Origin of the sequence: Gilliamella sp. wkB18, from assembly GCF_001690875.1 — a bacterium.
In the GTDB taxonomy this organism is placed as follows: Bacteria; Pseudomonadota; Gammaproteobacteria; order Enterobacterales; family Orbaceae; genus Gilliamella; species Gilliamella apicola_A.
Genome location: NZ_LZHM01000066.1, coordinates 1 through 57,671 on the forward strand (window position 1 = coordinate 1; position 57,671 = coordinate 57,671).

The 57,671-nt window shown below is 33.0% G+C and carries 50 protein-coding genes and 1 tRNA gene (1 of these 51 running past the window's edge); 29 read left to right on the plus strand and 22 right to left on the minus strand.

Going from position 1 to position 57,671, the window contains the following annotated elements:
* The 5 genes from A9G48_RS11640 to A9G48_RS06520 form a co-directional block, all read left to right on the plus strand.
* Positions 1-952: putative type VI secretion system effector (locus tag A9G48_RS11640; RefSeq protein WP_065575975.1), on the plus strand; the 952-nt coding region annotated here is incomplete at its 5' end.
* Positions 953-971: 19 nt separating this feature from the next.
* On the plus strand, positions 972-1,919 hold the full coding sequence (locus tag A9G48_RS06505; RefSeq protein ID WP_065575976.1) for a putative type VI secretion system effector: 948 nt from the start codon (positions 972-974) through the stop codon (positions 1,917-1,919).
* Positions 1,920-1,938: 19 nt separating this feature from the next.
* A complete protein-coding gene (locus A9G48_RS06510; RefSeq protein WP_065575977.1) occupies positions 1,939-2,895 on the plus strand; it encodes a putative type VI secretion system effector in 957 nt (318 codons plus the stop codon).
* Entirely contained in the window at positions 2,819-3,862 is a 1,044-nt protein-coding gene (locus A9G48_RS06515; RefSeq protein ID WP_065575978.1) for a putative type VI secretion system effector, read from the plus strand. Before A9G48_RS06510 ends, A9G48_RS06515 begins: the two co-directional genes overlap by 77 nt.
* A gap of 19 nt (positions 3,863-3,881) precedes the next feature.
* Positions 3,882-4,259 (plus strand): hypothetical protein, encoded by a 378-nt coding sequence (locus A9G48_RS06520; protein WP_065575979.1) that lies wholly within the window; start codon positions 3,882-3,884, stop codon positions 4,257-4,259.
* Positions 4,260-4,522: 263 nt separating this feature from the next.
* On the opposite strand, the gene A9G48_RS06525 is transcribed toward A9G48_RS06520, so the two are convergent.
* Both A9G48_RS06525 and A9G48_RS06530 read right to left on the minus strand, forming a co-directional pair.
* Positions 4,523-5,248 carry a hypothetical protein gene (locus A9G48_RS06525; RefSeq protein WP_065575980.1) on the minus strand — a complete coding sequence of 242 codons (726 nt, stop codon included), beginning with the start codon at positions 5,246-5,248 and terminating at the stop codon, positions 4,523-4,525.
* Between the two features lie 14 nt (positions 5,249-5,262).
* Positions 5,263-6,030: a hypothetical protein gene (locus tag A9G48_RS06530; protein WP_065575981.1), complete on the minus strand. Its 768-nt coding sequence runs from the start codon at positions 6,028-6,030 to the stop codon at positions 5,263-5,265.
* A gap of 225 nt (positions 6,031-6,255) precedes the next feature.
* Between A9G48_RS06530 and A9G48_RS06535 the strand changes: the two genes are divergently transcribed.
* Entirely contained in the window at positions 6,256-7,086 is an 831-nt protein-coding gene (locus A9G48_RS06535; protein ID WP_065575982.1) for a MetQ/NlpA family ABC transporter substrate-binding protein, read from the plus strand.
* Positions 7,087-7,258: 172 nt separating this feature from the next.
* Positions 7,259-8,194, plus strand: coding sequence for a hypothetical protein (locus tag A9G48_RS06540; protein WP_034945809.1), 936 nt, complete (start codon positions 7,259-7,261; stop codon positions 8,192-8,194).
* Positions 8,195-8,528: 334 nt separating this feature from the next.
* Here the strand turns inward: A9G48_RS06540 and A9G48_RS06545 are convergent, their stop codons facing one another.
* From A9G48_RS06545 to nikA, 6 genes are read right to left on the minus strand one after another with little or no spacing between them, the layout of a single operon-like run.
* Positions 8,529-9,854 carry an MATE family efflux transporter gene (locus A9G48_RS06545; protein ID WP_065575983.1) on the minus strand — a complete coding sequence of 442 codons (1,326 nt, stop codon included), beginning with the start codon at positions 9,852-9,854 and terminating at the stop codon, positions 8,529-8,531.
* 2 nt (positions 9,855-9,856) lie between these two features.
* Positions 9,857-10,636, minus strand: coding sequence for an ABC transporter ATP-binding protein (locus tag A9G48_RS06550; protein WP_065575984.1), 780 nt, complete (start codon positions 10,634-10,636; stop codon positions 9,857-9,859).
* Complete coding sequence (locus tag A9G48_RS06555) at positions 10,637-11,491, minus strand: ABC transporter ATP-binding protein (protein WP_034945802.1); 855 nt, start codon at positions 11,489-11,491, stop codon at positions 10,637-10,639. It abuts the gene before it with no gap.
* On the minus strand, positions 11,488-12,312 hold the full coding sequence (gene opp1C, locus A9G48_RS06560; protein WP_034946223.1) for a nickel/cobalt ABC transporter permease: 825 nt from the start codon (positions 12,310-12,312) through the stop codon (positions 11,488-11,490). The genes A9G48_RS06555 and opp1C overlap by 4 nt, the downstream gene beginning before the upstream one ends.
* A 2-nt stretch (positions 12,313-12,314) precedes the next feature.
* Positions 12,315-13,259, minus strand: a complete 945-nt coding sequence (gene opp1B, locus A9G48_RS06565) for a nickel/cobalt ABC transporter permease (RefSeq protein ID WP_034945799.1) — start codon at positions 13,257-13,259, stop codon at positions 12,315-12,317.
* Between the two features lie 23 nt (positions 13,260-13,282).
* Positions 13,283-14,848, minus strand: a complete 1,566-nt coding sequence (gene nikA / locus A9G48_RS06570) for a nickel ABC transporter substrate-binding protein (protein WP_034945796.1) — start codon at positions 14,846-14,848, stop codon at positions 13,283-13,285.
* A gap of 304 nt (positions 14,849-15,152) precedes the next feature.
* Here nikA and rhlE point away from each other — a divergent pair, with 304 nt between their 5' ends.
* Both rhlE and A9G48_RS06580 read left to right on the plus strand, forming a co-directional pair.
* Positions 15,153-16,448, plus strand: coding sequence for an ATP-dependent RNA helicase RhlE (gene rhlE / locus A9G48_RS06575; protein ID WP_080715886.1), 1,296 nt, complete (start codon positions 15,153-15,155; stop codon positions 16,446-16,448).
* Between the two features lie 17 nt (positions 16,449-16,465).
* On the plus strand, positions 16,466-16,801 hold the full coding sequence (locus tag A9G48_RS06580; RefSeq protein ID WP_034945793.1) for a YggL family protein: 336 nt from the start codon (positions 16,466-16,468) through the stop codon (positions 16,799-16,801).
* 63 nt (positions 16,802-16,864) lie between these two features.
* On the opposite strand, the gene A9G48_RS06585 is transcribed toward A9G48_RS06580, so the two are convergent.
* Positions 16,865-18,457: an ABC-F family ATPase gene (locus A9G48_RS06585; protein ID WP_034945790.1), complete on the minus strand. Its 1,593-nt coding sequence runs from the start codon at positions 18,455-18,457 to the stop codon at positions 16,865-16,867.
* Positions 18,458-19,237: 780 nt separating this feature from the next.
* Between A9G48_RS06585 and A9G48_RS06590 the strand changes: the two genes are divergently transcribed.
* Positions 19,238-20,095 carry a carboxylate/amino acid/amine transporter gene (locus tag A9G48_RS06590; RefSeq protein ID WP_034945787.1) on the plus strand — a complete coding sequence of 286 codons (858 nt, stop codon included), beginning with the start codon at positions 19,238-19,240 and terminating at the stop codon, positions 20,093-20,095.
* Positions 20,096-20,108: 13 nt separating this feature from the next.
* Here the strand turns inward: A9G48_RS06590 and A9G48_RS06595 are convergent, their stop codons facing one another.
* Both A9G48_RS06595 and yaaA read right to left on the minus strand, forming a co-directional pair.
* A complete protein-coding gene (locus A9G48_RS06595; protein WP_065569167.1) occupies positions 20,109-21,062 on the minus strand; it encodes an AEC family transporter in 954 nt (317 codons plus the stop codon).
* Between the two features lie 10 nt (positions 21,063-21,072).
* Positions 21,073-21,846, minus strand: coding sequence for a peroxide stress protein YaaA (gene yaaA, locus A9G48_RS06600; RefSeq protein ID WP_034945779.1), 774 nt, complete (start codon positions 21,844-21,846; stop codon positions 21,073-21,075).
* Positions 21,847-21,922: 76 nt separating this feature from the next.
* Here yaaA and A9G48_RS06605 point away from each other — a divergent pair, with 76 nt between their 5' ends.
* The 3 genes from A9G48_RS06605 to rnz all read left to right on the plus strand — a co-directional run bounded on the left by A9G48_RS06605 (position 21,923) and on the right by rnz (position 23,719).
* Positions 21,923-22,150 (plus strand): YccJ family protein, encoded by a 228-nt coding sequence (locus tag A9G48_RS06605; RefSeq protein WP_034945764.1) that lies wholly within the window; start codon positions 21,923-21,925, stop codon positions 22,148-22,150.
* Positions 22,151-22,259: 109 nt separating this feature from the next.
* Positions 22,260-22,703: a lysozyme inhibitor LprI family protein gene (locus A9G48_RS06610; RefSeq protein WP_034945745.1), complete on the plus strand. Its 444-nt coding sequence runs from the start codon at positions 22,260-22,262 to the stop codon at positions 22,701-22,703.
* Positions 22,704-22,801: 98 nt separating this feature from the next.
* Positions 22,802-23,719 carry a ribonuclease Z gene (rnz, locus tag A9G48_RS06615; protein ID WP_034945717.1) on the plus strand — a complete coding sequence of 306 codons (918 nt, stop codon included), beginning with the start codon at positions 22,802-22,804 and terminating at the stop codon, positions 23,717-23,719.
* 44 nt (positions 23,720-23,763) lie between these two features.
* On the opposite strand, the gene argE is transcribed toward rnz, so the two are convergent.
* Positions 23,764-24,921 (minus strand): acetylornithine deacetylase, encoded by a 1,158-nt coding sequence (gene argE / locus A9G48_RS06620; RefSeq protein WP_034946217.1) that lies wholly within the window; start codon positions 24,919-24,921, stop codon positions 23,764-23,766.
* A gap of 261 nt (positions 24,922-25,182) precedes the next feature.
* Here argE and A9G48_RS06625 point away from each other — a divergent pair, with 261 nt between their 5' ends.
* The 4 genes from A9G48_RS06625 (at position 25,183) to A9G48_RS06640 (ending at position 33,000) form a co-directional block, all read left to right on the plus strand.
* Positions 25,183-26,256, plus strand: a complete 1,074-nt coding sequence (locus A9G48_RS06625) for an HlyD family secretion protein (protein WP_034945694.1) — start codon at positions 25,183-25,185, stop codon at positions 26,254-26,256.
* A 13-nt stretch (positions 26,257-26,269) separates the two neighbouring features.
* Positions 26,270-29,074 (plus strand): ribosome-associated ATPase/putative transporter RbbA, encoded by a 2,805-nt coding sequence (gene rbbA / locus A9G48_RS06630; protein ID WP_065575985.1) that lies wholly within the window; start codon positions 26,270-26,272, stop codon positions 29,072-29,074.
* Positions 29,075-29,079: 5 nt separating this feature from the next.
* Positions 29,080-30,210, plus strand: a complete 1,131-nt coding sequence (locus A9G48_RS06635; protein WP_065575986.1) for an ABC transporter permease — start codon at positions 29,080-29,082, stop codon at positions 30,208-30,210.
* A 1,806-nt stretch (positions 30,211-32,016) separates the two neighbouring features.
* Complete coding sequence (locus tag A9G48_RS06640) at positions 32,017-33,000, plus strand: AEC family transporter (protein WP_034945687.1); 984 nt, start codon at positions 32,017-32,019, stop codon at positions 32,998-33,000.
* Between the two features lie 253 nt (positions 33,001-33,253).
* On the opposite strand, the gene cmoB is transcribed toward A9G48_RS06640, so the two are convergent.
* Positions 33,254-34,225 (minus strand): tRNA 5-methoxyuridine(34)/uridine 5-oxyacetic acid(34) synthase CmoB, encoded by a 972-nt coding sequence (gene cmoB, locus A9G48_RS06645; RefSeq protein ID WP_034945684.1) that lies wholly within the window; start codon positions 34,223-34,225, stop codon positions 33,254-33,256.
* A gap of 36 nt (positions 34,226-34,261) precedes the next feature.
* Entirely contained in the window at positions 34,262-34,993 is a 732-nt protein-coding gene (gene cmoA / locus A9G48_RS06650; protein WP_034945681.1) for a carboxy-S-adenosyl-L-methionine synthase CmoA, read from the minus strand.
* Between the two features lie 72 nt (positions 34,994-35,065).
* Here cmoA and A9G48_RS06655 point away from each other — a divergent pair, with 72 nt between their 5' ends.
* Positions 35,066-36,208, plus strand: coding sequence for a metallophosphoesterase (locus A9G48_RS06655; protein ID WP_034945678.1), 1,143 nt, complete (start codon positions 35,066-35,068; stop codon positions 36,206-36,208).
* 9 nt (positions 36,209-36,217) lie between these two features.
* Positions 36,218-37,300 (plus strand): ribonuclease D, encoded by a 1,083-nt coding sequence (rnd, locus tag A9G48_RS06660; protein ID WP_034945675.1) that lies wholly within the window; start codon positions 36,218-36,220, stop codon positions 37,298-37,300.
* A 27-nt stretch (positions 37,301-37,327) separates the two neighbouring features.
* Here the strand turns inward: rnd and A9G48_RS06665 are convergent, their stop codons facing one another.
* Positions 37,328-38,020, minus strand: coding sequence for a 5'-methylthioadenosine/adenosylhomocysteine nucleosidase (locus A9G48_RS06665; protein ID WP_034945673.1), 693 nt, complete (start codon positions 38,018-38,020; stop codon positions 37,328-37,330).
* A 100-nt stretch (positions 38,021-38,120) separates the two neighbouring features.
* Here A9G48_RS06665 and A9G48_RS06670 point away from each other — a divergent pair, with 100 nt between their 5' ends.
* Positions 38,121-38,891 carry an SDR family oxidoreductase gene (locus A9G48_RS06670; RefSeq protein WP_034945672.1) on the plus strand — a complete coding sequence of 257 codons (771 nt, stop codon included), beginning with the start codon at positions 38,121-38,123 and terminating at the stop codon, positions 38,889-38,891.
* Between the two features lie 27 nt (positions 38,892-38,918).
* On the plus strand, positions 38,919-39,788 hold the full coding sequence (locus tag A9G48_RS06675) for a co-chaperone YbbN (RefSeq protein WP_034945671.1): 870 nt from the start codon (positions 38,919-38,921) through the stop codon (positions 39,786-39,788).
* 58 nt (positions 39,789-39,846) lie between these two features.
* On the opposite strand, the gene map is transcribed toward A9G48_RS06675, so the two are convergent.
* Positions 39,847-40,635 (minus strand): type I methionyl aminopeptidase, encoded by a 789-nt coding sequence (gene map / locus A9G48_RS06680; RefSeq protein ID WP_034945669.1) that lies wholly within the window; start codon positions 40,633-40,635, stop codon positions 39,847-39,849.
* 209 nt (positions 40,636-40,844) lie between these two features.
* Here map and rlmC point away from each other — a divergent pair, with 209 nt between their 5' ends.
* The 3 genes from rlmC to A9G48_RS06695 all read left to right on the plus strand — a co-directional run bounded on the left by rlmC (position 40,845) and on the right by A9G48_RS06695 (position 44,588).
* On the plus strand, positions 40,845-42,002 hold the full coding sequence (gene rlmC / locus A9G48_RS06685; protein ID WP_034945666.1) for a 23S rRNA (uracil(747)-C(5))-methyltransferase RlmC: 1,158 nt from the start codon (positions 40,845-40,847) through the stop codon (positions 42,000-42,002).
* A gap of 248 nt (positions 42,003-42,250) precedes the next feature.
* A complete protein-coding gene (gene gshA / locus A9G48_RS06690) occupies positions 42,251-43,813 on the plus strand; it encodes a glutamate--cysteine ligase (RefSeq protein WP_034945662.1) in 1,563 nt (520 codons plus the stop codon).
* Between the two features lies 1 nt (position 43,814).
* Entirely contained in the window at positions 43,815-44,588 is a 774-nt protein-coding gene (locus A9G48_RS06695) for an endonuclease/exonuclease/phosphatase family protein (protein ID WP_034945659.1), read from the plus strand.
* Here the strand turns inward: A9G48_RS06695 and A9G48_RS06700 are convergent.
* From A9G48_RS06700 to rnhA, 3 genes are read right to left on the minus strand one after another with little or no spacing between them, the layout of a single operon-like run.
* Complete coding sequence (locus A9G48_RS06700; protein WP_051825216.1) at positions 44,575-45,825, minus strand: transglycosylase SLT domain-containing protein; 1,251 nt, start codon at positions 45,823-45,825, stop codon at positions 44,575-44,577. The two genes, A9G48_RS06695 and A9G48_RS06700, sit on opposite strands and share 14 nt — an antisense overlap.
* A gap of 42 nt (positions 45,826-45,867) precedes the next feature.
* The gene (gene gloB / locus A9G48_RS06705) at positions 45,868-46,596 is read right to left on the minus strand and encodes a hydroxyacylglutathione hydrolase (protein WP_034945656.1); all 729 of its coding nucleotides are present in this window, start codon (positions 46,594-46,596) and stop codon (positions 45,868-45,870) included.
* 23 nt (positions 46,597-46,619) lie between these two features.
* Entirely contained in the window at positions 46,620-47,099 is a 480-nt protein-coding gene (gene rnhA / locus A9G48_RS06710) for a ribonuclease HI (RefSeq protein ID WP_034945652.1), read from the minus strand.
* Positions 47,100-47,279: 180 nt separating this feature from the next.
* Between rnhA and dnaQ the strand changes: the two genes are divergently transcribed.
* On the plus strand, positions 47,280-48,014 hold the full coding sequence (gene dnaQ / locus A9G48_RS06715) for a DNA polymerase III subunit epsilon (RefSeq protein ID WP_034945649.1): 735 nt from the start codon (positions 47,280-47,282) through the stop codon (positions 48,012-48,014).
* 116 nt (positions 48,015-48,130) lie between these two features.
* Positions 48,131-48,207 (plus strand) — tRNA-Asp (locus A9G48_RS06720).
* Positions 48,208-48,730: 523 nt separating this feature from the next.
* Here A9G48_RS06720 and A9G48_RS06725 read toward each other — a convergent pair.
* The gene (locus A9G48_RS06725; RefSeq protein ID WP_034946208.1) at positions 48,731-49,792 is read right to left on the minus strand and encodes a dihydroorotate oxidase; all 1,062 of its coding nucleotides are present in this window, start codon (positions 49,790-49,792) and stop codon (positions 48,731-48,733) included.
* A 495-nt stretch (positions 49,793-50,287) separates the two neighbouring features.
* Here A9G48_RS06725 and A9G48_RS06730 point away from each other — a divergent pair, with 495 nt between their 5' ends.
* The 3 genes from A9G48_RS06730 (at position 50,288) to A9G48_RS06740 (ending at position 55,602) form a co-directional block, all read left to right on the plus strand.
* Positions 50,288-53,059, plus strand: coding sequence for a flavocytochrome c (locus A9G48_RS06730; protein ID WP_065575987.1), 2,772 nt, complete (start codon positions 50,288-50,290; stop codon positions 53,057-53,059).
* Between the two features lie 28 nt (positions 53,060-53,087).
* Positions 53,088-54,047 (plus strand): FAD:protein FMN transferase, encoded by a 960-nt coding sequence (locus A9G48_RS06735; RefSeq protein ID WP_034945643.1) that lies wholly within the window; start codon positions 53,088-53,090, stop codon positions 54,045-54,047.
* Between the two features lie 85 nt (positions 54,048-54,132).
* Positions 54,133-55,602: a DASS family sodium-coupled anion symporter gene (locus A9G48_RS06740; RefSeq protein WP_034945640.1), complete on the plus strand. Its 1,470-nt coding sequence runs from the start codon at positions 54,133-54,135 to the stop codon at positions 55,600-55,602.
* A 72-nt stretch (positions 55,603-55,674) separates the two neighbouring features.
* On the opposite strand, the gene A9G48_RS06745 is transcribed toward A9G48_RS06740, so the two are convergent.
* Both A9G48_RS06745 and ppk1 read right to left on the minus strand, forming a co-directional pair.
* Complete coding sequence (locus A9G48_RS06745) at positions 55,675-57,198, minus strand: Ppx/GppA phosphatase family protein (protein WP_034945637.1); 1,524 nt, start codon at positions 57,196-57,198, stop codon at positions 55,675-55,677.
* A 9-nt stretch (positions 57,199-57,207) separates the two neighbouring features.
* Positions 57,208-57,671, minus strand: the 3' end of a protein-coding gene (ppk1, locus tag A9G48_RS06750; protein WP_065575988.1) for a polyphosphate kinase 1. It continues 1,600 nt past the right edge of the window; only the last 464 of its 2,064 coding nucleotides appear in the window; its start codon lies beyond the right edge, outside the window — the gene reads right to left on this strand; its stop codon occupies positions 57,208-57,210.

A 57,671-nucleotide genomic window follows, 5' to 3' on the forward strand; every position in this document is an offset into this window, starting at 1 on the left:
GATTATGCCTTACGCAAAATATGATGGTAACGACCCCATCTATAAAGATAAAGAACATTTATTAAAAAAAACCGGCATCAGTATTACCGATCCAATCCTGCCGCCCAAAAATTTGGTTAAATTAACTGGCACCCTATCCGAATTTAAAGGTCTATTTTGCTATGCGCCACTTGCTGATGGCGCTTATTTAAGTGATGAGCAAAAACAAAAACAGCAAAATCAACTTAGAAAAGGAGCAGCTCTTGCCACTTTAAATGGTAATAGCATCGCTGCATTAGCCGGCTTAGGGCATGCTAATGGTAATGACCGTAGTGATGAGGTATATGCCCAGTATATTACTGCCAAACTAAATGACACCATCACGTTAAAAGGTTGGCTCGGTTTTTATAAATTTCATGATGGTGATCAGGTCGAGGTGGTCGCCGAAAAGCATGAAGACCATTACGAAGTGTACGCCATGCTCAAACCCAGTGAACAAATTATCTCACTGATCCCTTTATGTTTTGCGGGGCGTAATCAAGCTTTAAAAGACTATTTTTTCCCTATGTTTATCTTTTATGTTATTTGTGTGCTATTAATGAACTACTTTTTTCTTGATTTTTCGTTGGAAAATCTGACCATTGGTTTTAGTACATTAGGGGTAATATTCGGGGCAGCTTGCTTAATGGTAAATAAAAATTCAATTGCAACACATATCAAACTTGCTGAGCGCATTTTTACCGTGTTGGGCTGGCAAGATGTTAAAAATATCAATTTAGTTAAAATAAGTAAGCAATATATTGCTAAATTAATTGCCCAAGAAAAATATGTAGAAAAGTATAATAATAAAACTGATCAATATATTAGACCGCCCAAATCTGGCGAAGGCTGGTTCTTTTTTTACTACGATCCTGAGGTATTATGCAAAAAAGGCAAGCCACCCTTACGGGTTAAAAATAAAAAAAGAAAATAAGTTCATAAGGAATTCGATTATGCCTTACGCAAAATATGATGGTAACGACCCCATCTATAACGACAAAGAGCAGTTATTAAAAAAAACCGGCATCAGTATTACCGATCCAATCCTGCCGCCCAAAAATTTGGTTAAATTAACCGGCACCCTATCCGAATTTAAAGGTCTATTTTGCTATGCGCCACTTGCTGATGGCGCTTATTTAAGTGATGAACAAAAACAAAAACAGCAAAATCAGCTTAGAAAGGGCGCACTACTTGCCACCTTAAACGGTAATAGCATTGCCGCATTAGCTGGCTTGGGGCATGCTAATGGTAATGACCGTAGTAATGAGGTAGATGCTCAGTATATCACTGCCAAATTAAATGACACCATCACGTTAAAAGGCTGGATCGGTTTTTATAAATTTAATGATGGCGATCAGGTCGAGGTAGTCGCTGAAAAGCATGAAGACCATTACGAAGTGTACGCCATGCTCAAACCCAGTGAACAAATTATTTCACTTGTCCCGCTATGTTTTGCGGGGCGTAACCAAGCCTTCAAACACTATCGTTTACCTATGTTTTTCTTTTATGTTATTTGCGTGCTATTAATGAACTACTTTTTTTTGGATTTTAGTTTAGAAAATTTAACCATTGGTTTTGGTACATTAGGGGTAATGTTAGGGGCAGCTTTTTTTATGGTTTACAAAAATTCCCTTGCCACGCATGTTACGCTCGCTGAGCGCATTTTTACTGTGTTAGGCTGGCAAGATGTCAAAAATATCAATTTAGGCAAAATAAGTAAGCAATATATTGCTAAATTAATTACCCAAGGGAAATATGCAAAAGAATACAATAATAAAACAGATCCACATATTAGACCCCCAAAATCAGGAGATGGCTGGTATCTTTTTTACTACGATCCTGAGGTATTATGCAAAAAAGGCAAGCCACCCTTACGGGTTAAAAATAAAAAAAGAAAATAAGTTCATAAGGAATTCGATTATGCCTTACGCAAAATATGATGGTAACGACCCCATCTATAAAGATAAAGAACATTTATTAAAAAAAACCGGCATCAGTATTACCGATCCAATCCTGCCGCCCAAAAATTTGGTTAAATTAACCGGCACCTTATCCGAATTTAAAGGTCTATTTTGCTATGCGCCACTTGCTGATGGCGCTTATTTAAGTGATGAGCAAAAACAAAAACAGCAAAATCAGCTTAGAAAGGGCGCAGTGCTTGCCACTTTAAATGGTAATAGCATTGCCGCATTAGCTGGCTTAGGCCATGCTAATGGTAACGACCGTAGTAATCTATTTGCGGCACAATATATTACCGCTAAATTAAATGACACCATCACGTTAAAAGGTTGGATCGGTTTTTATAAATTTCATGATGGTGATCAGGTTGAAGTAATCGCCGAAAAACACGACGACCATTACGAAGTGTACGCCATGCTTAAGCCCAGTGAACAAATTATCTCACTGAGCCCTTTATCTTTTGCAGGGCGTAATCAGGCCTTAAGGTACAATTATTTCCCCATGTTTATCTTTTATGTTATCTGCGTGCTATTAATGAACTACTTTTTTCTTGATTTTTCGTTGGAAAATCTAATCATTGGTTTTGGTACATTAGGGATAATCTTCGGGTTAGCTGTTTTTAATGTATATAAAAATTCAATCGCTACTCATATCACGCTGGCGGAACAAATTTTTACCACGTTAGGATGGAAAGATGTCACCAATATTAATTTAGCAAAAATAAGTAAACAACATGTAGTTAAATTAATTGAACAAGGTAAATATTCACTAGATTGGAACCATGATATCGACCGTTTTATTAGACCGTTTAAAGCAGGGGATGGATGGGGTTTTTATTATTATGACCCAGATATTTTATGTAAAAAATCCAGCTCCCCCTTATCGGTTAAAAAAAGAAATAGAAAAAATAAAAAATAGTATGTTAGAGAATATTATTATGCCTTACGCAAAATATGATGGTAACGACCCCATCTATAACGACAAAGAGCAGTTATTAAAAAAAACCGGCATCAGTATTACCGATCCAATCCTGCCGCCCAAAAATTTGGTTAAATTAACTGGCACCCTATCCGAATTTAAAGGTCTATTTTGCTATGCGCCACTTGCTGATGGCGCTTATTTAAGTGATGAGCAAAAACAAAAACAGCAAAATCAACTTAGAAAAGGAGCAGCTCTTGCCACTTTAAATGGTAATAGCATCGCTGCATTAGCCGGCTTGGGGCATGCCAATGGTAATGACCGTAGTAATGAGGTAGATGCTCAGTATATCACTGCCAAATTAAATGACACCATCACGTTAAAAGGCTGGATCGGTTATTATAAATTTAATGATGGTGATCAGGTCGAGGTAGTCGCTGAAAAGCATGAAGACCATTACGAAGTGTACGCCATGCTCAAACCCAGTGAACAAATTATCTCACTTGTCCCGCTATGTTTTGCGGGGCATAAACAAGCATTTAAACAATATCGTTTACCTATGTTTATCTTTTATGTTATTTGCGTGCTATTAATGAACTACTTTTTCCTCGATTTTAGTTTAGAAAATCTGACCATTGGTTTTGGCACATTAGGAGTAATGTTCGGAATAACTAACTTAATGGTAAATAAAACTTCAACAGCTACACATGTAAAACTTGCTGAGCGCATTTTTACCGTGTTGGGCTGGCAAGATGTTAAAAATATCAATTTAGTTAAAATAAGTAAGCAATATATTGCTAAATTAATTGCCCAAGAAAAATATGTAGAAAAGTATAATAATAAGACTGATCAATATATTAGACCGCCTAAATCAGGTGCTGGTTGGTTCTTTTTTTATTACGATCCTGATGTGTTATGCAAAAAAGGCAAGCCACCCTTACGGGTTAAAAATAAAAAAAGAAAATAAGTTCATAAGGAATTCGATTATGCCTTACGCAAAATATGATGGTAACGACCCCATCTATAAAGATAAAGAAAATTTATTAAAAAAAACCGGCATCAGTATTACCGATCCAATCCTGCCGCCCAAAAATTTGGTTAAATTAACTGGCACCCTATCCGAATTTAAAGGTCTATTTTGCTATGCGCCACTTGCTGATGGCGCTTATTTAAGTGATGAGCAAAAACAAAAACAGCAAAATCAACTTAGAAAAGGAGCAGCTCTTGCCACTTTAAATGGTAATAGCATCGCTGCATTAGCCGGCTTAGGGCATGCTAATGGTAATGACCGTAGTAATTATTTAGATGCTCAATATATTACTGCCAAATTGAATGATACTAAAATATGCGATGATAAATATTGACAGCTTTAAAGAAATAATTGATAAGCCAATATTAGCATCATCACTGGTCGCATGTTAATCCAGTATGAAAGAAAATGGTATGCTGATGAAGCATTAAGCAAATGCAACGAAGTTGATGAGCTGTTTGACGAAAAGAGGCAATAGAAAAAAGACATGATTGAAGTAGGTTTAGATCAGCTCGGTGTTAGCTGCCTTATCAGTGGGACTTTGCTATGAAAAAAGTGAACGAAGCATAATCAACATTATTATTGTAATGCTTATCATTAGTAGTCAATTTCTCGTAAATTAAAGTAAGTATAATTTTCACCTAGCTTTAAACAGTAAGCTTTAGTCCAATCGCCATTTTCATTATAGTCATAGAAAGTGCATTTTTTAGTTTCTAATGGTTTTGCTTTCGTATCATCAAAAACTTTAATCATAATTTTACTTAATTGATTGTTATTATTATATAAAAAATATTTTTCTTCCGTTAAGCTATAAGAATTTATTGAAGTTATATTGAGTGTGAATTGATTGACTATTTTGGTAATATTCCCTTTATCATAAAAAATATGACTAATCGTGGTTGGATTGGAAATACGTTCTATTTTTATTATCCGATATTGTTCATCATACGTTACTATCCATGATATTTTCTTTTCAGCATCTTCGACCTTATGAATATTTTTATTTTCATCTTGTTCTATATTCAGATCCAAATTGAATTTATTATTAATAAAAAACTGGCTTTTATTGGTTTCATAGTTGTTATCGATTTTTACATGATTAACGTCGACAGAGGTAATAAATCCATTAGTATCTGATTGATAACTCTGTTGCTCGCTACCAATAATTTTTTGCTGTTTGATCGGTTTTGAATAAGGTATATTCAAAGCATTTCCAAATAACAAGTAATTGTTAGTGATTTGGGTTTTATTTATTTTTTCTTTTTTTTCCTGACAGCCAGACAAAATTATCGATAAACAGCATATGGCAAGAATCCTTTTCATCTTTATATTCCTTCTTATTGATAATATTCAATACTACGTAAAATAAAGCGTTTTGTTTCTTTTTTAGGAGTTAAACAATATAACTTAGTCCAGTCACCATATTGATTGTGGTCGTCAAAAATACATGTTAATTGTTCATCAGGTATTGTTTGATTTTGGTCATCAGTGTTAAATTTTCCATCTTTTGCTATAAAAGAAGATTCGATTGTTTTAATTAATTGATTTTCTGAGTTATAAAAATACTGTTTTTTATTGAGATAATACGGAATAGATTGTTGTCCATCAATTTTATTAAAGATCTGATATTCATTGGTTTGCATTAAATTATTTTCGTAGGAAAGTTGATTAACAAAAGTATAATGACTTCCACCAATAACTGAATTTTCAATTTTTATAATTCTACCTTGATCATCATAAGTGGGTTTGACCACATTATTACCAAATGAATCTTCGATTGTTAGGATATTTTGTTTATCATCAAAATTGATTTTATATTTTGAATTTTTTTGAGAATCAATCATATAATTGTCTTTTTTAAAGTCAATATAGACTTTTTTATCGTTTAAACGGTAAAACGTAATTAAACCATTGGGGATGGTTTCAATTATACCTGAGTAAGTACCTTCAATTTTTTGTTTTTTAATTATTTTTGAAAAAGGAGCCAACTCAAATTGACCATTAGTAATATAGTTGTTGACTATTATTTTAGAATCTAACTGGTTGTTATTACAACCGAATAAGGTTAAAACTACAGTAAATAAGGTAATTTTTTTAACTTCCATCTTATTTATTGGTTTACTTTTTCATTTGATATTAGTTTTGTATTTAACCACAAATAGAGCTGATATTAAACAGAAATTTCATATATCTTAATCGAATATCAATATAAGCTTTATGTATTTTTACCCTCTGTAATACTGACTTATAATCATAACAAGTAAAATTAAAATAAAAGAATAGTTTTACTAATACTATATTAGTAATAAATTGATATGGAAGGAGTAATAATGAAAAAGTCTTTATATTTATCTATTTTAATCTTTGCAGGATTATGTTTATTTGGATGTGATAAAAAAAACAATAAAGGTATTACAAATAACCTTGAAAAGAAGGAAATAATTGTTGGATTACCGCCAAGTATGCACAATATCTTAATGGAGCGTGTGGTAAAACCTGAATTAGAAAAAAAAGGATATACCGTAGTATTGGTTAATTTTAGCTCGTTAAGAGATTCTAATACCGCTCTTGTTGAAGGGAGTATTGATTTAAATGCGGCTCAGCATCAAGCCTATCTTAATGTGTATAATAAAGAAACCAATAATGACTTAGTTCCACTAGTTCATATTCCTTCTATTTCAGCCGCTTTATTTTCACAAACACACCACACAATTAATGATGTTTCATCAGAGCAAATAATTGCTATTCCTAATGACCCTTCAAATACGGCAAGAGCTTTAATATTACTGCAAAAATTAAATTGGATAAAACTAAAATCAGACGTTCAAGAAGGTAATGTGACTTTAAACGATATTGTTGAAAATAAATACCATTTAAAGTTTAAAACATTATTATCTGAAATTATTCCTCGGATCCTTGGTGAGGTTGATTATGCGATAATGCCTGGTGGTGTAGCATGGTTAAGTAAAGTCCCAGTAGATAATCTTATAGTGCAAGAAGAATTATCACCTGATTTAGAATTAATGGTAGTCATAAAAAAAGAAAATCTCAATTCGCAATGGGCTAAAGATGTAAAACAATTATACCAATCAGATGTGTTAAAAAAATTCATAAAGGAGGATCCACAAGCAAAAGGTAGATTTATTTGGCCACAGCAATAAATTTTTAACACCTTAAATACCTGAGTAAATAGCTAGGATGTTTAAGGTTGAAAATCATTTTTTATAGCAAGTTGAAAACAGATATAGTACATAAAAAACAGTTACTTATTTTTAATCTTTAATTGTTTGTGCTATAATTTTTACGCTTTCAATTTTTATAACAAATGATGTGATGAAACTAATAAAACATTCTCTGCTGCTAGTTTGCAGTTTTTCTTTAGTTGGGTGTTTTAACTCTGAACCACTATTGACTAGTACCGTTGAACGTTGGATCGATAATCCTACCATTAACGAAATAAAAGTAGTTATTGATGGAACAGAGTTAATTATTCCTGCTAAATCAGGCGTTAATTATACATTTAGCTATGGTAAACATACCTTATCTTATAATAACGAATCATTAAATTTTATTGCTAAACCTTCAATATTTAATAATACTGGCTTAATTAATCCAACACAAAGTAATTATTTCTTGTATACCACTTTATATACGACTTCAGACGGTGCTGATGAAATCTATAATAAGTTGATTTCTAAATATATGAACTTTGTTTCAATTATTGTTGACGGTGAAAAAAGAAGAATAGAAATGCCCGTTAAAGTGATTAATGATGTGTTTATTGAACGGCGCACTAACTTTTGGGACTACTCAGTTGATGAACCACTGCCAAATAGTGTGACCATGCACCGAAAAGGTCAGTACCGATCACAAAAAGTAAAGTTATACCGTGAAAATAGCTTTATAGAAACGTTAAAGTCAGCAGGTGTTACTGAAGAGATAAGCTTTCCTTATCAACCTAGAAACTTTAGTGAGTTGAAAAAATATAGCATTTCTAATCTTGATATAAATAGCATTAAATGCCCAGCAGGTCGGGATCACATGAAAAAGCATTTACAAGATTGGCATCAATTATTTTCATTTACTGGAAAGGACTTTGCTATTGCCTATAAAAAATTGATATCAGATGAAACTGTTCAACAAAATTATGCATCACTAAATGAATGTGCTGGGGAAAAAGGTATTGAACAAGCTTATCAAAATGTAATGAAAAGTATTGAAAAAATGACTAACGACACCAAGCAAATTAATTTTTATATAACTGATTAATTAATATAAAAATCGACGCCGTATCATAAGTTACTTAACTTTTATCGTTGTGTTTAGCTGTCATTTAATGGCAGCTATGACTTTGGTGGCAGTTGCTGTTAAACAGCATCAAAAGACATAAGCACCCCCGTCCTTAAATTATAAGATTATTAAAAATGACCGGTTAATGATACTAGTCATTTTGTTAAATCATAAGCCATTTGTTTGCTGTAAGTATGATTTGTTAAGGTCATCAATTAGTCTTAAGCATATTTAATGCTGCACAATGAGTAATGCTAGTAACGGGAAAATAAAAAATACATGCCAAACTCATTCAATATTTACCGAGCAATACTTAAAGTGTGACATAGTTTTTCGATTTTTTAATCCAAATGACTAAAAATAGGGTTCGCCCAAAACTAAATAAAATATAAGAAAGCCATAATCCATTATTTCCCCATATTGGTACACAGATATATTGTGATATCAGCCATAAAATTAAGGCAAGAATCATAGAATCACGAATAGAAGAAGTGTAGCTGATCCCAGAAAAAACGCCATAATAGATAAGACCACCAGCAACCACAACAGGGAAGATAGTAAGCCAATATTGATATTGCAAACAGATAGTGATAATTTCGGTTTGATTGGTTAATAATTTAATAATTGTTGTATCAAATCCAAACCATAAAGCAATTAATATTAAAGGACAAATAATACAAGCTTGTAGTGACCAATGTAAGGTTTGATTATATAACTTAATATCTTTAGTACCTTTCGCCTTACCACTAAATACACTTGAAGCATTGGCAAAGCCGTCAAATAAATAAGCCATCAAATAATGAATTTGAAACAAGACGGCATTAGCAGCTAATACTTCCGTGTTAAAACTCGAACCAATCGAGATAAAATGGTTAGTAACGATTAATAAGCAAATGGTACGAATCATTAAGTTGGTATTAACTAAAATCACTCCTTTCAATGATTGCCAAGATAGTATCGATTTTAAATCAGTTTGTTGATTGGATTTTGGTAAATTACGATAAATAAACCAAATGCCTAACAAAGTACAAATTACTTGAGCAATTAGTGTTGCAAAGGCAACGCCTTGAACATTCCAATGAAATCCCCAAACAAAAATTACTGCCATAATAATATTAAGCAGATTAATTAATACTTGTAGAAATAGCACAGCCTTTACTTTAGACATTCCCATTAACCAACCAACTAAAACATAGTTGATAAGCACAAAAGGCGCCCCCCAAATTAGGATACAGAAATATATATTGGCATAATGCTTTACTTCTTCATTGGGGTTGATAACGTTCATAGAGGCAGTAAAGATCACTTGCTGAAAAATGATAAAAATAACACCTAAAAATATTGCTATAAACAAAGGGCGGATTAAGGATGATCGCAATAGTAGTGGGTCGTCTAATGCTTGTGCGGCAAAACCAGTGGTACTGACTCGTAAAAAGCCGAAAAGCCAATAAATAGTGTTAAAAATAACAGCGCCAACAGCAATGCCGGCAATAAAGGCGGGATTGGGTAAATGCCCGACCAACGCAGTATCAACCACACCAAGTAATGGTGTTGTAATAGTTGAAATGATAAACGGAATAACTAGCGCTAAGTAATCTTTAAAACGATATTGTTTATTAATGGTAGATTGAGTTGTCATATTTAAAAACTTAAAATAGATTCAAGAAGTTGTTTAGAATAAGCATTATTGACCTGATTTAAATTAGCTATCTTATTAACATGTTCCACAATTTGACCTTGATAAAAGAAGATCACTCGATTACAAAGATAAGTGATAGTTGTTAAATCATGGGTAATAAAAATGGCTGTTAAATTTAACTGTTTTTGCAAATCAACTAACAACGATAGAATTTGGGCTTGGACAGAGATGTCAAGAGAACTTACAGCTTCGTCAAATAAGATAAATTTAGGTGAGCAGGCAATTGCCCGTGCAATGCAGATGCGTTGTAATTGACCTCCACTCACTTCGTGAGGAAAACGATGATAAAATGACTCATTTAATCCGACTTGTTCTAATAGCTCAATTATTCGCTTCTTTCGTTGAATAACCGTCAATTTTTGATAAATATCTATAGGTTCAGCGACAATTTCAGCGATAGTAAAATAAGGATTAACCGAAGCATTATAATCTTGAAAAACGGCGCTAATTTCCCGTCGCATTGGGGATTTTCGCCATGCTCGTTGTCCTATATCTTGCCCATTAAAATAAATTTTGCCACTATCGGGCTTTTCAAGACCTAAAATTAGCTTACCAAGAGTGCTTTTACCACTTCCGCTTTCTCCTACAATACCTAAACATTCGCCTTGGTATAAAGACAAAGAAACATCTTTAATAATCGGCGTTTTTTTGCGGTTAAATAAACCTTGATTAGGTTGTAAAAAGGATTTTTTGAGATTATTAATTTGTAATAACGGTGTCATTTAGATTGTCTCCAATCTATTTGGGTGGATAACGGCGTTAAATTTGGCTAATAACTGTTTACGAGTATCAATTAAGTAACGTGTGTAATCGTTTTTAGAATGATAAAAAATATGATCGCAACGACCTTGTTCTACAATACATCCTTGATTCATTACAATAATATGATCGGCAATATGGTGAATAACACCTAAATCATGCGAGATAAATATCATTGCTGTTTTCGATTGTTGTTTGATATTTTTTAATAATTGCAGAATATGAAGTTGACTAATAGAATCTAACGCTGTGGTTGGTTCATCGGCAATAATTAATTCAGGTTCAAGCATCAATGCAATTCCGATCATGATTCTCTGTAACATGCCGCCACTTAACTGATGTGGGTATTTGTTAAAGATTTGTTTTGGATGATTAAGACCAATGTCGGCAATCATAGTTAATGTTTTTTCAATAGCTTGTTTTTTAGTAATTGTCAGATGTGCCAATAACGTTTCAACCACTTGATTGCCAATACAATAAAGTGGATCAAAAGCATTCATTGGATGCTGTAGTATAGCCGAAATAGCATTACCACGAATATGGCGTAATGTGTCATGATTTTGTTTTAATAAATCACCATTTAATTGTAACGCTATTTTAGATTGTTTAGGGGTAAATAAAATTTCCCCTTTAACCGAAAAGTAGGGCTCTAATAAACCGATAATGGCTTTACTGGTTAAACTTTTACCGCAACCACTTTCACCTACAATACCTAAACATTGATGATGCTCAAGACAAAAGGAGATATCGTTAAGCAGTGTTTTGCCATTATCCAGTGTTACGGTAAGATTCTTAACCTCAAGTAATTTATTACTCATGCTGTTTTTTCCTTAGGATCAAGAATGTCACGTAAACAGTCGCCAAGCATATTAAACGCGGAAACTATAATTAATATTGCAATTCCAGGATAAACCATTTGCATAGGATGCTGCATCATAACGTTTTTTGCTTCACTAAGCATCAGTCCCCATTCTGCTGTTGGTGCTTGTATGCCAAGCCCTATGAAAGATAGAGCAGAAATATTCAATATTACCCAACCAGTATCTAATGTGGCTAATACAACCAGTTCTGACATTACATTTGGCAATAAATGGCGACAAATAATAAAAGAATGCGGAGCGCCAATTGCTTGGGAAAATAAAATATAGTTTTTACGGCTATACTTGATTACCGAGCTGCGTATCATACGGCTATACCAAGCCCATTTAACCACAATATTGGCAATAATAACGTTTTCAATACCTACGCCAAGTACACCAACAATAGCCAGAATCATCACTTGGCTAGGGAAAGAAAGCATGATATCGCATAAACGCATAATACATTCGTCAAATTTACCCCGTTTATAGCCTGATATTAAACCAATTGTTGCACCAATAACAATAGTAATAATCATGGTTAATAATGATAAAAATAATGTGGAGCGAATGCCATAAAGTAGTCTTGAAAAAATATCACGACCAAGATGATCACAACCTAACCAATGTTGAGCCGACATCGGGGCGTATTTACGAACAATACGCACTTTATTAGGATCAAATGGTGCAATATAGGGGGCTAATATACCTAATATAATGATAGTTGCAATGATAATTAAACAACATAGTGCAGTTTTATTTTTACAAACCTGCTTAAGCATATTCATGACAAACCACCATTATCACGTAAACGAGGATCTAGTAAATGATGAATAACATCGACAATAAAATTACACACCACAAATAATATTGCCATAATTAAAATATAAGCTTGAATAACCGGATAATCTCGATTCATGATAGCTGCAATGCATAAACGACCAAGCCCTGGCCATGAAAAGATATATTCAACGACAAATGAACCAGCAATTAATTGCGGAATTGTCATACCTAATGCGGTAATAGTGGTATGTAAGGAATTTACTAATACATGTTTAATAATAATTGTGTGTTCTTTTAACCCTCGACTACGTGCATAAAAAACGGAGTAGTTACGCATGTTTTCTAGCATGTTATTACGAATAAAACGAATATAGGTTGAAATATAAACGAATGATAACGTTAAAGTCGGTAGAATTAGATTCTGCCATGTGCCATATCCATTTGTTGGCAGCAAATCTAAATAATTAGCAAAAAACCAGATAAATAAAAGTCCAAGCCAGTAGCTTGGCATAGCCGTGCCTAAAAAAATTATAATACGTAAAATTTGATCAAAAACTGAATTAGCAAAAATGGCGCATAAAACACCTAAGATCAGACTAATAATCAATGTAAAAATGAATGAAGAGAATGCTAAAAGAATTGTTGGTTGTAAACTTCGAATGATCTCATCTAATACTAACCTATCTCGATGTACAAAAGAACGACCAAAATCAAGTTGAAAAACGTTATATAACCAACTGAAATAACGGTTCCAAAATGGTTCATTTAAACCTAACTCTAGGCGCATACTTTCAATAGCATCAGGCGTGGGCATGATTTCATTTAAACGTAGGGCTACTTCAGCAGGATCAGAAGGGGCTAAATTAATGAGTAAAAAAGCAATAAATGAGATACCGATAATAATCGGTATCATCATGATTAAACGTTTAAAAATATAATTTAACATTATTACTAGCTAATACAAATAAATTAAAAATGCATTTTCTCAAATGGAATGTCAAACTGTGAAGGAGCAAACTCAATACCTTTTAGTGATTTAATAGCTATAGCTCGGTTGCGTTCATAAGTTAACGGAATATAAACGGCTTGATTATGCAAGGTTTCAAGCACATAACGGTAAAGATCTTGGCGTTCTTTTTCGTTAGTTGAAATTAATGCTTTACTAATGCTTGCATCAATTTGAGCTTTTTCTTTCAAACCTTGTTGTGCCATATAATCACCATATACCGGTAATTTCATGCCAGACATAAAAGATTGTGGGTCATAAGGCATTCCCCAAGAAATATCAAACACCATATCAAAATCCCCCGCTTTTTGGCGATCACGATAGCCTTGTTCTTCTTCACCATGAATATTAAGTTTTAAACCAACTTGCTCAAACTCATCTTGCATGTATTGTGCAATGGTTTTTTGAGACGCAGTATTGCTATCATAATAAAGAGTAATTTCAAATGGTTTGCCTTCTTTTTGGCGGTAAATTTGACCTTTTTGTTTTAGCCAGCCCGCTTTATCAAGCAGCTCTTCGGCTAATTTAGTATTATATTTGTAAGGTTTTAATCCAATATTTGCATAAGGAATATTAGTAGCCATTAATGTATCAGCTGGTGCTTCACTACTATTAAATATACCTTCAGAAATATCTTTTTTATTGATGATATGTTCGATTGCTCGGCGCACATTGGTATCGCTTAGTTCTGGTCGAGTAGTATTCATTAATACCATACGGCTTGATACCGGTTTTGACATCAACGCTTGAAATTTATTCATTGTTGAAAAGCGTTCAAATGAATCGGCATCTACCATATTTTTACCGTAAATTAAATCAATTTCACCTTTTTCAAGTGCCATCAAACGGCTTTGATTGTCAGCAATTACTTTCATGGTAACGGTTTTCAGTTTCGGTTGTTCACCCCAATAGTTAGGATTAGCGTTAAAAACAGCATACTGATCCTTTTTATGTTCACTTAACACATAAGGACCGGTACCAATATAAGATTTTACGCCATTTTTTGTTTCACCATTAATCATTGAATTTGGTGAAATAAAGCGCATTGGTCTGGTTACTGCAATTTCAATCAAAAACGGGTAGTAAGGCTTTGATAGGTTAACTTGAAGCGTATAATCATCAATGGCTTTCACTTCTGTAATTAGGCGTACCATTTCAAGCCAAGTATGACGAACTTTATTAGAAAGAACGGCATCCCAATTAAGTTTTGCAGTGTAAGCATTAAACTTTACACCATCACTAAAACTGACGTCTTTACGTAATTTAAATGTGTAGGTTTTGCCTTGATTGGTGATAGTCCAGCTTTCAGCTAACCAAGGCGAGAATGTCCCATCCTCGTTATAATGGACTAATGATTCATAAAGCATGTTTTGTGCCCACATTTCGCCAGAATAAAGGTGAGGGTTTAAATCCCGTATGTCGCGGAAGTTAGCAAATGTGATATCATCTTTGGCAAAACAATTAAAACCAAAAATCAATAACAATAAAGTAATTAATAAATTTTTAAAACGGTAAAAATTAAACAGCATTTGCAAATCCATAAAAACAGTTGTTATAAGGACAAGAATACTAGCATAATCATAAATGATAATAAATATCATTTCTATTATTGTTGTAAGAAAAATATTAAAAATCAGTATGTTTTACTTTCACTTAATTCAATTGGGTAAAATATCGCACTGTTTATTAATATTTTACTTATACTCGAATAAAAAATTATGAAACAAAATAGATCATCAATTCAATACTGTATTTTTAAATAAACAAACAATTATTATTCAATTGCTTTATAATATAAAAATAACTTTCTTTCGTTTATTTAGGAATTAATTCATGTCATTTGACTCTCTTGGCTTAAATGCCAAGATTTTAAAAGCAATCCAAGAACAGAACTACACTCAACCCACCCCCATTCAACAACAAGCTATACCAGTAATCTTATCTGGCAAAGACCTTATGGCTAGCGCACAAACAGGAACAGGTAAAACGGCAGGTTTTGGTTTACCAATACTGCAAAAACTCGTAGAACAGCAAGCAAAAGAAGCCAATAATTCAAAGCCTAAAAAAGGCAAACGTCCTTTATATGCTTTGATTTTAGCTCCAACTCGTGAGCTCGCTGCACAAATTGGCCAAAATATTCGTGAGTATAGCCGTTATTTACAGATTAGGTCATTAGTAGTATTTGGTGGGGTGAGTATTAATCCGCAAATGATGAAATTGCGTGGTGGTGTCGATGTTTTAATTGCAACTCCTGGGCGGCTGCTTGATTTAGTTCAACAAAATGCGGTGGATCTTTCAACCATTAAAATGTTAGTGTTAGATGAAGCCGATCGCATGTTAGATATGGGATTTATTCATGATATTCGCCGTGTGATTGCCAAACTACCTAATAAGCGACAAAATTTAATGTTTTCGGCAACTTTTTCGGATGAAATAAAGACATTGGCACAAACGATTCTACAAGCGCCAGAAGTGGTTGCTGTCGCTAAAACTAATAGTACCTCAGAGCAAATTACCCAATATGTGCATCGTGTTGATAAGCGTCGTAAACGCGAATTGCTTTCATACTTAATTGGAAAAAATCAGTGGCAACAAGTGTTAATTTTTACGCGTACAAAATACGGGGCTAATCATTTAGCTGAGCAATTAACGAAAGATGGTATAAAAGCAGCCGCGATTCATGGCAATAAAAGCCAAGGTGCTCGTACTAAAGCTTTAGCAGATTTTAAGAGTGGACAAATTAGAGCATTAGTCGCAACCGATATTGCGGCAAGAGGGCTAGATATTGAGCTGCTGCCCTATGTAGTTAATTATGAGTTGCCACAAGTTGCTGAAGATTATGTACATCGTATAGGGCGAACAGGGAGAGCGCAAAATCAAGGTCAAGCGCTCTCACTTGTGTGCATTGATGAACTGCCACAATTAAAAGCCATTGAAAAACTAATTAAGAAAACCATTCCAGAAATAACTACGCAAGGTTTTGAAGTGGATCCAAGAATTAAAGCAGAGCCAGTGAAAAAAACATCATCAAGACAATCCGCTCACAAAAGAAACAACACAAATCAAAATAGTGTGAAACAAACTAATAAACACATGAACTTTAAAAATAAACAAAGTTATACTCAATAAAATAGAAGGAAACTACTATGGTAAATCGCAGCAGACGTTTACGAAAAAAATTACATATTGAAGAGTTTAAAGAATTAGGTTTTACTGTTAGTTGGTCATTTGACGAAGGCACAACCGAAGAAACTTTAGATAATATTGTTGATCAATTCATTCTTGAAGCTATTCAACCCAATGGCTTAGCTTATGAAGGAAGTGGTTATTTAAATTGGAAAGGTATAGTATGCACCCAAAAACTAGGTAATTGTACTGAAGAACATCGTGACATTGTCACAAAATGGTTAGAAAGCCACGGTTTAAAAAATGTTAAAACCAGCTCACTTATAGATATCTGGTGGGATGAATTGGATTTTTGATGTGTTAACTAATCAATTGAAATAAAGCTAGCCACTAATGTGGCTAATTTTATTGATGAGAGATTATTCTATTCCTTGGCTACGTAAGTAATCTTCATAATTACCAGTATAGTCAATCACTTTTTCAGCGGTGATTTCAATGATACGAGTTGCCAATGAGCTCACAAACTCACGATCGTGTGAAACAAAAAATAGGGTGCCTTGATAAAGCTCTAACGCCATATTAAGTGATTCAATGGATTCCATATCTAAATGGTTTGTTGGCTCGTCCATAACAATAATGTTAGGGCGCTGCATCATCAATTTACCAAATAACATACGTCCTTTTTCGCCACCAGATAAGACTTTAACTTGCTTTTTAATATCGTCTTGTGAAAATAATAATCGCCCTAAAATACTCCGTACCGCTTGCTCGTCATCGGTTGGTTGCTTCCACTGACTCATCCAGTCAAAGACCGTTAAATCTTCTTCAAACTCGTATTCATGATCTTGGGCATAATAGCCAATATTGGCATTTTCTGACCATTTTATATCACCTTGTTCAGGTGTAAGCTCGCCCATTAACGTTTTTATTAATGTGGTTTTACCAATACCGTTTGTCCCTAAAATTGCGACTTTTTCACCCACTTCAACCATTAAGTTTAAGTTTTTAAATAAGGGATCACTGTCAAAACTTTTGGTTAGGTTCTCAACGACTAATGCATTACGATAAAGCTTTTTATCTTGCTCGAAACGAATAAATGGATTTTGACGGCTTGATGCTTTTACTTCTTCCAATTGGATTTTTTCAATCTGTCTTGCGCGTGATGTGGCTTGTTTTGATTTAGAGGCATTTGCGCTAAATCGGCTTACAAAAGATTGTAGTTCACTTATTTGGGCTTTCTTTTTAGCATTATCTGCTAATAAACGCTCTCTGGCTTGCGTTGATGCAGTCATATAATCGTCGTAATTACCTGGATAAATTCGAAGTTCGCCATAATCCAAATCTGCCATATGTGTACAGACCATATTCAAAAAATGTCGATCATGCGAAATAATAATCATCGTACTTTCGCGTTGATTTAAAGTATCTTCAAGCCAACGGATAGTATCGATATCCAAGTTATTGGTCGGTTCGTCGAGCAATAAAATATCGGGATTTGAGAATAAGGCTTGGGCTAAAAGTACACGTAGCTTCCAACCTGGAGCGATTTCACTCATAAATCCATAATGTTGCTCAATTGGAATACCCACACCTAATAATAATTCTCCTGCACGAGCTTCGGCACTATAGCCATCCATTTCGGCGTATTGGGTTTCCAAATCCGCAACTTTAAAGCCATCTTCTTCACTCATTTCGGGTAAAGAGTAGATGCGATCACGTTCTTGTTTGATCTGCCATAATTCGGTGTGTCCCATAATTACGGTATCAAGTACGGTAAACTCCTCAAAAGCAAATTGGTCCTGACGTAACTTACCTAATCGTTCATGCGGATCTAAAGCAACATTGCCTGAAGTTGGCACTAAATCGCCACCAATAATTTTCATAAAAGTGGATTTGCCGCTACCATTGGCACCAATTAGGCCATAACGGTTGCCATTACCAAATTTAACTGAAATGTTCTCAAATAATGGCTTACTGCCAAATTGCATTGTAATGTTATTTGTACTTAACACGAAAATTTACTCTCTTTAACATGCGTTTGCCCAAAAGGTATCAACCTTGAGTGAAGTCGCAAAAAAATATGAATTGGCGCACATTATGCCATATTTTAAGTTTTTTGAGGATGATTGTTTTACTTAAGGTAAAAAGCAGCACGTTATTTTCGCTTTGCTATCATTTATTTAAAACAATTAATATTTTTAAATAATTATTTAGTTCATTTTATCTTAAAATACGAGTAAACCATTACAGGAGTTTAAAAATCAAGATTATGAAAAGGGGGAATTGTTTTTTATTGTTTTTATGAAAAAGAAATAATGTCATCATATAAAGATAAATAATTAGGAAAAAGTATTAAATATTTAAATTATGCTATTGAAGAAGGCTATTATTGCTACGAAGACAGGGTATTGTCGAATATTATTTGAATTATATAGATGTTTTCAATTGAAATTGATATTGAAGATAAACAATCAAAAAGAAAAGTAATAGATAGTGAAATAATAGAAGCATAAAAAATACATTGAGTTATTTAATAAGGTTTACACAAAAGTGGGACTGTGGAGTAAATAAGAAAAATTCAGCTAATTTTTAAGTTATTAGTATAGAGAAATGAAGAAATAAATATTATTAAAATCGCTAAATATTAATCTCAGATCTAATTTTAATTATTAATTGCTTCAATAATTTTATTGATATTCGTACTAAGATAAGTTTGAGTATATATAAAGTTTACAAGTGTTATATCAATTGATACGATGCAAACTATTTATCATTCTTTATATTAATTAACGATGTTTTATCTTATCTTTGTGACCATTGTTTGGTCATTCTCGTTTAGTTTTATTGGCGTTTATCTAAGTGGGCAGGTTGATACTTGGTTTGCAGTGGTTACGCGCGTTTTGTTAGCATTTATTACCTTTTTACCTTTTTTACGCTTTAAACATATTAAGCTTAAAACCACGTTTCTTTTAATGGGGGTTGGGGCTTGTCAATTGGGGATTATGTACTTTTTTTATTATAATTCCTTCCAATATATTTCAGTACCTGAAGTGCTGTTGTTTACTATTTTTACGCCAATTTATGTCACGGTTATTTATGATTTGTTACAACGTCACCCGTTAAGGTTTAGTTATCTTTTAACGGCAATAATAGCAGTTATTGGTGCCGCTATCATTCGTTATGATCATATTAGCTCAAACTTTATTATTGGCTTTTTATTAATTCAAGGAGCTAATATTGTTTTTGCCTTAGGGCAGGTTGGTTATAAAAGAATTATGGAAATGTACCCAATGCCCCAACATCAGGCTTTTGCTTGGGTTTACTTTGGGGCGGTAATTGTGGCCACATTAGGGTGGTTACTTTTTGGCGATGTATCAAAATTACCTACATCTAATTTACAGTGGGGGATTCTTATTTGGCTTGGGGTGATTGCATCTGGTGTTTGTTATTTTTTATGGAACTATGGCGCAACAAAAGTCGATTCTGGCACGTTGGCTATTATGAATAATGTGGTGATTCCAACAGGAATTTTAGTGAATGTGGTGATTTGGCATCAATCGCTCGATTGGCTACGCTTTATATTAGGTAGTGTAGTTATTGTGTTGGCACTCTTGCTACACTACAAAGTTAAAAACCGCTCATTACATTAAGAATAATAAGTAGTTAAGGTAAATGTGTCATAATCGATAAAATCAATGGCGTTGTGATTGAAGACAGTGCCGTTGATATTAACAAGCTTGAAGCTATAGGACCTTGTAACACTTCAAATTGCCTTGCCATCATATAACAATTTATTGCAATTGATACCGAACTGAGTAAGACCAACACTTGTAATTCTAAAGTTGGCAGCCCTAAGAGTTTGCCCATAATATAGGTAACAATCGGTAATACGGCTAATTTTAAAATACAGATAGAAGCAGTAATGAGTAATTTGTCGCGAATTTTATATTCAGAAAGTCCCATACCTAAAACAATGAGCGACAGTGGCGCTGTCATATCACTGACCATTTTGGCTGATTTATCGATAAAGTTAGGCATAGGTAGACCAATAAAATTCACAGCAATGCCTGTAAAAATACCAATAATTATCGGATTTTTAGAGACATTTTTAAATGCTTTAATAAACCCTTTGCCTGAAAATTTACCCATTTGTACAAATTCGATCGAAACTGTCGCTAATGTCCATAAAATTAAAGCATTAAAGATAACGATTATTGCCACAATAGGAATGGCTTCATCGCCAAGTAACGTTTTGATAATAGGAATGCCGACAAATACAGTATTAGTATAGATTCCTCCCATGGCAAATAGGGTACTTTGCGAACCATTTAATTTCAATAATTTTGAGGCAATCAAACACCCTATTGTAAAAACAATAAAAGATCCACCAAAAAAAACCAATAATAAGTTTATATCGATTTGTAAGTGTTCAGAAAAATGGCTCATAATCTGAAATAGCATAATCGGAAAGGCAATATAAAAGGTAAATTTGGTTAAACTGTCAGTTATTGTTTTTGACCAACGACCAATTTTTACGGCTAAATATCCTAATAGAATTAAGATAAATAAGGGCAAGGTAGATAAAAACTGTGCCCATAATGTAGTAAGAAATTCCATATCTGTTATTTTACTGGTGATTACGAGTGAAGTACCATTCTAAATCAGTTGAGCGTTTAGAATCAAATTGATAGCCTTCAAGATTAAAGCTTTTAATATCCTGATAATTGTCAATGCTGTTTTTTATAATAAAACGACTCATGAGTCCACGTGCTTTTTTAGCATAAAAACTAATGACTTTATAGGTATCTTTGCTTTGATCTAAAAAGATAGGTTGAATTATAGTTGCATTTAATTGTTTGGGTTTGATCGCTTTGAAATATTCGTTTGAGGCTAAATTGATTAATGTGCGATGTGATGATTTGGCTAGTTCATTATTAAGATATTCAGTTAATTTATCGCCCCAAAATTGATAAAGATTAGTATTATTACCATTTTTTAAGCGGATCCCCATTTCTAACCGATAAGGCTGAATTAGATCAAGTGGTCTTAAAATGCCATAAAGACCAGATAATATTCTTAAATGAGATTGTGCAAATTTTAGATCTTTATCAGTAAAATCTTCAACATATAATCCTTCATAAACATCGCCTTTAAATGCAAGTATAGCTTGTTTTGAATTTTCAATGTTAAAATCACTATGCCAATTTTGGAAGCGTTCATAGTTAAGTTTGGCTAAATTTGAACTAATGGACATTAATTGAGTTAAATCAGATACTGTCAACTTTTTACAATATTCGATGAGATCTTTAGATGCTTGTATAAATTGTGGTAAAGTATGCTGTGTTGTAATTGGAGGATTTTGGTAATCAAGTGTTTTAGCTGGTGAAATAATTGTTAGCATAAAAACATAGACCTATTGTAATTTACATCAATAGAGGGTATTTTACACTTAATCTTACAAAATAAGGAATCATAATATGAATTCAAGTAAAAAAGATATACATAATATCCACGCTTGGGCAAATCTTCGAGAAACTTCAATAGAAATTGCCGAAGCTATTTTTGAATTAGCCAATTATGACGAAACATTAGCTGAACAGATCTGGTCAGAAGGCAACGATGAAGTTTTACCACTAGCCTTTTCCAAAACTAAAGCAGATAAATTATTTTGGGGTGAACAGACTATTGAGCGTAAGAATATTTAGCATTTTAAGCCCATGCGTTAACAAATTATTGTTTAATTAAGTTAGGCATGGGCTCTATTTTATGAAGTTTAATAATGTATAATAATGATTTTTCAAAAAAGGATAAGAAATGAAAAGTATAAAGCTAATTGGTTTTTTGCTAATAGCTTATATGCCATTTTTAGCCTTTGTTGCCCCAGCGGCCCCTGTTCAAAATGAACGTGATTTACGAGCAGAATGTGGTATTTTTTCTCAAGCAGAAATGCGTGATTGCTTAAAGAAAAAAGTTATAGGTAGTCAGAAAGCCTTGCGCCAAGCAGAAGAAAAAATGGCAAATTCTCTTTCAAATTTGAAAGAAGATCGTAAATATATTCATCAGGTAAAAGTACAACTTACTGCATCAAGCCGGGATTTTGTGAAGTATCGAGATTCCCAATGTGCATTTGCTTCATCTTTAAGAGGAGGAGGCATAGGTAATACAGCTGAAATAAGTCGATTAGCCTGTATTACTGAGCTGAATAATCGACGAGCAGAACAACTACGAAATGCGTTGTCAGATATGTCCTTGAAGTAAAGCTGTCAAAGATCACTTAGAAATTTTACTTAAAATAGCTTGTTTAATTAGATAGATAAACTAATTTGAAAATATAAAGGTTTATAAAATATATTAGCATGAAAATTACTTTTTTAGGTACTAGTGCAGGTTTGCCTACTACTGAGCGTAATGTCAGTAGTATTATACTTGATCTTAGACAAGAGAAGGGGAAATTATGGTTGTTTGATTGTGGTGAAGCAACGCAAATTCAAATGCAAAAAGCTAAGTTTAGTCTTTCAAAACTCGAAATTATTTTTTTAACCCACTTACATGGTGATCACCTTTTTGGATTGCCTGGCGTTTTAACTTCCCGTTCTTTAATGCAAAACCAATCACCGCTAACATTAATTGCGCCTAAAGGCATTAAACAATTTATCGAAACTGTGATAGAAATTAGTTACTCTTGGCTAACTTATCCACTTAATATTATTGAACTAGAAGCAGATAGAACCGTATTTGAAGATGAGAAATTTTATGTTGAAGCCAAATTATTAAGACATCGTGTACCATGCTTTGGTTATCGCATAATTGAAAAAGATCGACCTGCAGCCTTAGATATTGATAAATTACGGCAAGATAATGTTAATATTGGCGCTTATTATGCTTTTTTAAAAGCAGGGAAAACAGTGACACTTGAAGATGGGCGAGTGATTGATGGTAGTAACTATCAAGGAGATATTAAAAAAGGCAAAAAGCTGGCTATTTTAGGTGATACAATACCTTGTGATGCCTCAATTGCATTGGCAAAAAATGTCGATGTGCTAGTTCATGAAGCAACGCAAGAAAAAGCGTTGGAGCAAAAAGCCATTGAGCGAGGACATTCCACCACTATACATGCTGCAAATATTGCCAAACAAGCTAATGCAAAAAAGCTTATTATGACTCATATAAGCCCTAGATACAGTTTAAATGACAATAAAAAGTTAGTTGATGAAGCAAAAGACGTTTTTGCTAATACAGAAATGGCTACCGATTTTGCAACTTTTTCCATTTAATAAAATTTCGCTGACATTATCATATCAGCGAATAAAAAAAGAGATTAAAGACAAAAATCTCTAATTAGCCTTTCTATAGTTGATTTTGTCGGTTTTAAAAACTCCATTGAAATAAATTCATCGGGTTGATGTGCTTGTTCAATAGATCCAGGTCCTAATACAATCGTTGGCGAAATTTGGTTTAGATAAGGTGCTTCGGTGCTATAGTTAACCGTTTCAGCATTATGATCTACCAATTTTTCAATATGTTTTAAGGCTGGGTGATCTTTTTTACATTCATAGCCTGGAATTGGAGCAACCTCATATTCAATAGCAATTCGATTTGGGTATTTATCCATGACGGGCTGTAATGCTTCACAAAGTGCATTATGAACTGAATCGACATTATTATCGGGTAATACACGAATATCAATGACAAGCTCACAACAACCACAGATACGGTTGGCTGCATCTCCACCATGGATAACGCCTAAATTTAGGGTAGGATAAGGTACACTGAAACCATCATTATGATATTGTTCTTTAAATTTTTGTTTTAATATTAACAAGCGTTCAATGACTAAATTCATGACTTCGATAGCATTAATACCTTTATCGGGATCGCTCGAATGCCCTGATTTGCCAATCACTTTTATCGAATTGGAGATAAAGCCCTTATGTGCACGGATTGGTATTAACGATGTTGGTTCCCCAATAATTGTGCAATCAGGTTGCAGTTGGGTATTTTTGGCAAAAAATGAAGCGCCTGCCATTGTGGTCTCTTCATCAGCCGTTGCCAAAACATAAATAGGGTTAGTGAGTTTTTTAAGATCAATATCACGCAGTGCATCTAGAATAAAAGCAAAAAAGCCTTTCATATCGGCAGAACCTAATCCATATAACTTATTGTTATCTTCAGTTAATTTAAAGGGATCTTTAGTCCATTGCCCTTCATCAAAAGGGACAGTATCAGTATGTCCACTTAACAATAAACCGCCTTTGGTTTTATTTTCGCTGTTTGAATAAGTAGCAAGCATATTATATTTATGACGAGTATTAGGAACTGGTTGAATATCAATAACAAAACCTAAATCTTCAAACCATGCAGCTAATTTGTTGATCAAAGGTTGATTAGAATAATCCATTTTTTCATTGGTAATATTGCTAATGGTTGGTGTTGAAATTAGTTCGTTATAAAGGGTTAAAAATGAAGGGAGAGCCATAAAATTACCTTTAAATGATCGAAGATATGCTTTTTTAAATGTTATAAGCATAACATTTGCCTTTTCATTTGCCTATCTCTTAATTTTATTGATTTAATTACACTATATTTAATCTTTTTTTAGCTTTTATTGCGTTTGTTTTATGAACGGATTTTATTTGTCATAAACATTTGATACTATTTAAACAATAAAGTTAAACAACCTATGACGATTTATTGTTGCGTTAAAATTTGTTATAAATTTTTTAAAATAAGGTGTTATATGAAAAACATAAGCAGGAAGTGGATTGTTATTGTAGTTGTTATTATTGCTATTATTTTTATTTTATGGCAGCAATTAAAAACTGATGGGTATGGTTCAGATTTTATTAGTGGCAATGGACGTATTGAAGCGACTGAAATCAATATTTCAGCTAAATTAGCCGGTAGAATAGAAAAAATTAATGTTGATGAGGGCGATTTTGTTAAAGCAGGTCAAGCTTTAGTCGTCATGCAAACTGATACCTTACAAGCACAACTTAATGAAGCTCAAGCTCAATATCGCCAAGCGGTTAGCAATGAAGCAAGTGCTAAAGCGCAAGTGGCATTAAAAATGAGTGATAAAGTTGCAGCACAAGCAGGTGTAAGCCAAAAGGAAAGTGACTTAGATATTGCCTCAAAACATCTACAACGAACTGCTGCCCTATATCAAAAAGGGGCAATATCTATTCAACAATTTGATGATGATACAGCTAAAGTAAACAATGCTAAAGCAGCATTAGATTCTGCCAAATCACAAGTTACTGCCGCTGATGCTGCAATTGCTGTGGCCCAAGCCGGTGTTGATAGCGCCACATCGGCAATCAATGTTGCAAGTGCTAATATTAGAAGAATTCAAGCTGATATCGATGATAGTACTTTAAATGCCCCTGTTGACGGTCGTATTCAATACCGAATTGCACAATTAGGCGAAGTTTTACCTTCAGGCGGAAAAGTATTAAATTTAGTTAATTTGTATGATGTTTATCTCACATTCTTTTTACCTGAAACAGTCGCAGGTAAAGTGGGTATTGGTGATGAAGTGAGATTGATTTTAGATGCACTACCAGATAAAGCAATTTCTGCCAAAATATCGTTTGTATCAAGCGTTGCGCAATTTACTCCTAAAACAGTTGAAACTAAAGATGAGCGTCAGAAATTGATGTTTAGAGTAAAAGCGCAATTAAGCCCTGAATTATTAAAATGCTTTATTAATCAAGTAAAAACAGGCTTGCCGGGTGTGGCTTGGGTAAAACTTGATTCAAAAGCTCCGTGGCCGTCTGGCTTATCTGATGTTGCAAAATGTCCAACAAAATAATTAGGGATAGCATATGTCAGAATCCGACAATAAGGATTTAGCTTTATCAACCGAAGCTAAATCGCTCGACGATGCAGTGGTAAAAGTTAGTGATGTATCGCTGTATTATAAGAAGAACCTTGCTCTTGATAATATCACTTTAGCTATACCACCAAGATGTATGGTTGGATTGATAGGACCAGACGGTGTTGGAAAATCAAGTTTATTATCATTAATTGCTGGTGCGCATGTTATTCAAGATGGTTTAGTATATGTGCTTGATGGTGATATGAAAGATAAAATACACCGTAAAAATGTTTGCACACGTATTGCTTATATGCCGCAAGGATTGGGCAAAAACCTTTATCCTACTTTATCCGTTGAAGAAAATTTGCAATTTTTTGCTCGTCTGTTTGGTAATGATGCTGCTGAGCGTCGTCGCCGTATTGATGAATTAACGCATAGTACTGGGTTATCCCCATTTTTATCAAGACCAGCAGGGCGACTATCTGGTGGTATGAAGCAAAAAGTTAGCTTATGTTCGGCTTTAATCCACGATCCTGATTTGTTAATTCTTGATGAACCTACAACTGGCGTAGATCCACTTTCAAGAGCTCAATTTTGGCAGTTAATTAACAAAATTCGTAAACAAAGACCACAAATGAGCGTGATTGTTGCAACAGCATATATGGACGAAGCACAAAATTTTGATTGGTTGGTGGCGATGTATGGCGGTAAGATTCTTGAAACTGGTACACCAAAATCCTTACTAGCTAAGACAGGAAAAGATAATTTAGATGATGCATTTATTCAGCTAATGCCAGAAAGCGCTAGACAAGGTTATCAAACTGTCGAAATTCCACCTTTAGATCTTAATAAAGATTTGCAAACAGCCATAGAAGCAAAAGATTTAACTAAACAGTTTGGTAATTTTATTGCAGTTGATCATGTTAATTTTTCAATTAAACAAGGTGAAATATTTGGTTTTTTAGGTTCAAATGGCTGCGGTAAATCAACCACCATGAAAATGTTAACGGGTTTATTACCGATTTCATCAGGAGAAGCATGGTTATTTGGTAAACCTGTTGACGCTAGTGATATTAACGTTAGGCGTCATTTGGGGTATATGTCTCAGGCATTTTCTTTATATAGTGAGTTAACGGTCAAACAAAATTTAGTTCTACATGCACGCCTGTTCGGTATTGAAGAAAGTAAAATACCTGCTCGCATTGAAGAATTACTGAGGCGTTTTGGTTTAGAACAAAACGCACAAGATTTGCCCGATAGTTTACCTTTAGGGGTAAAACAACGACTTTCATTGTCAGTTGCAGTTGTACATAATCCACAAATACTTATCCTTGATGAACCAACATCAGGCGTCGACCCCATTGCTCGTGATGACTTTTGGCGTTTAATTATCGAACTTTCTAGGAAAGATAAAGTAACAGTGTTTATCACAACTCATTTTATGAATGAGGCTGCAAGGTGTGATAGAATTTCGTTAATGCATGCAGGCAAAGTATTAGCAAGCGACACGCCTGATAATATCATCAGTTCAAAAAAGGCTAAAACATTAGAAGATGCTTTTATTCAATATCTTATTGATGCAGGTGCTGATGATAGTAATGAAGAAAAACAATCCACCGAAGTGACTCTAAAAACAACAACCAATAATTCCTCCCAAACAGCTTCACAAAATTTTCTCTTAAAAGGATTTAGTTTTACCCGTATGATAGGTTGTTTATGGCGTGAAACATTGGAATTATCTCGTGATCCATTGCGAGCCTTATTAGCGTTATTAGGAGCAGCAATTTTAATGTTGGTTATGGGGTATGGCATTACCATGGATGTTGAAGAATTACGCTTTGCGGTGCTTGACCGCGATCACACAGTAATTAGTGAAAATTACTCTCTTAACTTAGCTGGCTCTAAACGCTATTTTATTGAAAAAGCACCGATAACTGATTATAACAATATGGATGCTCGTTTACGCAGTAATAATATTGCATTAGCTATTGAAATTCCCCCCAATTTTGGTCGAGATATAAAGCGAGGTGATCCTGTTGATGTTGGTATTTGGATTGACGGAGCTATGCCAATGCGTGCTGAAACCATTAAAGGTTATGTCCAAGGCATGCACCTTAATTGGTTAAATGAAAAAATAAAAGAAACGACAGGAAAAGTACCCACAAGTTTAGCGAATATAGAAACTCGTTATCGTTATAATCCTGATATTAAAAGCTTACCTTCAATGGTACCAGCTATTATTCCAATTTTATTATTAATGATCCCTTCGATGCTTGCTGCGTTATCTGTTGTGCGTGAAAAAGAAATGGGATCAATCATCAATTTATATGTAACCCCAGTAACTAAAGCCGAATTTTTGTTAGGTAAACAAGTACCTTATATTATTATTTCCATGTTTAGCTTTTTATTATTGCTCGTTATGGCAATCACAATATTTGGTGTACCGATAAAAGGAAGTTTGTTTACTTTATGCCTTGCTGCTTTTACTTATTGCATTATTTCAACGGGGCTAGGTTTATTGGCTTCAACCATAACACGTAGCCAAATTGCGGTTATCTTTTTAACGTGTGTGGGCACTATGTTACCTGCGATTCAATTTTCTGGCTTACTTAATCCAGTTGCATCATTAGAAGGTGGAGGGCGTTACATTGGTGAAGTTTATCCAACTACCCACATGCTGATCATCGCAAGAGGTGTATTTAACAAAGCACTTGGCTTTATCGATTTGCATAATTCCATATTTGCTTTATTAATAACAATACCGATTGTGCTTGGTGCCAGTATTTTTCTTCTTAAAAAGCAGGAAGGGTAGATATTATGCAAAGTTTAATCAATATTTATCGTTTAGGCATAAAAGAGTTATGGGGATTATTACGTGACCCAATCATGCTACTATTAATCGCTTACTGCTTTACTTTTGACATCTATACTGCTGCAACCGCAACATCTGATTCATTGCATCATGCATCTATTGCAATTGTAGATGAAGATGATTCACCACTATCTAGGCAAATTATTGCGGCTTTTTATCCCCCAATGTTTAACAAGCCAGTTAAATTATTCTCGATGGATGATGTTGACCGTGGAATGGATACGGATAGCTACACGTTTGCCCTTAATATTCCACCTAATTTTCAACGTGATGTACTTAATAACCAAAGCCCTAAAATTCAACTTAATATTGATGCAACACGAATGGGGCAAGCTTTTGTAGGTAATGGCTATATTACTCAAATTATTACTGGCGAAGTGAGTGAATATGTAAACCTTTATAGCAATACAACAAATTTACCAGTTAATATTCAAGTTCACACAGTATTTAACCCAAATTTAACTCGTTCTTGGTTTGGTTCGGTAATGGAAATTATCAATATTGTAACAACATTATCGATAATCTTGACGGGCGCTGCTTTAATGAAAGAACGTGAACATGGCACAATTGACCATCTTCTTGCCATGCCAGTTACTCCCTTTGAAATTATGGTATCAAAAATTTGGTCAATGGGGCTTGTGGTATTAATATCAACTTGGATTGCCCTTTTGGTTGTTGTAAAAGGTTGGCTCAATGTTCCTATTGTTGGATCACTATCATTATTTCTTATCGGTGCGGCACTACATCTTTTTGTGACAACGTCACTTGGTATTTTTATGGCAACAATTGCAAAATCCACCGCTCAATTTGCAATGTTACTTATTTTAGTTTTACTGCCGCTACAAATGTTATCTGGCGGCAGTACTCCTAAAGAAAGCATGCCAGAAATCGTTCAAAATATTATGTTAATTGCTCCAACCACTCATTTTGTTGAATTAGGGCAGGCAATACTGTATCGCGGTGCCGGCATAGAGGTAGTTTGGACATCATTTGCTTGGTTATTGGCAATTGGTACCGTGTTCTTTTTAATTGCTTTAAAGCGTTTTCGCAGTTCAATTGTCAATATGGGATCGTAAGGAAATTAATAATAAAAACGACAAAGTACAGTATTTAAAATATTTGGATTTTGTACTTAAAAAATCACATTCTATAATTTAATTACTGTCCTAATTGCTACTCTATCTAAATTAATAGATCAATTTTATAATTATATGAAAAAATATTGACTGTTTAAAAAAATCGTATATTACCTTACACAAATTAGTTAATCACCATCATATTTTTATGCATACAAGGAAACGAAAATTGATATGAAGGAAATATTTGCCAATACCCTTACTTCAATAGTTAGCAAAATTGCATATTAATCAATATTCTTTGTCAATTGATGTGTTGGAGTCTTCAACAAATATTTCAGTATTATTTCATACACAAAACCTATTGCCACAACAGAGTAAAATAAGTTGATTTAATGCGCTTGATAAAACTAAAACACTTTACGGTGTGATTACGGAATTTAATCTAGTGATCAAGACTATTAAATTGTGCTCGAACCAAGAATAGTATTACTTGACAACAATACCCAAGCTTAGCAAAGAGATAACCTAAATTGATCTAATCAAATTGGCGAGTACTTATTACAGGGGGATATTCTCATGGATTAACAAATCGAAGCAATCAAAGTATTTTTACTTTCATGACGCTACGGTATGGCAATCTACTGGCTAATGAAAAAATCAAAGCGGTGGTTGATGAAAGAGAACAGATTATGCATTTACACGACTAACGAACTAATAAATAAAGAATGGTAGTCAAGTAAGCTTTATTTAAATAAAGGCTGTAAAGAAATTTTTATGACAAAGGAAAAAAAGCAGGACACTTGAAAAAAGTTAATGAAGGATACTGGCGATAGAGAAACTTATTTAGATGTTCGAGCTTTTAGGCATAATAATATTGTGGTGCAAACGGCAAAAGCCAAGATAGATAAAAAACTATCGAAATCAAATAAGTTATTAATACCAGATTCAGATATCGTGTTTACCTAGGAAAATGAAGCTAGGTTTGTTGTGGGTGGCTAAACATGATGTGACCACATCGGTTGTTTCCTATGAGCAATCGTGTTGATCTCGCTGTTTTATATTATGAAGGATTAAAGTGCGATGAGGAGAAATAATAACAGCCAACTAATTGATGAAATTTATATTACCTATTTTACAATGCTCCATAAATAATTTACATTATATTAGATTTTTATTAATTAATTTAAAACATAATTCACAATAACTTGAATTATTTATTCACTGCTATATATATAATCACTAATAACGTTAATTTTAAGTATCAAAGTAAATGTATAAATTAGTCAGTTTGTTATCTTTAGTAGTGGTATTTTTTATGATCAAAGATATCGTATAAAAAAGTACCATTTAGATAAAATAGTTAACATATTGATTTTTACCATAATTTAACACTTATTCTTTTTGTTTAATTGACTATTGTTTTTTATAGATAAAATTTATTTTTTTGATTTTTATCAAATAAATTTTTTATGTTTTTTGCTTTTTTAAGTAAGTTAGTCTTTCTTGTTTTACACAAGGTTGAGAAGAATAAGTATAATATTTTCTAAGTGATGATATTTGACGTTTAAATATGCCAAGAGTTGTAATATTAATAATGTCTTTATTTAAATACGCTAAAAATCAAATAGCGTTAAGTTATCTCAAGTTTTAAACAAGGTGGAATGTAGTTTTGTAATTAATAGCGTATATTCGATTTTGTTACCCCTTATTTTTGCTCGGTCATAAATAGAAAATCTAGTCCAAAGTTACCGAATCGTTACCGAATTTGTATTTTAAGTAATATTATTTTAGGAGTTTTAAAAAATGAATCTAATCTGGTCAGCAGTTGGACAAGTAGTAAGTTCTTGTCTTCCGGTATTTTTATTAATTTTTCTTGGTTGGTTGTGTGTACAACAAAAGATATTTACGAAAGATTCTAAGAAATTATTGTCTGGACTTGTATCAAATTTTGTATTTCCAGCTTTACTTTTTGTACATACGTCACATGCCAAACCATCGGAAATATTTAATGGTATTTGGATGGTTACTTTTTTCTGCGCAATGTCTTTTTTGTGGATAATTTGTTTTTTAACTAATAAATACATCTTGCATAAAGAATTAAAATCAACAGCGATGAGCTCAATGTTATGTTGTTTCCCTAATATGGGGGGAATGGGAGTACCATTTTTAACTTTAATGTTAGGTGCATCTTCAACTATTTTTGTTGCGATAGCTAACTTTGTTGTGGCGTTATCATTGATTCCAATAACCATTTTCTTATTAGAGTTATGCGATACAAAAATATCTGGCGGTAAAGTAACTGCCGATATGGTATTAAGTGCTGTGAAAAGCTCACTAATGAAACCTATGTTTTTAGCCGTTATTCTGGGGTTAATTGTAAGTTCGACTAATGGTACTACTACTTGGTTACCAAAATTTGTCATGGATACTTTTGAAATTACATCAGGTGCTTGTAACTTTATATCATTACTTGCAGTTGGAGTTGGTATTTATGGTGTTAAATTGAATTTTTCCAGAGCATTGGTAATTAATATTTTGTTAAAAAGTTTTTTAACACCTGTGGTTGCGCTTTTCGCTGTATATCTTTTTGGAATAACAGGCAAAGATGCTGAAGCATTAGTTTTCTTATTGGCAATGCCTACTGCATCAACTGCGGTTATTTTGGCTTACAATTGGAATGTTGAACAAGAACATGCGTCAAGTATTTTCTTTGCTTCAACAGTGTTATCAATATTTATTCTGCCAACATTATTGCTTATTATGGAATTTACTATTCCTGGTGTGTAATAAAGATTTAAATATATCACCTTATTTGATTTTATTAGCTAACTAAGGCATTTTTCATTTATTTTTAATGGAATCTTTTATAAAAGATATCTGATGTTTTAGGGATTATCTTTTTATTTCATCCTATAAAAAACGGGTTTTTAACCCGTTTTCTTTTTTGTGTACTTTTTATGTCTTGGGGCATTTAACAGCAATATTTTTACTTTGCTAAGCTCACTTTCTAAACTGTTTTTAATTATATTCTTTTCGTTGTTTATTTATTTCTAGCAATAAAAACCGCCCGCATTGGAGCAGGGTAGCCTTCAACTGTTTTGCTTGAATCATTAGGATCTAAAAAGTCAGCAAGTGAATCAGATGTCATCCATTCTGTTTTTCGTTGTTCATCCACGCTGGTTAGCGATATATCAACCATTTTGACATTCATAAAGCCACATTTCTGTAGCCAGTTAATCATTGTTGGTACTGACGGAATAAAATAAACATTACGCATTTGCGCATAACGTTCACCCGGCATAAATGCTTGATGTTCATTGCCGTCAATGACTAATGTTTCTAAAACCAATTGCCCACCTTCAACAAGTTGATCTTTCAATTGGAATAGGTGATCGAGTGGTGATCGTCTGTGATATAATACGCCCATTGAAAATACAGTATCAAAAGCATTAAGTTTAGGTAAGGCTTCAATACCAAGCGGTAAAAAGTGAGCACGTTGATCATTGCCTAATAGTTTGCGGATAGCTTCAAATTGACATAAATAAAGCGCCATAGGATCAATACCTATAGCCAGTTTAGCCCCAGCTCCTACCATTCTCCATAAATGATAACCACTGTTACAGCCAACATCTAATACTGTTTTTCCTTTTAAATTATCAATATGATTGATTAAACGTTCCCATTTCCAGTCTGAACGCCATTCGGTATCAACATGAATACCATATAAGTGAAAAGGTCCTTTACGCCATGGCATCATATTTTTGAGTAATTGGGTAATACGTTGTTGTTCACCAGTAGACAATGGCTCATCTGAATAGGTTGTTACACTGTGTAATAAGTCAATTTGATAAGGTTCAATAGAAGGTAAATGCTTAATGCTATTTAACCATTGGTTAAAACGATTGTCGATATTTTGTCGTTGCCAACTCGCAAGCTGAGCTGGTAATACTTCTAACCAGCTGCTAAGTTTACTTTTTGCTATAATCTGGTAAAAATCACCAAAATCAATCATTCTTGTTTCCTTATTCAATTACACTAAATTAAAACGTTATTTTATGGCAATGATAGAGCCAAAATTAAAACATTGGAACCAGGTATCTATATGTTCAAAACCTGCATTATAAAGGCGTTCTTTGTGGGTATCTATCGTGTCAGTTAGCATGACGTTTTCTAACATATTTCGTTTTTGACTGATTTCAAGTTCACTATAGCCATTTGCACGTTTGAAGTCGTGGTGCATATTGAACAATAATTCATTTATGGTGAGATCTGAAAAATTAAACTTTTCTGACAATACTAATATGCCATTTGGATTTAGCGCATTATAAATTTGAGTTAAAACATGTTGCCGATTTTCAGGACTTAAAAATTGTAACGTAAAATTGAGTACCACCATTGATGCATTTTGCATATTGATATTACAAATATCATCGCAAATAACATCTACAGGTGTTTTGGATTTATATGATTCTATATGGCGCTTACAACGTTCAACCATTGGTGGAGAATTATCAACAGCGATAATATGACAGTTATCTTGCGTAACATTACGACGAATAGACAATGTAGCTGCTCCAAGTGAACAGCCTAAATCATAAATAGTCGAATTGGGTTGTACAAACCGTTCGGCTAACATGCCAATCATTGAAATAATATTAGAATAGCCTGGAACGGATCGTTGAACCATGTCAGGAAATACTTCAGCTACTTTTTCATCAAAAGTCCAATCACCTAATTTATCGATAGGCGCAGAAAATAATTGATCTTTTTTAAAACCCATAGAAGTTATTGATACTATCAAAAAAATAATTCTGTTATGATAACACTTTTTATGTTTATTTGATGTGACTTTATGAATTTTGTAGTTGTTTTAACATGTTTGGTGTGTGTTTTTATTGCTGTTTATTTAGGAAAGCGTTTGCAATTTTGGTTAGATCTTAATTTAAGTGGTTTTTTTCTAATTGTCTATTGGCTAGGGATATTTGCGCTAGGTATCGCTTTTTTACTTTCTAAATTATTTATTAATTTTACCAGTTATTTTTCTCTGTTAGTTGCTTTGATTGTTTGTTTAGTTTACACCTCATTAATTTTTGATGCTATTTATTTGTTAAGTAAAAAAAAATTTAAACCCGATTTTATGTTGAGCTCTGTCTATCTTGGTTGTACTGCTGTGATTTTTATTTTCGGTAATCAAATGGCAACAAATTCAAAAATTGTTCATTATCAAGTTAAAATCAATAAACAAGCGAATGCGGATCATTTACGAATTGTTCAATTAAGTGATATTCATATTAACGAAATGACACGGCACAAGTTTATTCAACAAATGGTTAATAAAGTCAATGAGCTTAATGCAGATTTTATTGTTATTACAGGCGATACTATCGATAAAAAATTGAGTCCTTTCGTTAAAGATGAATTTAATCAGCAAATGAAAGAATTAAAATCTAAATATGGGACATATGTTATATTTGGCAATCATGAATACTTGGAAACTAAAGGTGAAAAGGATAAGGAGCAAAATCTTATCACAGCTTTTAAACAAGCCAATATGAATGTATTGAAAGATGATATTATCTATTTGAATGATTTAGGCATAACACTAATTGGTCGAGACGATTTTTCATCGTCATCATATGAGGTTACCCGTGCTTCACTTTCTGATCTGATGCTTTTTTCAGATACTTCTTCGCCAATTATTTTGCTTGATCACCAACCTAAGGATCTTGCTGAACCAGCTAATTTAGGCGTTGATTTGATGATTTCTGGTCATACACATGGTGGGCAGATTTTCCCCGTTAACTTTTTGGCTGATTTAATGTATAAAAATGCTTATGGTATGTATCAAGATATCCAGCACCACTTTACCAGTATTGTAAGTAATGGATATGGTTTTGGTAGTTTGCCGATTCGTTTTATGACTCGTTCTGAAATTGTGGTTATTGATGCGAGCTTCGATAAAAAAGTAGATAAATTAAAATATGAAACTAAATAGGAAGTGATTTTGACTTATCAATTTATTACTAATAATGAACAATTAGTGAATTATTGTTTAAAAATCAACAATAGTTCCGCTATAGCTTTAGATACTGAGTTTGTTAGAACTCGAACATTTTATCCGCATTTGGGATTATTACAGATTTTTAATGGTGAATTTGCGGCACTTATCGATCCCATTTCTATCACTGATTGGCAAGCTTTTGAAGCTATATTAAATGATCCTATGATTGAAAAATATTTTCATTCTTGCAGTGAAGATATTGAGGTTTTTTTGCATCATTTTAATTGTATTCCTTCCTCGATAATTGATAGTCAAATATTGGCTTCTTTTTTAGATAATCCGTTAAGTAGTGGTTATGCTAGTTTAGCTAAAAAATATTTAGGCGTTGATCTTGATAAAAGTGAAACTCGTACTGATTGGTTAAAACGTCCCCTTACCGAGAAACAATGCCAATATGCTATTAATGATGTGCTTTATCTTTTTCCATTAATGGAAAAATTGAAAATGCTATTAGCTGATCAAAATTGGTTAGATGCTGCTTACCAAGAATGCCAAATGGTGATTGCGCGTAAAAGTGAAGTGATGTCCCCTGATGATGCCTATTTAACTATTAAAAATAGTTGGCAATTAAAAGGCAAAAATTTAGGACAATTATTTAAAATTGCACGTTTCCGATACCAATTGGCAAAACAACAAGATATAGCTTTAAATTTTGTCATACATGAAGAGGTTTTGTGGAAGATTGCACGGTATTTGCCGTCATCATTAGCTGAACTAGATAAATTAGGAATGAAAGGAAAAGAAATTCGCTTATATGGGCAGAAAATTCTCGATATTTTATCCGAACCGATACCCGAGGTACCACTTATTCGTAGAATTAATACTTATCCCGATTTCAAGAAGATCTCGGATGAATTAAAAAAAGCGGCTCAAATCATTTCATCAAAAACAGGGCTTAATCAAGATTTACTGCTTTCGCGCCGATTAATTAATCAATATATTAAATGGAAAATTGATAAAAAAGGTGACGTACCAGAAATACTAACTGGTTGGCGTCAGCCCTTGTTTAGTGAATATTGTTTGTGATTTCAGTATGCTATTTTTTAAAATAGTTCAGGCTAGCTCGCTTAACATCGATTCAACAATTAAGGAAGACTGTTTTGCTGCGAGTTTTAAAAATGACTGGAAATCCATTGCAGATTCATTATCACCATTATCTGAAATTGCTCTTACTACTACAAACGGTACCTTAAATAGCCAGCAGACATGCCCAATTGCTGCGGCTTCCATTTCTACCGCTATGGCATTTGGAAAGGTTTGTTTGATTCGTTCTAATGTATCTTTACCATTAATAAATGTATCACCACTACCAATTGATCCTTCAACTGCATTAACACCTTGTTTTTTTATACATGATTTGGCTAATGATTGATATTGTTGGCTTGCTTCAAATACAACTGGGCAACCGGACATTTGTCCTGGTTTATAACCAAAAGCGGTTAAATCGACATCATGATAAAATACGTCTTTTGATACGATAATGTCACCAATATTGAGTTCGGTTGAAAGTCCTCCAGCTGAACCCGTATTAATAACGGCATCAACCTTGTAATTATTTAATAATAATGTTGTGCCTGAAGCTGCGGCTACTTTACCAATGCCTGATTGAAGTAGAACTATTTCACAACCAGCAATTTGCCCAAGGTGAAAATCGCAACCTAAATGGCGTTCAATTTGATAATGGGTAATTTTACTTTTTAATATAGCAACTTCTTCTTCCATTGCGGCAATAATAGCGATTTTCATACAATCCTCTTTCTTTTACTTACGGTAACTTCTATTTAGGTGTGATATCATAATTGCAGTAGATTAACTTGACAATATGTGAGTAAAATGGAGATAAAAATTGAAGACAATTTTTATTACTGGCTGTTCAAGCGGGATAGGACTTATTTCAGCCATTGCATTAAAAAAACGAGGTTATCGTGTTATTGCATCTTGTCGCAAGGCATCTGATCAGCAACATTTGATTGAACAAGGCTTTGAAACGGTATTACTTGATTTAGATGATTCTAATTCCGTTAAACAAGCTGCTAAGGAAGTATTAGCATTAACTGGTGGAAAATTATATGCGTTATTTAATAATGCGGGATTTGGTCTGTATGGGCGATTAAAAACAATTAGCCGAGAGCAGCTAGAATCGCAATTTTCAACTAATTTTTTTGGAGTACATCAGTTAACGCAGTTACTACTTCCTGCCATGCTTGAACAAAATGAAGGCCGTATTATTCAAACAAGTTCAATTGTCGGTATTGTTGCAACTCCTGGTAGAGGTGCTTATTCAGCAAGTAAGTATGCCTTAGAAGCTTGGTCTGACGTTTTGAGATTAGAATTAGCTGATACCAATGTCAAAGTTTGCTTAATTGAGCCAGGTCCGTTAAAAACTCATTTTTCACAAAATGTGAATCAAACGGAACAATCAAATATTATTAAAAATCCACCGATAGCTAAGCGATTTACGTTATCACCGGAAGCCATATTACCATGTTTATTTGATGCGTTAGAGCATTCAGCGCCTAAAATACGTTACAGGGTAACAAAGGTAACCAAGCTTGCTGCATTTGCTAAACGTTTGCTTCCTGATAAATTAATGGATAGAATTTTAATTAATAAATAATGAATCAAAATATTCTTAGGACACAATATGCAAAATCAATTTATTTTTGAAGTTAATCAACAAAACTTTCAAGAAGTTATAGAAGGTTCATCTAAATATCCCGTATTATTTTATTTTTGGTCTTCAAGAAGCCCAGATTATGAAGCTATGACACAAACATTAACAAAGCTTGCTAATAAACACCATGGGCAATTTATTTTAGCTAGTGTTAATTGTGATGAAGAGCAAATGTTAGCAGCACAATTTGGTTTACGTGCTATTCCTACTGTTTATTTATTTAAAGATGGTCAACCTATAGATGGCTTTCAAGGACCTCAATCTGAAGAAACCATTAAAGCTTTTTTAGAAAAAGTATTACCAAATGAAGATGAACTTAAATTAATTGAAGCTCAAAATTTATTTCATGAAGCTAAATATGAAGAAGCATTACCACTTTTACGTCAAGCTTGGAAATCACTTACCGATCATTTGGGGAAACCAAGAACAGATATTGCATTAATGTTAGTGAAATCACAAATTGAACTTAAACAGCTAAGTGAAGCAAAAGAAGTACTTGCAACTATTCCTCTACAAGATCAAGATTCAAGTTATCACGGATTACAAGCCGAAATTGAACTACTTGAACAAGCAGCTAACTCGCCTGAGTTACAGCAATTGCAATCAGAGTTTGCTCAACATCCTGATAATGTTGAACTAATGATTCAATTATCTTCACAATTAATGCATGTAGGACGTCATGAGGAAGCATTAGAGCTGTTATTTAAACCGCTGACAAAAGATCTTAACGCCGGTGATGGGCAAGTAAAGAAAACATTACTTGATTTACTAGCCGCATTAGGAACAAGTAATCCGTTGGCCAGCAGTTATCGACGTAAATTGTATACTTTATTATATTAAGATTTATGAAATTTAATAAAATGGCTTCAATCATAAACTATTGTTGAAGCCATTTTATTTAGTGTTCGATAATGCGAGGAAAATCTTCGTTACTGCGCAATGTTAAAACTTCAACGCCATTTTCAGTAACTAAGATAGTGTGTTCATATTGAGCCGAAAGTCCATGATCTTTGGTTTTAACTGTCCAACCATCTTTCATCGTTCGAGTACGCCAATCACCCGTATTGACCATTGGTTCAATTGTAAAGGTCATGCCTGGTTTTAAAATTACACCACCATCATCAGCATCATAATGTAATACTTGTGGTTCATCATGATAAACTTTTCCAATTCCATGACCACAGTATTCACGTACTGATGAAAAGCCAAACTTTTCAACATATTTTTGAATTGTTTTACCAATTTCCTTTAAACGAATGCCAGGTTTGATAATTTTAATCGCCTCGTAAAGGCTCTCTTGTGTAACTTGGCATAATTTTTCACCTGTGATAGTTGGCTTACCAGCAATGTACATTCTAGATGTGTCGCCATGAAAACCATCTTTAATGACTGTCACATCAATATTTAGAATATCGCCATCTTTTAACTTTTTATCAAAACTTGGAATACCATGACAAACCACATCATTAATTGAAATACAACTAGTGTGTTGATAACCGTGATAACCTATATTAGCCGGAATAGCTTTTTGGACATTGACTATATGTTCATAACAGATCTTGTCTAGTTCACCTGTAGTAATACCAGGTTTAACATAAGGCTCTATTATTTCTAAAACTTCAGCAGCGAGTTTGCCTGCTATACGCATTTTTTCGATTTCTTCTGGGGTTTTTAACTTAATAGACATTAAATTGTTCCTGTAATGTTAATGAACATATCCTATCATATACCGTTATTTCGTCAAATAAATGGAAGTGATTAATTAAGTATATGATTCATATTAAATCGATTTTAATTCCACTTACTGTAACGCTGAAACAGTATATATAACTAAAACTACTGATTATTAAGGTTGATTAGGTATATAATAATTAATTATAAAAAGAGGTTTTTACGATGCAATGTAGCTATTATCAACAAAAAAAATGTTTATCATGTCATTGGCTTGACCATCCTTATCAAATACAATTAGAACAAAAGCAAACAATGCTAATTGAGCAGCTAAGTGAATTTAATCCTAAAGAAATTAAAGAGCCTTTGGCAAGTAAAAAACATGCTTTTCGTAATAAAGCTAAAATGGCTGTATTAGGTACAGTTGAAAAACCCATATTAGGTATTCAAACAGGTGATCAAGCTATTGATCTATGTGATTGTCCTCTTTACTCTAACAATATGCAAAATATTCTAAAAATTGTAAGAACATATATCAGAAAACAAGGATTAGTGCCTTACAATATCAATAAGCGAAAAGGAGAGCTAAAATTCGTTATTATCACTGAGAGTATTTGTGATGGAATAAGTAGTTTTATGTTGCGATTTGTTTTGAAGTCACCAAAATTTTTTGAAAAAATTAAGAATTCTTTTAATCAATTACAAGATAAAATTCAAAATCTGCAAGTTGTTTCAATTAATATTCAACCTAATCATTCAGCTATATTAGAAGGGGATGAAGAGATAGTTTTAACCAATAATTCTTTTCTATCAATAACATTAAATAATATTCCTCTTTTTATAAAGCCTAAAAGCTTTTTTCAGACAAATACCGATGTTGCCTCCAATCTTTATCAAACAGCAAGTGACTGGGTCACCGATTTGAATATACATTCGATTTGGGATCTTTTTTGCGGTGTGGGTGGATTTGGTTTACATTGCTTGAATAATTTATCAAAAAATGATGTTCAATTAACAGGAATTGAAATAAATTCAGATGCAATTGAATGCGCAACAAAATCAGCTAACGAACTCGGTTATAAGCAAATATTTTTTAAATCATTAGATGCTACTCAATATGCGATTACCAATCAGAATATCCCTGATTTAGTTTTGTTAAATCCACCAAGACGAGGAGCAGGGAAGCAATTAATCCAGTATCTTGAAGAGATGAAACCAAACTATATTTTATATTCAAGTTGTAACTTATCTTCGCTTGTTGAGGATTTAAAGTTGTTAAATGATTATCAAATTACCAAATCAAAATTATTTGATATGTTCCCCCATACCGCACATATGGAAGTTTTAATTTTGTTAGAAAAAAAAGATCATATGCAAAAATAAACTGCTTTAATGTATCAATTTATCATTATTTTAATTGCAATTAACTAATCCTATCTATGAAATAGATAAAAATGTATGTTGTGAGTTTTATTTTTACCTATTGAAATAGATAGAGTTATTTTTTTATTTAGTTTTTGAAATGCTTTTGTTCATTTCAGCTATTCTTAAAATATCAAAATCATCTATAGTAACTAGTAAATTATGATAATATTAATGCTATAAATAATTAAATTAGGAAAAGCTAGATTATGATTCCTGATGTTTCCAAAGCGCTTAGTTGGTTAGAAAAACATTATACTATTTTACAGGGGATTCAACGAGGTTTAGAACGTGAAACTTTGCGTATTTTACCTGATGGATCATTGTCGAAAACTTCCTTTCCTTCAAAAATTGGGGCAGCGTTAACTCATCCTTGGATAACAACTGATTTTGCTGAATCAATGTTAGAGTTTATTACACCAGTTAATACCAATATTGATTATATGCTGTCTTTTTTACGTGATTTGCATCGTTATGCTAGCATAAGCATTGGAGATGAAATGTTGTGGCCATTAAGTATGCCTTGTTTTCTTGCAAATGAAGATGACATTATTTTAGCCCAATATGGTACTTCCAATGAAGGGCGATTTAAAACGCTATACCGTGAAGGGTTAAAAAACCGCTATGGCGCAATGATGCAAACGATTTCTGGAGTACATTATAATTTTTCATTACCTACCGCGTTTTGGCAGGCAAGAAACGGTATCAAAAATATTGAAGAAGGTAAAACTATAATATCTGAAGGTTATTTTACCTTGATTCGCAATTATTATCGTTTTGGCTGGGTAATTCCGTATTTATTTGGTGCTTCGCCATCAATATGTTCTCCATTTATTCAAGATCCAGAAAAAGCCAAATCCTTCATTGAGCAAACAAATGGTAATTGTTATCTACCTTATGCAACTTCGTTAAGGTTAAGCGATATCGGTTATACGAATAGTGCTCAGAAACAATTAGGTATTACTTTTAATCATTTGGATTCTTATGTAGCGGGATTGAAACGTGCAACTCATACTAAATCTGCTGAGTTTAGTAAATTAGGTATTAAAGTAAATGGTCAATATCGCCAATTAAATGATAATATTTTACAAATAGAAAATGAGTTTTATGGACCAATTCGCCCTAAACGAGTGACCAGAGCAAATGAAACACCTTCAGATGCGCTCTTACGTGGTGGAATTGAGTATATTGAAGTACGTGCGCTTGATGTTAATCCTTTCTCACCAATAGGTATTACTGAAGAACAAATTCGTTTTATTGATTTATTTTTGATTTGGTGTGCATTAGCTCCAGCTCCAGAAATGAGTAGCCAAGAACTTGAGTGTGCTAAGATGAATTGGAATAAAGTAATTATTGAAGGGCGAAAGCCGGGGCTTGAAATTAGTATAGGTTGTGATAGTTATCGAGAACCTTTGTCCAAAGTAGGGCACGAATTATTTAAAGATTTACTTCGTGTTGCCGATGTTTTAGATCACCAAAATGGTCATCAACATTACCGTAAGGTCTGTGAACGTTTGGATTTGATGTTTGAACAACCTGAGTTAACTTTATCAGCAAGGACGCTACAAGCAATTAGCGATCTAGGTACATCAAAGTTTGGGGTAGCTTTAGCTAACCAATATAAAAGGCAGCTTATTTCAGAACCTTTAACTTTATTAACAGATAATGATTTTGTTCAACAACATCATTTATCGCTTGAAAAACAAAAAATAAAAGAGCAAAGTGATACTTTATCATTTGATGAATATTTAAAGCTGAAAAACTCGCAGTAGTATGTTTAAAAAACGCAACTATACATTACGTTATCGATCAAATAATGATGTAGAAGTAATCTTACCTAATCACCAATTAAGTGTTAATAAATCGCTTATTGATCATACTTCTTTTTCAGTTTTAGTTTGGAATATTTATAAACAAAAGCGGGCAGATTGTATTGATATTTTAGAGCAGTATGCAAATACTGCTAAATTAATATTGCTACAAGAAGCCCAAAATACCCCTCAGCTTTTAAGCTTTATTTCAAAACATCATAAGGTTGCAGATCATGTTCCTACATATTGCTTTAATGATATTTATGCAGGTGTGATGACGATTACTGAATCTTTACCTAGCGCTCTTCTTTCATTCAGAGAAAAAGAGCCATTAATTAGAGTTCCCAAATCTGCACTAATTACAATTTATCCTATTGCTCATTCAAAAAAGCAATTTCTTGTGGCTAATGTTCATGCCGTTAATTTTAGTATTGGTGTTAAAATTTATCGTCAGCAAATTCACATGTTATTAAATCGTATTAAAGAACATAATGGTCCAATAATATTAGGAGGAGATTTTAATGCATGGAGCCAACAACGTTTGAATTTATTATATGATTTGATACATTCAATAGGTCTTAGGTCAGTGAATTTTACTATAGATAATCGCAAAACTTTCATGGGTAGACCATTGGATTTTGTATTTTATCGAGGATTACAATTGGAAACAGCTGAAATTATTAACACTAAGACATCTGACCATAATCCTCTTTTAATAAAATTTAGATTGGATTGATAAGATTTATTGTTAATACATCCCCTTCTTTAACTTGCGAATCTTTCATGTTATTCCACGTCAAAATATCAGTTATTTTTACTTGATAGTTTCGTGCAATTGAATGAAGACTATCACCAGCTTTAACCTGATAAGTTATCTGCTTTTTTGTATTAGCTGTATGAAGTATGGTATTTTTATTGTTAATTCCAGTCGATTGTTGAATTGTTGCTGTTTTGACTTCTATTGGCATTGTGCTATGCGGCACATCTTGTAGTAATTCAGTAATTTCTGTTGTAACAAGATTTTTTTCCTGTAGCTTTTTATGTAATTTTTCTGCATAGGCATAAGGCACAAGCAAATGGAAAGGGCCATTTACTGTCTGTTTTAAATACCCAGCATTAAAACTTTTTAAATCACTAAGTGGTATATCACTGTATTGAGCAATTTTAGCTAAAGAAATGTTTTTAGACATGTCAATTCTAACTAGAGAATTTTCATAGCTACAATCTGGTAACTTAATTCCATATTGTTTACTATTTTTCACAATATCAATAATGGCAAGAATTTTCGGAACATAGCGCATTGTTTCATTTGGTAATTCCAAAGACCAATAATTAGTAGGTAAGCCATTTGCCTGGTTTTTTTCGATAGCTTTTTTTACTCGACCTTCCCCAGCATTATAAGCGGCTAATGTTAATAACCAATCACCATTAAAACGATTATTTAAATTTTGTAAAAGTGTAATGGCCGAATTTGTAGAGGCTATAAGATCACGACGATCATCAAAATTACTGTTCTTTTTTAAACCGTACTCTTTTGCGGTAATAGGTACAAACTGCCACAAACCTGCCGCTTTACCGGAAGATGTTGCAAGCGGATCATATGCACTTTCAATTAATGGAATTAACGCTAATTCAACCGGCAAACGATTTTTACGAAGTTGGTTAATGATATAGTAAACATAGGGTTCAGAGCGAAGTGCTGTCACCTCGAAAGCCTGTGGATTAAGTAATAAACGATCTCTTTCTTCTTTAACACGTTTATTCTCGGGAACATTAACATCAATTTGGTTTAGCATATATTGCCAAGGGTTTTGAGTTATTAATATGTGATTAATACCACTACTTTTAATGCTGCTTGCAACTACCGATAATGAATTATGTGTTTGATAGACACTATTATTGGTATTAGAACCATGGTTTTGGCATGCAACCAAAATTAAACATAATATTGTGAATATAAATAACTTTTTCATTAGCCTGTAAAATTAAACATTTATTAAAACCGCGTATTATACCTAAAAATTGTCCTTTTGGCTTCTAAAAAAAATAAATAAATCTAATTCATTGTTGAACTTGAATTTTTGTTGTAATTTTTTATCAGAGCATCGTAAAAATAAATTAATCAATTTTTCTGTTGCTAAGTTTGAAGGTAAAGTAATTGAATTTTCATTAATTGTATTCAAATATGACTTAATATTTTCATCTTCTGGTAACATTGTGCTAGCAAATAACAAATTAGAATAAGTATATTCATGACCAGCACAAATAAGAACATCATCAGGAAGTTGTTTTAATTTGTTAAGTGAATTTAGCATTTTTTGATAAGTCTTTTCAAAAACTCGTCCGCATCCTGCTGAAAATAGGGCATCTCCTGTAAACAAATAAGGATGGCAATAATAAGCAAGATGTCCAGATGTATGTCCAGGGACACTGATGAGATCAAATGTAAAATTCCCAATAGAAATTGTATTTTGATTATCTATATAATTTATTGGTAGATTAATCTCACTGGGACCATAAACTTCAATATGGTTATACCGTTCTTTTAATTTTGTTACACCACCTATATGGTCTATATGAAGATGAGTAAGTAAAATTCCAATAGGTGAGAGATCATTTTTCTTAACATAGTTAATGACAGTATCCGCCTCACTGGGATCAATAATGATGGCTTGGTTATCCGTATTTGATAACAACCAAATATAGTTATCTTTTAATGCAGGAATAATATGTAATTTAAACATAGAAAGCTATTCAAAATTGTTAATTAAATGTTTTCTTTATTAGATTGCTCAAAAACGATATCTTTTAATGTTGGAGATTGAGCCCGTTTTTTCGCTAGAATATCACATCGTTCATTTTCAATATGACCAGAATGACCTTTTACCCAGAACCAGTTGATTTTGTGTAACAGAACAAGCTCATCCAATTTTTTCCATAAATCTTCATTTTTAACAGGTCTTTTATTAGCCGTTTTCCAACCATTTTTCTTCCAACCATGAATCCAATTCATAATGCCATTACGTAAATATTGACTATCAGAATATAAGTCAATTTCACAAGCTTGTTTTAATTGTTCTAAGGCAGTAATTGCTGCTAATAATTCCATCCTATTATTGGTTGTTTTAAAAAAACCTTCTGCTACCACTTTTTCTTGCTGTTTGTATTTTAAAATGGCTGCATAGCCGCCAGGTCCAGGGTTTCCTAAGCATGATCCGTCTGTATAAATTTCTATTTTTTTCAGCATATTTTGATTGTCGATTAAATTGTTTAAGTTGGTTATATATTCATTGATGACAACTATTTTTAATTCATAATGAGTTTTGTATTTGTATAATCGCTAGATATCAACATTAATCACTTTTGGTGATAGACTATAACACTAATTTATTTTTTCCCCAATTGTTAACAGATAAAAGAGAATAACGTGATAAATAATTCCGCGCGCCAAATAGTATTAGATACAGAAACAACAGGTATGAATCAAGAAGGCAATAATCACTATGAAGGTCATAAAATTATTGAAATTGGTGCTGTTGAAATCATAAATCGTCGCTTAACTGGCAATCATTTTCATGTTTATATCAACCCTGAACGTTTGATTGATGAAGATGCTTTTAAAGTACATGGTATAGATAATGAGTTAGTTAAAGATCAACCTATTTTTAAAAATATTGCTCATGATTTTATAAAATTTATTGATGGTGCTGAACTTATTATTCATAACGCATCTTTTGATGTTGGATTTATGGATTATGAGTTTCGCTTATGCGGTTTAGATTTCAAAACAGCAGATCATTGTATTATTACTGATACCTTGGCTATGGCAAGACGCTTATTTCCAGGTAAGCGCAACAACTTAGATGCGCTTTGTGAACGTTATCAAATCGATAATTCACATCGAACACTTCATGGAGCATTATTGGATGCTGAAATTTTAGCTGAAGTTTATTTAGCTATGACAGGGGGACAAACAACATTATCTTTTAATATGGATGATCAGAATTCTTTATCTGGTAATAATACTTCTATTCGTAGAGTTGAACGTAGCTCTATACCTTTAAAAGTAATTAAAGCTTCTGAAGTTGAACTGTCTGAACATGAAGCTGTTTTAAAAAAAATTGATAAAAAAAGTGCAGGGGCCTTATGGCTCATTAACTAATGATGATTTTATACGCAATCAATCATTAAATACAAAAATTTTATTGACGGAAATGAAAATTATCTTTAATATCACGCCTACTTTAACGTTCCAACGTTAAGATTATTAAATAAAGCGGAGCGGTAGTTCAGTTGGTTAGAATACCTGCCTGTCACGCAGGGGGTCGCGGGTTCGAGCCCCGTCCGTTCCGCCAATTCAAATTGTCTAGTTAGTACGTTATAAGTTTTATTCTATTATTGACGCCATCTACTTATATTGAGTTAAATACTGAAACCTTTCTGAGTTACATTTAGTAATGTTAAACAATAGCTTTTTATTATAGATGGTGTTTCATTTTTGTTGGTAATCATTGGCATTTTGTGCCACTTTTAACGACAGTGCCTTTTTTATTTATTAACGTCTTACTTTAGCTCAATAGTTCAGATTGCCTTTATTATTATTTTACTAAAAGATATTAGTATCAACCTCATATATAAAAGATACTTATTGAAAAGAGAGCAACAAAAAAAGTTTATTTAAAATATTAGCAATGGTCTTAATTGTACTGTTAATATCTTTTATTCCTTCCTTGCATGTGTCAATTATTTTAGTTATCGTTTTTTGCTCATCTTGTTTTGGATTTTATTTTTTAAGAAAAAGTAATAAGGATATAGTAGGGTGTATTGTCAGTAAAAAATTACAGGGTAAGTTACCCTGTAACAGACATGAGCATAACGTTAAATAATTTTATTCAAGGTTTTCTTGATTTCTATAGAAAGCAGAGGGTTCCACATTGCCCCAGTAGCGCTCATGACTGCATCAGCGCCATTGCCGATGAACTGACGATAATGTTCACTGTTGCTTATTCCACCAACACCTACAATAACAAATTTTAATTCCATTTCTTGACGGAATTTAGCTAATCTACTCACCATATCTAAACCTGCCCAACGAATTGCATCCCCACAGACACCACCTTCTTTTCTATTTTCACCTAATGCTGGGTTCCCTTTAGCATCAACTGGTTTAGCGGATAGTGTGTTGATTACACTTAAACCATCGATAATAGAACCGATACGAGTTAATAAAGAAACAATCCTTTCATCGTCAGGGAAATAGGCTAGTTTTAAAATAAGTGGACGATCAGGAACAGCTGTCTTAATGGCATTGACAATTCTTTCGACTTTATCTATATCAAAGCAAAGTAATTTATTTGCCCCTTCGTTCGGGCAACTTAAATTTGCTTCAAGAATAGGCGCATTGGTTTCTTTAACTAATTTTGCGGCTAAAGCGTAATCATTTTCTATTTTGCCATTACCTTCCGTGCCTTGGAAACTACCAATTACACATTGTCCATGACCTGCAGATTTTACCGCATCTTCCATATCTTGTTGCCATATATCAGGTGAAAAGGAAGGCACACCAAATGAGTTTGTTATTGATAATGGTTGATCATAATTTGTATCTGCTAATACCGTATCTAAATTACTTGATAATTTACCTTTAGCGTGTACCGATAAGATGTTAGGTAAAGGATGACATTTATGAAGTTTAGTACGTACTGTTTTATATACACATAAATCAAATCCATAAGCAAAAGCAGCTTTAATATAGTTAGCATTTAGTAAGGGGCCAGCGGGTATACCAAAAGGTAGATTTACCTCTATATTCAAAAATTTGGTTAACTTAGTAGGAACATTTTCTGTTTTATTTAATTGCACAAAAAGCCCAAATGGTCCTTTAGCATAATTATCTTCATAGCTAATATATGGATTATAGAAAGGTGTCAAAGATTTCATATTGTCTCCCATTTATGCACGTCCTTAAGTGGTATTGTTTAAAATAAAAAATCCTCCATAAAGGAGGATTTGTAAATGAAATTAATAGGCAATGAAAGAGACGTAGTTTTAGAACTAATTTATGGATTAACTTTATTTTCATTATCAATGTTCTCTTTTCGTTAAGCTTCAAGGAATTCTAGCTAAATAAAAATAAAGTTCAAGAATAAATTAATCAATAAATATATAACTAAATGAAATAGTTATAGTGTTTTTTTTTAGATTTTTATGCGTAGGTTTAAACAATGCTTGGCAAATTCAACTGATAAAATAACTAAAAATCACTGCTAAAAGAATAAATTGTTACATAATTCTTTAATAAATATAAGAAATATTATTTCTCAAAATTGATACGTTAGTACATTTTTGAAACTAAAGTAAGTGGAGTATCAGAATAAGTAATGTTATTATTAAAGTTAGTAATTGAATCAAAATAAAATAATTAGGTATATTAAAATGGAAAATAAAGACATATTTAGTGCATTCACATTACCCAACGGTGTTGAGCTAAAAAATCGTATAATGATGGCTCCGATGACGACTTGTTCTGGCTTTCATGAAGGCTCTGTCACACAAGATTTAATAGAATACTATCAAGCAAGAGCAGGTGAAATTGGTACTATTATCGTTGAATGTGGCTTTGTAGATAATAAAGGATTAGCTTTTCCTGGTGCTATTGGATTAGATAGCGATGACAAAATTGAAGGATTAGCAAAGGTTGCAAAAGCAATCAAAGAAAAAGGATCCAAAGCGGTTATTCAAGTTTACCATGGTGGTCGCATGGTTGAGCCAAAATTGATTGGTGGACAATTGCCTGTAGGACCAAGTGCAATAGCAGCACCACGTCCTGGCGCTGCAACTCCAATAGAACTAACGGCTAATGAAGTAGATGAAATGGTCGATAAATTTGGTCAAGCTGTACGACGTGCTATCGAAGCAGGATTTGATGGTGTCGAAATTCACGGTGCAAATACTTATCTTATTCAACAATTCTACTCCCCAAATTCAAATCAACGAGATGATAAGTGGGGTGGTAGTCGTGATAATCGCACTCAATTTCCATTAGCAGTTTTAGATATCACTCATAGCATGGCAAAACAATATGCATCCTCAGAGTTTATTGTTGGTTATCGTTTCTCTCCGGAAGAATTAGAAGTCCCAGGTATTCGTTTTGATGACACAATGTATTTACTTGAAAAATTAGCTAAAAAAGGACTTGATTATGTTCATTTTTCAATGGGAACAACCCTTAGATCATCGATTGTTAATACTCAAGATCCAACACCATTAATCGAGAAGTTCATTGCGATGCGTTCTGATGTATTAGCTAAAATTCCGGTTGTTGGTGTTGGTAATGTTGTTAATAAAAGTGATATTGATACTGCAATCGATAATGGCTATGATTTAGTTGCTGTTGGTCGAGCTTGCATTGCCTATCCAGATTGGGTTAATCGTATAAAGAAAGGAGAAACATTAGAATTAACGATAAATAGTGATAAGCGTGAAGCACTCAATATTCCAGACCCTCTATGGCATTTTTCACTTGTTGAAAGCTTAATTCGTGATGTTAATATCAATGTTAAAAAATTCAAACCTGGCAATTATCAGGAAAAAGTTAATGATGAAACTTATGAGTTTTTGATTAATGTTGAATTAGGTAAAGACTTCATCAAAGATTTAAAATTAATCAATGCAAATGAATTTAATAATGAAGTGTTAAATAATTTTGCTGCTATCAAAAGTCGAATTATCGATTCTAATAGCCCACATGTTGATGCAATTTCTGGTGCAACCACGCAATGTGAGGCATTTAAGAAAGCCGTAACAAAAGCTATGGCAAAATCTAACAAAGAAGCAATTCTAGCTGAAGGAGGGGATCCTAACGATAAATCTTACGATGTTGTTGTCGTAGGCAGTGGTGGAGCAGGCTTAGCTGCTGCTATTCAAGCTTATGATCTCGGAGCAAATGTTATTATTATTGAAAAAATGCCAGTAATTGGCGGAAACACAAATAAAGCATCAGCTGGTATGAACGCAGCAGAAACGAAATTTCAAAAACTTAAAGGCATTGTAGATAGCAAAGATCTATTTTATAAAGAAACGCTGGCAGGTGGTAAAAATAAAAATAACACTGATCTACTCCGTTATTTTGTTGATAATGCACCTAATGCAATAAATTGGTTAGATGATAATGGTATAGAACTAAGTGGCATTACAACTACTGGTGGAATGAGTATAGATCGAACTCATCGCCCTGCCAATGGTGCGGCTGTGGGGGGATTTTTGATTAGCGGATTGGTAAAAAATATTAATAAACGTGGCATTGAAGTTATGTTAGAAACTTCCGTAACTGAAATTATTACAGAAAACCATAAAGTAGTGGGAGTGAAAATTTTAGAAGAAGATGGCTCTAGCCAAACTATTAAAACCAAAGCAGTAATTATTGCCACTGGAGGTTTCAGTGCTAATGAAAAAATGGTTGAAAAATATCGTCCTGATCTTAAGGGTTTTGTAACTACCAATCATAAAGGAGCAACCGGTTCTGGTATTGTAATTTTGGAAAAGCTTGGCGCTGGTACTGTTGATATGGGAGAAATCCAAATCCATCCAACGGTTGAACAAACGACCTCATATTTAATTTCTGAATCTATACGTGGTGGTGGAGCTATTTTAGTTTCACAAAGCGGTCAACGATTTATCAATGAGCTTGATACTCGTGATAAGGTCTCGGCTGAGATTATCAAATTACCTGAACATTATTCTTATATTTTATTTGATCAGCAAATTCGGGATGAAAATAAGAATGTTGAAGAGTATGTTTCACACGAGCTTGTTACTCAAGCTAATACCATAGAAGAATTGGCACAGAAACTATCTATTGATAGCAAAACTTTGACTAGAACAGTGGCCCGTTATAACCAATTTGCCGAAAATAAAAAAGATGAAGATTTTGGAAGAACAACAGGTATGCGCCACCCTATCAATAAAGGGCCGTTTTATGCTATTAAAATAGCTCCGGGAGTTCATCATACTATGGGCGGTGTGACGATTAATACACAAACACAAGTACTAGATACTCATAAAAAAGTAATTCAAGGTGTGTTTGCGGCAGGTGAAGTTGTAGGAGGTATTCACGGAGCAAATCGTATTGGTGGAAATGCTGTTGCTGATATCATAATATTTGGTATTCAAGCTGGTAAAAAAGCCACAGATTATATTAATAGTTAATTTATTTCAGTAGTTGAACTAATTTAATATGGCAAGTTCGAGCTATAAATATACTCAAACTTTAATGGGAACAGAGGTTTCATTAACACTTTTCGAACCTGATGAAATCGCTGCCCAAACCGTTTTTAATTCTATTAAAATACTTGAAGATAAATTGACAGTTAATCGTCCTGAATCAGAAGTAATGTCAATTAATTTAGCTGCAGGTCAACATCCAGTTAAAGTGAGTCCACCAGTGTATTCTCTTATTGAACAAGCAGTTAAAGTAAGTTTACATTTCACTGATTATTTTAATTTGGCAATTGGACCAGTTGTAAAACTATGGAAAATTGGATTTAAAGGATACCAAGTGCCAAACTCTGAGCAAATTAAGCAACAACTCTTGTTAACCAATCCTCGATATATTGAACTCGATGCAAACACATATTCTGTATTTTTGAAAAAAGCAGGTATGAAAATTGATTTAGGTGCAATTGCTAAAGGTTATATAGCTGATGTAGTTAAGCATATTTTACATCAATATCATATTTATCAGGCTATCATTAATTTAGGTGGTAATGTTCTTACATTAGGTCATTCCCCAATAAATGATAATGGTTATTGGCATGTTGGGTTAAGAAAACCATTTTCTCATCATAATGAATTAGCAGGAATTGTTAAGGTAAAAAATAAATCAATTGTTACTTCTGGTATCTATGAGCGCTTTTTTATGCAAAATGATATTCTCTATCATCATATATTTAATCCATTAACGGGATACCCACTAAATAATGAATTAGAAAGCGTCACAATTATTTCTAATACCTCACTAGAAGGCGATATTTATTCAACTATTTTATATGGATTAGGAGTTTTAAAAGGAAGTGAATATTTGAAAAAAAATAGACATTTATCAGCAATATTTTTATTAAAAAATAAAACTATAAAATTAGTAAATTGTGATAATTTTTCTTTTCAACTTTTAGATGATGAATATGAAATAGTTTAAAAAATAGCTGGCAAATTAACCTGTTATTGTCTGAGAATAGAATTTGGTTATAGATTGATAATTTTTAAATTAGAAGGAAAAAACTATGAACATAGTAAAAAAAATGCCAGTAAAATGGCTGCCACTCATAATTATTGCTGCCATTTCAGCTGTGTTATGGTTAATGGTTACACCTCCAGAAGGAATCAGTATTCAGGGTTGGCAAACTAGTATTATTTTCGTTGCAACTATTGCTTGTATCGTTGCTGAAATAATGCCAATAGGCGCTATTGGTCTTTTAGCTATAACAATATTTGCTGTTTTAAGACCATCTGGTGCAGGTAGTGCTACTGATGCAATCAAAATAGCATTAAGTGAATTAAACAGTAGTTTAATTTGGTTAATTGTTATTGCGTTTATGATTGCGCGGGGCTTTATTAAAACAGGACTAAGTAAACGAATTGCTTATTATCTTGTTAAATTGTTAGGTAAAAACACTTTAGGACTGGCCTATGGTTTATCAGTTACTGATGTTGCTTTAGCTCCAGCTATTCCAAGTACAACCGCGCGTGCTGGCGGCGTAATTTATCCTATTGCTGAAGCCTTAGCGATTAATTTCAAATCTAGCCCAAAAGATGAGTCAAGAAACCGCATTGGTACATTCTTAATGTTAACAATTAGCCATGTAAATGACATTACCTCTGCTATGTTTTTAACTGCTTTTACAGGAAACCTATTAGCTGCTAAATTAGTAACAACTTCATTAAATATTACATTAGGTTGGGGGCAATGGTTTTTAGCATCAATTATACCTTGTTTAGTATCATTCATTGTAATTCCTTTGGTAATTTACTTTTTAACCAATCCTGAACTTAAAAAAACACCAGAAGCATCAAAATTAGCGGCTGAAGAGCTAAAAAAAATGGGGGCAATTACTGCCAAAGAAATCATTATGGGTTTAACAGTTGTTCTATTATTAGTACTTTGGATTGCCGGTAAAAACTTTGGTATTGATTCAACAACTACTGCATTTATTGGTTTGACCATTTTGATTTTAGCTGGTGTGTTAAGTTGGGATGACATTAAAGGGGAAAAAGCCGCTTGGGATACATTGATTTGGTTTGCAGCATTATTGATGATGGCAGGACAAGTAAATAAACTTGGTGTAACAAAATGGCTAGGCAATACAATTGGCAATGCCGTTCAAGGTCATTTAGGTGAAAGTAGCTGGGTCGTTGTTTTAATTGTTTTATGTATTGCTTATGTTTATTTACACTATTTTTTCGCCAGTGGAAATGCGCATATCGCTGCGTTATTCCCTGTATTTTTATCTGTAGCAATTACACTAGGGGTGCCAGAAATGATTGCTATTTTTGCTTTAGTTATCTGTACAAATTATTTTGGTTCTATTACACAATTTGCTAATGCAAGAAATCCGCTATTATTTGCAGAGGGTTTTGTTCCAGTTAAAACATGGTGGAAAGTTGGATTTGTTTGTAGTGTTGTGAATTTATTTATTGTTTTTACTGTTGGTCTTCTATGGTGGAGTATTATTGATCTAGGAGTGACTAATTAGAAAATAGCCTACTTAACAATAAGTATTGCTATTTTATTAGCAATACTTATTGTTATGACAGTTTAGAATTAACTAAAAAATTCTTATCGATAATTTCCAGTCATTCACTAGTTCCCAATATTTTTTCTCTTGTTCTAGATCAAGCAATATCAATTTATTATTTTCAACAAATTTTTGGCTAATATTTAATGTTATTTCCCAGAGTTTATTTTTTGTTATTTTTAAATGAAATGCACTTAGGTCGAGATCGGTATTTCGTTGATTATTAATAAGTATAGATAACCTAAGTATCTGTAGCATTGAAATAATATGCTTATATTCAAATAGGCTAAAATATGGAAAATCATTAATATTTACTGATTTTCTATGATAACGAACAAGAGTCGATAAAAGTAACTGTTGCTCTTCATTAAAACCAGGAAGGTTACTATTTTTTAAAATATAGCTCGAATGTTTATGAACGGAAGAAAAATTTATTTTTAATCCAACTTCATGCAATTGTGCTGCCCAATATAAAATTGTTTCGAGATTTTCCGATATACAAATGGACACCTGTTTTTGCCATTGCAAAAAGAAATAATTTGTAGTTTTAACAACTTGTTGTGCATGATGCTGATCGATGTTGTAATGTTGAGCTAATGATTCAGCCGTATTTTGTCTTATATCAGGATAATTCTGCCCATCAATAAGTTCATATAATACACCTTCTCGTAATGCACAAGGGCTAAATTGTAATTCCTTTAAGCCCAATGCGTTAAACACACCAGCAAATATTGCAAGACCACTGACAAATACATTTTTTCGATCTTCAGAAAGAGACGGATATTTTATATCGTGGAAAGATTTAAACTCTAAAATATAGCTAATCAAATCATCTAACCTCTTAGGTGTAATTATACTATCATTAACACCAAGATCGAGTAATATGTTACAAATACTTTTGACTGTACCTGAAGTACCAAATGAAACGGTAATATTTTGTTTTTTTATTGTATTAATTATATTTTCAATTTGTTGTTCAGCTGCTAATTTAGCACGCTGAAATGATATAGCATCAATTTTTTTTTCTGGGAAAAAACGCTTTGTATAAGTAACACATCCCATTGAATGGCTTGTGACGATTAAAGGTTTAAGATCATTACCTTTACCAACAGCTATTTCGGTGGAACCTCCACCTATATCTATCACAAATTTAGTATCAGTAGAAGATGTAGGTTCAGATGTCATTGTACCTAAGTAAACCAGGCGAGCTTCTTCTTGGCCTGAAATTATTTCAACAGGAAAGGGGAATACTTTAGCTGCCGCCATTAAAAATTTATGGCGATTTTTTGCTACTCGCAAAGTATAAGTTCCAACAACTCTAACGTTTTCTGGTGGAAAACCATTTAATCTTTCAGCAAATAATGCTAAACATTCTATACCTCGCATGATACTTGATTCACTCAATTCATTTTTTTCATTTAAACCTGTTGCCAAATGAATATTTTTTTTATTTTTATAAATAATTTGTGTAGCACCATTAATATTACGCACAATAATCATATGAAAACTATTAGAACCAAGATCCACTACTGCATATTCATTAAATTTATTCATATTTGCCCCTTATTTATGGCTGGCTTCTAATTGTTTTAAATAATCATAGATAGCATGCTGGGCTCTAATTTTTTTCTTATTACCTCTTTGAGCATAGTTATTCATATTATCTTTATCAATAACTCGAGCTTTTATGTTATCTTTACATTGAATGTTGAAAATATCATGGATAGTCGATTTCAAAATAGGATCGAAGATTTTCACACCTACTTCAATTCGATTGTCTAAATTTCGTGGCATCCAATCAGCTGATGAAATAAAGGTATCTTTTTTTCCATCATTTTCAAAGATATAAACACGTGCATGTTCTAAATATTGATCGACAATACTGGTAATATAGATGTTTTCGCTTAAATTTGGTATTTGTGGAATTAAAACACAAGTTCCTCTAACAACCATTCTGATTTTTACTCCTGAACAAGATGCTCGATAGAGTTGATCTATCATATCTTTATCGGTAATAGCATTAAGTT

Excerpts from the sequence above, each read along its gene's own strand:
- A9G48_RS06655 (WP_034945678.1), top strand. The coding sequence starts at position 35,066 with ATGAATTTTGTAGTTGTTTTAACATGTTTGGTGTGTGTTTTTATTGCT.
- A9G48_RS06590 (WP_034945787.1), top strand. The coding sequence starts at position 19,238 with ATGTTTTATCTTATCTTTGTGACCATTGTTTGGTCATTCTCGTTTAGT.
- A9G48_RS06550 (WP_065575984.1), bottom strand. The coding sequence starts at position 10,636 with ATGACACCGTTATTACAAATTAATAATCTCAAAAAATCCTTTTTACAA.
- A9G48_RS06605 (WP_034945764.1), top strand. The coding sequence starts at position 21,923 with ATGAATTCAAGTAAAAAAGATATACATAATATCCACGCTTGGGCAAAT.
- nikA (WP_034945796.1), bottom strand. The coding sequence starts at position 14,848 with ATGCTGTTTAATTTTTACCGTTTTAAAAATTTATTAATTACTTTATTG.
- A9G48_RS06505 (WP_065575976.1), top strand. The coding sequence starts at position 972 with ATGCCTTACGCAAAATATGATGGTAACGACCCCATCTATAACGACAAA.
- rnz (WP_034945717.1), top strand. The coding sequence starts at position 22,802 with ATGAAAATTACTTTTTTAGGTACTAGTGCAGGTTTGCCTACTACTGAG.
- cmoB (WP_034945684.1), bottom strand. The coding sequence starts at position 34,225 with ATGATTGATTTTGGTGATTTTTACCAGATTATAGCAAAAAGTAAACTT.
- argE (WP_034946217.1), bottom strand. The coding sequence starts at position 24,921 with ATGGCTCTCCCTTCATTTTTAACCCTTTATAACGAACTAATTTCAACA.
- A9G48_RS06730 (WP_065575987.1), top strand. The coding sequence starts at position 50,288 with ATGGAAAATAAAGACATATTTAGTGCATTCACATTACCCAACGGTGTT.
- A9G48_RS06595 (WP_065569167.1), bottom strand. The coding sequence starts at position 21,062 with ATGGAATTTCTTACTACATTATGGGCACAGTTTTTATCTACCTTGCCC.
- A9G48_RS06625 (WP_034945694.1), top strand. The coding sequence starts at position 25,183 with ATGAAAAACATAAGCAGGAAGTGGATTGTTATTGTAGTTGTTATTATT.
- A9G48_RS06640 (WP_034945687.1), top strand. The coding sequence starts at position 32,017 with ATGAATCTAATCTGGTCAGCAGTTGGACAAGTAGTAAGTTCTTGTCTT.
- A9G48_RS06735 (WP_034945643.1), top strand. The coding sequence starts at position 53,088 with ATGGCAAGTTCGAGCTATAAATATACTCAAACTTTAATGGGAACAGAG.
- A9G48_RS06635 (WP_065575986.1), top strand. The coding sequence starts at position 29,080 with ATGCAAAGTTTAATCAATATTTATCGTTTAGGCATAAAAGAGTTATGG.
- A9G48_RS06515 (WP_065575978.1), top strand. The coding sequence starts at position 2,819 with ATGACCCAGATATTTTATGTAAAAAATCCAGCTCCCCCTTATCGGTTA.
- A9G48_RS06540 (WP_034945809.1), top strand. The coding sequence starts at position 7,259 with ATGAAACTAATAAAACATTCTCTGCTGCTAGTTTGCAGTTTTTCTTTA.
- yaaA (WP_034945779.1), bottom strand. The coding sequence starts at position 21,846 with ATGCTAACAATTATTTCACCAGCTAAAACACTTGATTACCAAAATCCT.
- A9G48_RS06535 (WP_065575982.1), top strand. The coding sequence starts at position 6,256 with ATGAAAAAGTCTTTATATTTATCTATTTTAATCTTTGCAGGATTATGT.
- A9G48_RS06610 (WP_034945745.1), top strand. The coding sequence starts at position 22,260 with ATGAAAAGTATAAAGCTAATTGGTTTTTTGCTAATAGCTTATATGCCA.
- A9G48_RS06700 (WP_051825216.1), bottom strand. The coding sequence starts at position 45,825 with ATGAAAAAGTTATTTATATTCACAATATTATGTTTAATTTTGGTTGCA.
- A9G48_RS06530 (WP_065575981.1), bottom strand. The coding sequence starts at position 6,030 with ATGGAAGTTAAAAAAATTACCTTATTTACTGTAGTTTTAACCTTATTC.
- A9G48_RS06740 (WP_034945640.1), top strand. The coding sequence starts at position 54,133 with ATGAACATAGTAAAAAAAATGCCAGTAAAATGGCTGCCACTCATAATT.
- opp1B (WP_034945799.1), bottom strand. The coding sequence starts at position 13,259 with ATGTTAAATTATATTTTTAAACGTTTAATCATGATGATACCGATTATT.
- opp1C (WP_034946223.1), bottom strand. The coding sequence starts at position 12,312 with ATGCTTAAGCAGGTTTGTAAAAATAAAACTGCACTATGTTGTTTAATT.
- A9G48_RS06510 (WP_065575977.1), top strand. The coding sequence starts at position 1,939 with ATGCCTTACGCAAAATATGATGGTAACGACCCCATCTATAAAGATAAA.
- A9G48_RS06725 (WP_034946208.1), bottom strand. The coding sequence starts at position 49,792 with ATGAAATCTTTGACACCTTTCTATAATCCATATATTAGCTATGAAGAT.
- A9G48_RS06675 (WP_034945671.1), top strand. The coding sequence starts at position 38,919 with ATGCAAAATCAATTTATTTTTGAAGTTAATCAACAAAACTTTCAAGAA.
- A9G48_RS06580 (WP_034945793.1), top strand. The coding sequence starts at position 16,466 with ATGGTAAATCGCAGCAGACGTTTACGAAAAAAATTACATATTGAAGAG.
- A9G48_RS06520 (WP_065575979.1), top strand. The coding sequence starts at position 3,882 with ATGCCTTACGCAAAATATGATGGTAACGACCCCATCTATAAAGATAAA.
- rlmC (WP_034945666.1), top strand. The coding sequence starts at position 40,845 with ATGCAATGTAGCTATTATCAACAAAAAAAATGTTTATCATGTCATTGG.
- A9G48_RS06545 (WP_065575983.1), bottom strand. The coding sequence starts at position 9,854 with ATGACAACTCAATCTACCATTAATAAACAATATCGTTTTAAAGATTAC.
- rhlE (WP_080715886.1), top strand. The coding sequence starts at position 15,153 with ATGTCATTTGACTCTCTTGGCTTAAATGCCAAGATTTTAAAAGCAATC.
- rnhA (WP_034945652.1), bottom strand. The coding sequence starts at position 47,099 with ATGCTGAAAAAAATAGAAATTTATACAGACGGATCATGCTTAGGAAAC.
- A9G48_RS06745 (WP_034945637.1), bottom strand. The coding sequence starts at position 57,198 with ATGAATAAATTTAATGAATATGCAGTAGTGGATCTTGGTTCTAATAGT.
- map (WP_034945669.1), bottom strand. The coding sequence starts at position 40,635 with ATGTCTATTAAGTTAAAAACCCCAGAAGAAATCGAAAAAATGCGTATA.
- cmoA (WP_034945681.1), bottom strand. The coding sequence starts at position 34,993 with ATGGGTTTTAAAAAAGATCAATTATTTTCTGCGCCTATCGATAAATTA.
- gshA (WP_034945662.1), top strand. The coding sequence starts at position 42,251 with ATGATTCCTGATGTTTCCAAAGCGCTTAGTTGGTTAGAAAAACATTAT.
- A9G48_RS06555 (WP_034945802.1), bottom strand. The coding sequence starts at position 11,491 with ATGAGTAATAAATTACTTGAGGTTAAGAATCTTACCGTAACACTGGAT.
- rbbA (WP_065575985.1), top strand. The coding sequence starts at position 26,270 with ATGTCAGAATCCGACAATAAGGATTTAGCTTTATCAACCGAAGCTAAA.
- A9G48_RS06665 (WP_034945673.1), bottom strand. The coding sequence starts at position 38,020 with ATGAAAATCGCTATTATTGCCGCAATGGAAGAAGAAGTTGCTATATTA.
- A9G48_RS06525 (WP_065575980.1), bottom strand. The coding sequence starts at position 5,248 with ATGAAAAGGATTCTTGCCATATGCTGTTTATCGATAATTTTGTCTGGC.
- A9G48_RS06695 (WP_034945659.1), top strand. The coding sequence starts at position 43,815 with ATGTTTAAAAAACGCAACTATACATTACGTTATCGATCAAATAATGAT.
- gloB (WP_034945656.1), bottom strand. The coding sequence starts at position 46,596 with ATGTTTAAATTACATATTATTCCTGCATTAAAAGATAACTATATTTGG.